53 protein-coding genes and 2 tRNA genes (2 of these 55 running past the window's edge) are annotated in these 57,671 nt (G+C 38.4%); 36 read left to right on the forward strand and 19 right to left on the reverse strand.

Annotated features, from left to right (window positions below; translation table 11 throughout):
• A protein-coding gene (gene dapB, locus GKE48_RS09345; protein WP_022098430.1) for a 4-hydroxy-tetrahydrodipicolinate reductase crosses the window boundary here: on the forward strand, window positions 1–643 show its 3' portion. Its footprint begins 122 nt before the window's first position; only the last 643 of its 765 coding nucleotides appear in the window; its start codon lies off the left edge, out of view; the stop codon is at window positions 641–643.
• Here dapB and GKE48_RS09350 read toward each other — a convergent pair.
• Window positions 640–1,404: a GNAT family N-acetyltransferase gene (locus GKE48_RS09350; protein ID WP_154300922.1), complete on the reverse strand. Its 765-nt coding sequence runs from the start codon at window positions 1,402–1,404 to the stop codon at window positions 640–642. The genes dapB and GKE48_RS09350 overlap by 4 nt on opposite strands.
• Window positions 1,405–1,556: 152 nt before the next feature.
• Between GKE48_RS09350 and GKE48_RS09355 the strand changes: the two genes are divergently transcribed.
• The 4 genes from GKE48_RS09355 to GKE48_RS09370 all read left to right on the forward strand — a co-directional run bounded on the left by GKE48_RS09355 (window position 1,557) and on the right by GKE48_RS09370 (window position 5,877).
• On the forward strand, window positions 1,557–2,432 hold the full coding sequence (locus GKE48_RS09355; RefSeq protein WP_117914991.1) for a DegV family protein: 876 nt from the start codon (window positions 1,557–1,559) through the stop codon (window positions 2,430–2,432).
• A gap of 95 nt (window positions 2,433–2,527) precedes the next feature.
• Window positions 2,528–4,300: an oligoendopeptidase F gene (pepF, locus tag GKE48_RS09360; RefSeq protein ID WP_154300923.1), complete on the forward strand. Its 1,773-nt coding sequence runs from the start codon at window positions 2,528–2,530 to the stop codon at window positions 4,298–4,300.
• 150 nt (window positions 4,301–4,450) lie between these two features.
• Window positions 4,451–5,005, forward strand: coding sequence for an RNA polymerase sigma factor (locus GKE48_RS09365; protein WP_154300924.1), 555 nt, complete (start codon window positions 4,451–4,453; stop codon window positions 5,003–5,005).
• Window positions 5,002–5,877, forward strand: coding sequence for a hypothetical protein (locus GKE48_RS09370; RefSeq protein ID WP_154300925.1), 876 nt, complete (start codon window positions 5,002–5,004; stop codon window positions 5,875–5,877). Before GKE48_RS09365 ends, GKE48_RS09370 begins: the two co-directional genes overlap by 4 nt.
• A 118-nt stretch (window positions 5,878–5,995) precedes the next feature.
• Here the strand turns inward: GKE48_RS09370 and GKE48_RS09375 are convergent.
• Together GKE48_RS09375 and GKE48_RS09380 are read right to left on the reverse strand one after the other, a co-directional pair.
• Window positions 5,996–6,067: transfer RNA gene (locus tag GKE48_RS09375), tRNA-Gly, on the reverse strand.
• A gap of 510 nt (window positions 6,068–6,577) precedes the next feature.
• Window positions 6,578–6,649 (reverse strand) — tRNA-Gly (locus GKE48_RS09380).
• 193 nt (window positions 6,650–6,842) lie between these two features.
• Here GKE48_RS09380 and GKE48_RS09385 point away from each other — a divergent pair.
• The 7 genes from GKE48_RS09385 to GKE48_RS09415 are packed head-to-tail and all read left to right on the forward strand — an operon-like array spanning window position 6,843 to window position 12,936.
• Window positions 6,843–7,070, forward strand: coding sequence for a hypothetical protein (locus GKE48_RS09385; protein WP_022098424.1), 228 nt, complete (start codon window positions 6,843–6,845; stop codon window positions 7,068–7,070).
• 41 nt (window positions 7,071–7,111) lie between these two features.
• Window positions 7,112–8,503, forward strand: coding sequence for a Trk system potassium transporter TrkA (trkA, locus tag GKE48_RS09390; RefSeq protein WP_022098423.1), 1,392 nt, complete (start codon window positions 7,112–7,114; stop codon window positions 8,501–8,503).
• A 20-nt stretch (window positions 8,504–8,523) separates the two neighbouring features.
• Window positions 8,524–10,011: a TrkH family potassium uptake protein gene (locus GKE48_RS09395; protein ID WP_154300926.1), complete on the forward strand. Its 1,488-nt coding sequence runs from the start codon at window positions 8,524–8,526 to the stop codon at window positions 10,009–10,011.
• Window positions 10,012–10,013: 2 nt separating this feature from the next.
• On the forward strand, window positions 10,014–11,111 hold the full coding sequence (locus GKE48_RS09400) for a DUF2974 domain-containing protein (RefSeq protein WP_055287773.1): 1,098 nt from the start codon (window positions 10,014–10,016) through the stop codon (window positions 11,109–11,111).
• Between the two features lie 14 nt (window positions 11,112–11,125).
• A complete protein-coding gene (locus tag GKE48_RS09405; RefSeq protein ID WP_012739803.1) occupies window positions 11,126–11,281 on the forward strand; it encodes a FeoB-associated Cys-rich membrane protein in 156 nt (51 codons plus the stop codon).
• Between the two features lie 7 nt (window positions 11,282–11,288).
• The gene (locus GKE48_RS09410) at window positions 11,289–12,011 is read left to right on the forward strand and encodes a DNA (cytosine-5-)-methyltransferase (RefSeq protein ID WP_154300927.1); all 723 of its coding nucleotides are present in this window, start codon (window positions 11,289–11,291) and stop codon (window positions 12,009–12,011) included.
• On the forward strand, window positions 11,995–12,936 hold the full coding sequence (locus tag GKE48_RS09415; protein WP_022098418.1) for a magnesium transporter CorA family protein: 942 nt from the start codon (window positions 11,995–11,997) through the stop codon (window positions 12,934–12,936). Before GKE48_RS09410 ends, GKE48_RS09415 begins: the two co-directional genes overlap by 17 nt.
• A gap of 54 nt (window positions 12,937–12,990) precedes the next feature.
• Here the strand turns inward: GKE48_RS09415 and GKE48_RS09420 are convergent, their stop codons facing one another.
• On the reverse strand, window positions 12,991–13,152 hold the full coding sequence (locus GKE48_RS09420) for a hypothetical protein (RefSeq protein WP_154300928.1): 162 nt from the start codon (window positions 13,150–13,152) through the stop codon (window positions 12,991–12,993).
• 243 nt (window positions 13,153–13,395) lie between these two features.
• On the opposite strand from GKE48_RS09420, the gene GKE48_RS09425 reads away from it, so the two are divergent.
• Together GKE48_RS09425 and nrdD are read left to right on the forward strand one after the other, a co-directional pair.
• The gene (locus GKE48_RS09425) at window positions 13,396–15,210 is read left to right on the forward strand and encodes a GGDEF domain-containing protein (protein WP_055215960.1); all 1,815 of its coding nucleotides are present in this window, start codon (window positions 13,396–13,398) and stop codon (window positions 15,208–15,210) included.
• A gap of 196 nt (window positions 15,211–15,406) precedes the next feature.
• Entirely contained in the window at window positions 15,407–17,587 is a 2,181-nt protein-coding gene (gene nrdD / locus GKE48_RS09430; protein ID WP_118010059.1) for an anaerobic ribonucleoside-triphosphate reductase, read from the forward strand.
• 118 nt (window positions 17,588–17,705) lie between these two features.
• On the opposite strand, the gene GKE48_RS09435 is transcribed toward nrdD, so the two are convergent.
• Window positions 17,706–18,215 carry a cytochrome c oxidase subunit II gene (locus GKE48_RS09435; RefSeq protein WP_154300929.1) on the reverse strand — a complete coding sequence of 170 codons (510 nt, stop codon included), beginning with the start codon at window positions 18,213–18,215 and terminating at the stop codon, window positions 17,706–17,708.
• Between the two features lie 164 nt (window positions 18,216–18,379).
• On the opposite strand from GKE48_RS09435, the gene GKE48_RS09440 reads away from it, so the two are divergent.
• Window positions 18,380–19,378 (forward strand): hypothetical protein, encoded by a 999-nt coding sequence (locus tag GKE48_RS09440; protein WP_022098413.1) that lies wholly within the window; start codon window positions 18,380–18,382, stop codon window positions 19,376–19,378.
• Between the two features lie 408 nt (window positions 19,379–19,786).
• On the opposite strand, the gene GKE48_RS09445 is transcribed toward GKE48_RS09440, so the two are convergent.
• Complete coding sequence (locus GKE48_RS09445; RefSeq protein ID WP_154300930.1) at window positions 19,787–20,629, reverse strand: hypothetical protein; 843 nt, start codon at window positions 20,627–20,629, stop codon at window positions 19,787–19,789.
• A gap of 595 nt (window positions 20,630–21,224) precedes the next feature.
• Entirely contained in the window at window positions 21,225–22,427 is a 1,203-nt protein-coding gene (locus tag GKE48_RS09450; protein WP_154300931.1) for a hypothetical protein, read from the reverse strand.
• A 222-nt stretch (window positions 22,428–22,649) separates the two neighbouring features.
• Between GKE48_RS09450 and GKE48_RS09455 the strand changes: the two genes are divergently transcribed.
• Window positions 22,650–24,278 (forward strand): glycoside hydrolase family 43 protein, encoded by a 1,629-nt coding sequence (locus tag GKE48_RS09455; RefSeq protein ID WP_022098410.1) that lies wholly within the window; start codon window positions 22,650–22,652, stop codon window positions 24,276–24,278.
• Here the strand turns inward: GKE48_RS09455 and GKE48_RS09460 are convergent.
• Window positions 24,275–24,757 (reverse strand): XRE family transcriptional regulator, encoded by a 483-nt coding sequence (locus GKE48_RS09460; RefSeq protein WP_243138485.1) that lies wholly within the window; start codon window positions 24,755–24,757, stop codon window positions 24,275–24,277. The genes GKE48_RS09455 and GKE48_RS09460 overlap by 4 nt on opposite strands.
• A 34-nt stretch (window positions 24,758–24,791) precedes the next feature.
• Window positions 24,792–25,994: a cell wall hydrolase gene (locus GKE48_RS15025; protein WP_154300933.1), complete on the reverse strand. Its 1,203-nt coding sequence runs from the start codon at window positions 25,992–25,994 to the stop codon at window positions 24,792–24,794.
• Between the two features lie 434 nt (window positions 25,995–26,428).
• Here GKE48_RS15025 and GKE48_RS09470 point away from each other — a divergent pair, with 434 nt between their 5' ends.
• Window positions 26,429–29,116 carry an ABC transporter ATP-binding protein/permease gene (locus GKE48_RS09470; RefSeq protein ID WP_154300934.1) on the forward strand — a complete coding sequence of 896 codons (2,688 nt, stop codon included), beginning with the start codon at window positions 26,429–26,431 and terminating at the stop codon, window positions 29,114–29,116.
• An 82-nt stretch (window positions 29,117–29,198) separates the two neighbouring features.
• Window positions 29,199–29,513: a YerC/YecD family TrpR-related protein gene (locus tag GKE48_RS09475; RefSeq protein WP_012739789.1), complete on the forward strand. Its 315-nt coding sequence runs from the start codon at window positions 29,199–29,201 to the stop codon at window positions 29,511–29,513.
• Window positions 29,514–29,572: 59 nt separating this feature from the next.
• On the opposite strand, the gene GKE48_RS09480 is transcribed toward GKE48_RS09475, so the two are convergent.
• Window positions 29,573–30,214: a DUF1836 domain-containing protein gene (locus tag GKE48_RS09480; RefSeq protein ID WP_154300935.1), complete on the reverse strand. Its 642-nt coding sequence runs from the start codon at window positions 30,212–30,214 to the stop codon at window positions 29,573–29,575.
• Window positions 30,215–30,533: 319 nt separating this feature from the next.
• Between GKE48_RS09480 and GKE48_RS09485 the strand changes: the two genes are divergently transcribed.
• The 11 genes from GKE48_RS09485 to GKE48_RS09535 all read left to right on the forward strand — a co-directional run bounded on the left by GKE48_RS09485 (window position 30,534) and on the right by GKE48_RS09535 (window position 42,302).
• A complete protein-coding gene (locus GKE48_RS09485; RefSeq protein ID WP_154300936.1) occupies window positions 30,534–31,217 on the forward strand; it encodes a PspA/IM30 family protein in 684 nt (227 codons plus the stop codon).
• A gap of 53 nt (window positions 31,218–31,270) precedes the next feature.
• Window positions 31,271–32,227 (forward strand): SPFH domain-containing protein, encoded by a 957-nt coding sequence (locus GKE48_RS09490; protein ID WP_012739786.1) that lies wholly within the window; start codon window positions 31,271–31,273, stop codon window positions 32,225–32,227.
• A 147-nt stretch (window positions 32,228–32,374) separates the two neighbouring features.
• Window positions 32,375–34,843: an ATP-dependent helicase gene (locus GKE48_RS09495; protein WP_154300937.1), complete on the forward strand. Its 2,469-nt coding sequence runs from the start codon at window positions 32,375–32,377 to the stop codon at window positions 34,841–34,843.
• A 66-nt stretch (window positions 34,844–34,909) separates the two neighbouring features.
• On the forward strand, window positions 34,910–35,182 hold the full coding sequence (locus GKE48_RS09500) for a hypothetical protein (protein ID WP_022098403.1): 273 nt from the start codon (window positions 34,910–34,912) through the stop codon (window positions 35,180–35,182).
• Between the two features lie 190 nt (window positions 35,183–35,372).
• Entirely contained in the window at window positions 35,373–36,434 is a 1,062-nt protein-coding gene (locus tag GKE48_RS09505) for an FUSC family protein (protein ID WP_154300938.1), read from the forward strand.
• 119 nt (window positions 36,435–36,553) lie between these two features.
• Complete coding sequence (gene rlmD, locus GKE48_RS09510; RefSeq protein WP_243138486.1) at window positions 36,554–38,233, forward strand: 23S rRNA (uracil(1939)-C(5))-methyltransferase RlmD; 1,680 nt, start codon at window positions 36,554–36,556, stop codon at window positions 38,231–38,233.
• A 31-nt stretch (window positions 38,234–38,264) separates the two neighbouring features.
• On the forward strand, window positions 38,265–38,636 hold the full coding sequence (locus tag GKE48_RS09515) for a TnpV protein (RefSeq protein WP_117498230.1): 372 nt from the start codon (window positions 38,265–38,267) through the stop codon (window positions 38,634–38,636).
• Between the two features lie 321 nt (window positions 38,637–38,957).
• Window positions 38,958–39,719, forward strand: a complete 762-nt coding sequence (locus GKE48_RS09520) for a helix-turn-helix domain-containing protein (RefSeq protein ID WP_015530848.1) — start codon at window positions 38,958–38,960, stop codon at window positions 39,717–39,719.
• Window positions 39,720–40,147: 428 nt separating this feature from the next.
• On the forward strand, window positions 40,148–40,564 hold the full coding sequence (locus GKE48_RS09525; protein ID WP_154300940.1) for a YjdF family protein: 417 nt from the start codon (window positions 40,148–40,150) through the stop codon (window positions 40,562–40,564).
• 61 nt (window positions 40,565–40,625) lie between these two features.
• Window positions 40,626–41,003 carry a DUF4825 domain-containing protein gene (locus tag GKE48_RS09530; RefSeq protein ID WP_154300941.1) on the forward strand — a complete coding sequence of 126 codons (378 nt, stop codon included), beginning with the start codon at window positions 40,626–40,628 and terminating at the stop codon, window positions 41,001–41,003.
• Between the two features lie 84 nt (window positions 41,004–41,087).
• Complete coding sequence (locus GKE48_RS09535; protein ID WP_154300942.1) at window positions 41,088–42,302, forward strand: IS256 family transposase; 1,215 nt, start codon at window positions 41,088–41,090, stop codon at window positions 42,300–42,302.
• 494 nt (window positions 42,303–42,796) lie between these two features.
• Here GKE48_RS09535 and mobQ read toward each other — a convergent pair whose 3' ends face one another.
• The 6 genes from mobQ to GKE48_RS09565 all read right to left on the reverse strand — a co-directional run bounded on the left by mobQ (window position 42,797) and on the right by GKE48_RS09565 (window position 47,929).
• A complete protein-coding gene (gene mobQ / locus GKE48_RS09540; RefSeq protein ID WP_154300943.1) occupies window positions 42,797–44,506 on the reverse strand; it encodes a MobQ family relaxase in 1,710 nt (569 codons plus the stop codon).
• A 137-nt stretch (window positions 44,507–44,643) separates the two neighbouring features.
• Window positions 44,644–44,865 carry a DUF3847 domain-containing protein gene (locus GKE48_RS09545; protein WP_005362330.1) on the reverse strand — a complete coding sequence of 74 codons (222 nt, stop codon included), beginning with the start codon at window positions 44,863–44,865 and terminating at the stop codon, window positions 44,644–44,646.
• 170 nt (window positions 44,866–45,035) lie between these two features.
• Window positions 45,036–45,893, reverse strand: coding sequence for an ATP-binding protein (locus tag GKE48_RS09550; RefSeq protein WP_154300944.1), 858 nt, complete (start codon window positions 45,891–45,893; stop codon window positions 45,036–45,038).
• Window positions 45,890–46,606 (reverse strand): replication initiator protein A, encoded by a 717-nt coding sequence (locus GKE48_RS09555; protein ID WP_154300945.1) that lies wholly within the window; start codon window positions 46,604–46,606, stop codon window positions 45,890–45,892. Before GKE48_RS09555 ends, GKE48_RS09550 begins: the two co-directional genes overlap by 4 nt.
• Window positions 46,607–46,624: 18 nt before the next feature.
• Complete coding sequence (locus GKE48_RS09560) at window positions 46,625–47,008, reverse strand: adenylate cyclase (RefSeq protein ID WP_154300946.1); 384 nt, start codon at window positions 47,006–47,008, stop codon at window positions 46,625–46,627.
• 3 nt (window positions 47,009–47,011) lie between these two features.
• Window positions 47,012–47,929, reverse strand: a complete 918-nt coding sequence (locus GKE48_RS09565) for a ParM/StbA family protein (protein WP_154300947.1) — start codon at window positions 47,927–47,929, stop codon at window positions 47,012–47,014.
• 220 nt (window positions 47,930–48,149) lie between these two features.
• Here GKE48_RS09565 and GKE48_RS09570 point away from each other — a divergent pair, with 220 nt between their 5' ends.
• From GKE48_RS09570 to GKE48_RS09590, 5 genes are all read left to right on the forward strand, one after another.
• Window positions 48,150–48,824 (forward strand): response regulator transcription factor, encoded by a 675-nt coding sequence (locus GKE48_RS09570; protein WP_014080778.1) that lies wholly within the window; start codon window positions 48,150–48,152, stop codon window positions 48,822–48,824.
• Window positions 48,812–49,990 (forward strand): HAMP domain-containing sensor histidine kinase, encoded by a 1,179-nt coding sequence (locus GKE48_RS09575; protein WP_005348491.1) that lies wholly within the window; start codon window positions 48,812–48,814, stop codon window positions 49,988–49,990. Before GKE48_RS09570 ends, GKE48_RS09575 begins: the two co-directional genes overlap by 13 nt.
• A gap of 116 nt (window positions 49,991–50,106) precedes the next feature.
• The gene (locus tag GKE48_RS09580; protein ID WP_055219539.1) at window positions 50,107–51,177 is read left to right on the forward strand and encodes an ABC transporter permease subunit; all 1,071 of its coding nucleotides are present in this window, start codon (window positions 50,107–50,109) and stop codon (window positions 51,175–51,177) included.
• The gene (locus tag GKE48_RS09585) at window positions 51,174–51,830 is read left to right on the forward strand and encodes a transporter (RefSeq protein ID WP_243138487.1); all 657 of its coding nucleotides are present in this window, start codon (window positions 51,174–51,176) and stop codon (window positions 51,828–51,830) included. Before GKE48_RS09580 ends, GKE48_RS09585 begins: the two co-directional genes overlap by 4 nt.
• Window positions 51,831–51,833: 3 nt before the next feature.
• Window positions 51,834–52,706 carry an ATP-binding cassette domain-containing protein gene (locus GKE48_RS09590; protein ID WP_005348496.1) on the forward strand — a complete coding sequence of 291 codons (873 nt, stop codon included), beginning with the start codon at window positions 51,834–51,836 and terminating at the stop codon, window positions 52,704–52,706.
• Window positions 52,707–52,743: 37 nt separating this feature from the next.
• On the opposite strand, the gene GKE48_RS09595 is transcribed toward GKE48_RS09590, so the two are convergent.
• Window positions 52,744–54,990: a tetratricopeptide repeat protein gene (locus GKE48_RS09595; protein ID WP_154300959.1), complete on the reverse strand. Its 2,247-nt coding sequence runs from the start codon at window positions 54,988–54,990 to the stop codon at window positions 52,744–52,746.
• A 249-nt stretch (window positions 54,991–55,239) separates the two neighbouring features.
• Between GKE48_RS09595 and GKE48_RS14950 the strand changes: the two genes are divergently transcribed.
• On the forward strand, window positions 55,240–55,374 hold the full coding sequence (locus GKE48_RS14950; protein ID WP_004844681.1) for a hypothetical protein: 135 nt from the start codon (window positions 55,240–55,242) through the stop codon (window positions 55,372–55,374).
• 47 nt (window positions 55,375–55,421) lie between these two features.
• Here GKE48_RS14950 and GKE48_RS09600 read toward each other — a convergent pair whose 3' ends face one another.
• Both GKE48_RS09600 and GKE48_RS14845 read right to left on the reverse strand, forming a co-directional pair.
• A complete protein-coding gene (locus GKE48_RS09600) occupies window positions 55,422–56,030 on the reverse strand; it encodes a hypothetical protein (protein WP_005348504.1) in 609 nt (202 codons plus the stop codon).
• Complete coding sequence (locus GKE48_RS14845; RefSeq protein ID WP_014080774.1) at window positions 56,023–56,208, reverse strand: hypothetical protein; 186 nt, start codon at window positions 56,206–56,208, stop codon at window positions 56,023–56,025. The genes GKE48_RS09600 and GKE48_RS14845 overlap by 8 nt, the downstream gene beginning before the upstream one ends.
• A 337-nt stretch (window positions 56,209–56,545) precedes the next feature.
• Here GKE48_RS14845 and GKE48_RS09610 point away from each other — a divergent pair, with 337 nt between their 5' ends.
• Window positions 56,546–57,671, forward strand: the 5' portion of a protein-coding gene (locus GKE48_RS09610; protein WP_154300948.1) for a recombinase family protein. 869 nt of this gene lie beyond the right edge of the window; 1,126 of the gene's 1,995 nt are visible here — the first part of the coding sequence; the start codon lies at window positions 56,546–56,548; its stop codon lies beyond the right edge, outside the window.

The raw sequence follows: 57,671 nt of genomic DNA on the forward strand, positions 1-57,671 counted from the left end.
CTTATATCCGGTATTTGCTTCATTAGAAGAATGTAATGTTGAAGCAGATGTTATTATTGATTTCGCATCAGCTAAGGCAGAGGATACACTTGTTGACTATATTAAGAAAACTAAGATTCCTGCTGTAATATGTACAACAGGATTAAGCGATGAGCAGATTGCATCAATCAATGAAGCATCAAAGAGTGTTGCAATATTACGTTCAGCTAATATGTCACTTGGAATCAATACATTATTCAAGCTTTTACAGGATGCTGCCAAAGTGTTTGCGTCAGCAGGCTTTGATATTGAGATAGTTGAAAAGCACCACAACCAGAAGCTTGATGCGCCAAGTGGAACAGCTCTTGCACTTGCAGATTCAATGAAGGAAGTGCTTGAGGATGATTATTTCTACAGATATGACAGAAGCCAGTTAAGACAGAAGCGTGATCCTAAGGAAATCGGAATCAGTGCTGTAAGAGGCGGAACTATCGTTGGAGAGCACGAAGTAATCTTCGCTGGAGAAGACGAGGTTATAGAGTTCAAGCATACCGCACATTCTAAGGCTGTATTTGCAAAGGGGGCAGTTGAGGCTGCCAAGTTCCTTGCAGGAAAGCCGGCTGGAATGTACGATATGAGAGATGTTATTGCAGCCAAGAACTAGTTTTCAGGGCAGTTAATATAATGATATTCAATGCGGCTTGCTTCGGTGAAGCCGCATTTTTTATATAATGCCACAGCTGCCTTGTTCCTGCTTGTTACATTAAGTACGAGTGGAAGTGAAGCAATGTTAAAGTAGTCTTTAAGAAAATGCTTCATAAGGCATGTACCAATGCCTTTCCCACGAAGCTTCTCATCAACGAATACGCCGTATACATTTACAAATGTGTTCTGTGTATCAAGATAAAGAAGAGCCACAGGTTCTTCATATTCCGGCAGATACATAAGATAATCATCACCCTCAAGATAATATTCGGCATTGTCAGGCTCTGCAGCCTGTATTGATTCTAAGTTAAAATGTGCTTTATCAAGCTGGTACAGATATTCGTAGAAACATATATCACCACATAAAGAGCTGTTAAGCAGTTCTCCACTTATAGGCGCAATAAGCTCTAAATTGCCAGCAGAGCTGCTTTTAAGCTTTCTGTAACAGATGGATAGCATATTACGAAAATGTCCTCTATGGCGAAAATCAGGTGCTACAAGACCTGAAACTTCAACATATCCGCATTCATCATTGATAAGCAGTCCAACAAAGCCATACATTACAGGTGAATCTGTGCTGTCATCAACAAGCGCACACTGGATAAAGCTGTCGTTATGGGAATCGCAGTAATAAGGCTCGTAGCCGTCACATTTGTTAATAAGTTCTTCAAGAGCATTCATTAAAATGTTGTCCAGATAGTCAATCTCAATATATTTCATAGTTGTTCTCCAATAAAAGTTTATAAAAATATTACTTTGAAATAAGAAACATTTGTTTACAAAAGTGTCAAAATGCCTTACTATATAAAAGTATATACATCAGTATAACAAAATAATTGATTTACCAGCAATAGGTTATTGGGAGGATTTACATGGGTAAAGTTGCCATACTTACAGACAGTAACAGTGGAATTACACAGGCTCAGTCTAAGGAGCTTGGAGTTAAAGTTATACCAATGCCGTTCTTTATAGATGGAGAACAGTATTTTGAAGATATTAATCTTACACAGGAAGAGTTTTACGAGAAGTTAAAGCAGGATGCTGATATATCTACTTCACAGCCTTCTATTGGTGAGATGCAGGACGCATTTGATGAGCTTCTTAAGGAATATGATGAACTTGTATATATTCCTATGTCAAGCGGGCTCAGCGGAACATGCCAGACAGCTACTATGGTTGCTGATGATTATGATGGAAAGGTTCAGGTTGTCAATAACCAGAGAATTTCTGTAACCATGAGACAGTCTGTTCTTGATGCGAAGGAGCTTGCACAGAGGGGTAAGTCTGCGGCAGAGATTAAGGAGATTCTTGAGAAGCATAAGATGGAATCAAGCATATATATTACACTTGATACTCTTAAGTACTTAAAGAAGGGCGGAAGAATAACTCCTGCGGCAGCTGCTATTGGAACTATGTTAAAGCTTAATCCTGTGCTTCAGATTCAGGGTGAGAAGTTAGATGCATTTGCCAAGGCAAGAGGTAAGGCTTCAGCGAAGAAGATTATGCTTAAGGCAATGCAGGATGATTTAGATACAAGATTTGCAGAGTTTGCAAAGGATGGAAAGATGCATATGGAGGTTGCTTATTCAGGTAATCCTGAGGAGGCAGAGGAATGGGCTGCGTTAGTTAAAGAGACTTTCCCACAGTTTGATTTCCACATGGATCCGCTTTCACTTTCAGTTGCCTGCCACATAGGACATGGCGCACTTGCGATAGCGACATCTGCTTATCTGCCAGAACTTGATTAATACGAATGATAAGCCTGTGACAGCGCATGAGTTGTTGCAGGCTTTTGTTTATAAATGCGGATATTACCGCAGGTTAATATGAATGGAGGATTGTTATGCCAGCAAGAAGTGAGATTGATGATAAGTTTAAATGGGCTGTGAGTGATTTATACAGCTCTGATGAAGCATGGGAAAAGGATTATAACAGTATACTTGAACTGACTGACCAGCCAAGTGAGCTTAAAGGCAGGATGGGCGAGTCTGCCGGCATGCTTTACAAGGCACTTAAGGAGTATGAACAGGTAGAATACATTACTGAAAGAGTGTATGTGTATGCATTTATGAAATATTATGAGGATACAGGCAATTCAAAGTATCAGGAAATATCTGGGAAAGCCCAGATGGCTGCGATGAAGGTGTCAGAGAAGTATGCATTTTTAGAGCCTGAGCTTATATCAATAGATGCGGATGTGCTTGATAAATATATCAGCGAGGATGAAAGACTTGGAATGTATAAACATTTTATAGATGACTGCCTCGCAGGGAAAGAGCATACGCTTTCTGAGAAGGAGGAAGCACTGCTTGCAAAGGCATCACAGATGTCAACTGTGCCTGATGAGGTGTTCTCTAAGTTTAACAATGCTGATGTTAAGTTTGGCAAGGTGAAAAGAGAGAACGGACAGGAAGATGAGCTGACTAACGGCAATTTTGCCACATTTATGGAAAGTCATGACAGAACAGTAAGAAAGGCGGCATTTGAGGCGTTGTATAAGCAGTATGGGGCATATATCAACACGATTGCGGCAGCGTTTTATGGCAATGTCAAGCAGGCAATGTTCTATGCAGACGCAAGGGGCTACAAGTCAACACTGAACATGTATCTTGACGGCTCATTTATTCCAGAAAATGTATATAAGAATCTTATAAAGACTGTTAATGATAATCTTGACAAAATGTACCGCTATGTTGATATAAGAAAGAAGGCGCTTGGTGTTGACGAGCTGCATTTTTATGATATCTATGCACCGATGGTAGAGGATATTGACTGGAAGATAAGCTATGATGAGGCTAAGGACATTGTTGTGAAGGCACTTGCACCAATGGGTGAGGAGTATGTTTCACACATTAAAGAAGGCTTCAATAATGGCTGGGTAGATGTGTATGAGAATACCGGAAAGCGTTCGGGAGCATTTTCATGGGGCGCTTATGGCACACACCCATATGTATTTCTTAATTACTCAGATACACTCAATGATGTTTTTACGGTTATTCATGAGATGGGGCATGCAATGCACACTTATTATTCCAATGCGAACCAGCCTTATATTTATGCAGGATATAAGATATTTGTTGCGGAGGTTGCGTCAACCTGTAATGAAGCGATTCTTATGCAGTATATGTTAAAGAATACTGATGATGAGAAGAAGAAAAGATATCTGCTCAATCATTTCTTTGAGCAGTTTAAGGGAACTCTTTACAGACAGACTATGTTTGCAGAGTTTGAGATGGAAGCACATGCAAAGGCTGAACAGGGTGAGGTGTTATCAGCAGAGAGTCTTTGTGCGATGTACAAGAAGCTGAATGAGAAGTATTTCGGCCCGGATATGGTTATTGATGATGAGATAGCACTTGAGTGGGCAAGGATACCACATTTTTATACACCGTTCTATGTATACCAGTATGCAACAGGCTATTCCGCTGCAATTGCAATATCAACCAAGATACTTGCAGGCGATGAGCAGGTTATAGAAGGTTACGGAAAGTTCTTGTCAGGCGGCTCTTCAATGCACCCTATTGAGCTTCTTAAGCTGTGCGGAATAGATATGACAAGACCGGATGTTGTGCAGGAAGCACTGGATGTGTTTGGGGAATTACTAAAACAGTGGTAATGCTTAATGTGTTGTGAATATAAATATGATTCTGGGAGATAATGCGTCTTCCAGAATTTTTTTATGGGATAAATGTAACCGTTGCCGGAATAATCCGTCTTTAATTATGAAAGGGTTAACGCTTTTAAAAAACAGGGAGTACAGACAGTAATGGATGATAAACAGATAATCAATTTATTTTTTCAAAGGGATGAAGATGCAATTAATGCAGTTGATGAAAAATATGGTTCTAAGTTAAATGCACTGGCAGCCAATATGCTGCAATCAAGAGAGGACGGGCTGGAATGTGTTAATGACACGTATATGAAGGCATGGAACAGCATACCGCCTGCAAGACCAGAGTATTTATTCGCATTTCTGGCAGCATCTGCAAGAAATATTGCGATTGATATGATAAGAAAAAACAATGCGGGAAAGAGACAGGCCAAAGTGGTTGAATTGACAAAAGAACTGGAAGAATGCATAGGTGATGGCGGATTGCATACACATCTGGACAAGGAAGATATTGGAGAGATGTTATCGCATTTTCTTGAAACAGTTGATAAAAATAAAAGAATTATATTTCTCAGGCGGTACTGGTACTCGGATTCAATTAAAGATATTTCAGAAAGGATGCAGATGAGCGAATCAGCAGTGAAAGTTACTCTTCACAGAACGAGAAAAGAATTAAAAAGATATCTGGAAAGCGAGGGTTTATATCTATGAAAAAATCAGAGGCAATGGATTTATATGAAGGACTTAATGAAATTAGTCCGAAAATGATTGAAGAAGCAGGAAATTACAAGAAAACTGCCAGTGTGGATATCAGGTATAAAAAGAGCAATAATGTAAAGAAGATAATTGCAGCAGGTCTTGTGGCCGCAGCGGCTGTTACTGCTGTATTGGGAGTCAGAGGATTGAAGACTTCTGTAACAGGAAGCGGAAACCAGAGCAGTAATCAGCCAGCATCAGAGCAGACAGGATTTAAAATTGCTCATGTTATGAATGTGTATGCAGCCGGGCTTGATGATACATCGGAATGTATTTTTTCTAATGATGAGAAAAATGCTGGTGTATCAGGAGTTGTGGCTGGAATTTCAAGCCAGGTTGGAGATTCATCTGTGATGGGACAGGTTATGGCTGGTATAAATGTAACGGGCGAAGATATCTCAAAGATTAAGTATTCTATAACGGGAAATGATTCAGATGTGACATATAATCTGGCGAGAATGAAAGAGGTTGACAAGGACAGTCCTGAATATCAGACATCTTCTGAAAAATTCAGAAAACAGACGGAGAACGGCTATGCATATTACATTATTGAAGATATCGGGGAAGAGTATGAGGAGAGCGGCAACAGTCAGAGCGAGGGCGTACAGATTGTAAAGTTTTCAAAGCAGTTAGAAAAAGAATCTTTGTATCAGGACCGTCAGGTATACAATGAGATGGTTAAAAATATGTATGAAGGACTTACATTAAGTATAACTGTGACATATGGAGACGGAACAACAGAGATTGTTGATGTGGGATTCAAGACAGCTGAAGGCAGTGATGACCTGGAAAAGGTTTCAGACAAAGTGATTGTGTATGTGAAATGACAGTTGATAGAAGAGCGCAAGACGAAGAATCATGTGTCTTTAAGTTGTCTTCAAACAAATTGAACACAAACAAAAAAGGAAGCCGCTTAAATGCTGGCTTCCTTTTAAAATTAAAAAGAGCGCGAGACGGGGATCGAACCCGCGACCCCCTCCTTGGCAAGGAGGTGCTCCACCACTGAGCCACTCGCGCATAATTAATGTTCTTTAATTAAATTCTCTTGTGAACACAAACAAGATAATACACATAAAACTTTAATCTGTCAAGTATAAATTTAAAAAAGTTGAATCTATAATGCTATAGATGAGGGGGAAACCTACTAAGACTGCTAAATATGATGAAATGGTAGGTTTATCAAGAGGAAATTCTGAGGAGAATTAACGAGAATAAAGAAAATTGCCTACTAAATTGATGATTTATGCGAGAATAGTAGGTTTTTTTTCAAACCAAATCTGTCTGATATTACAGATATGAGAAAAAAGACATACTAAAAGTGTGAATTATGACAAAATAGTAGGTATTTAAGTTGGGAAGAAGCATTACATACCAGCTAACAATAAGAAAAGACCTACTGGATTATGAAAATTGATGAGATAGTAGGTTATTTATGTGTGCTTTGCGGCACGTATAATGTCTTGAAACAAATTGAGCACAAAAAAAGAGGAAGTCAGCATGTACTGACTTCCTCTTAAAAAATAATAGAGCGCGAGACGGGGATCGAACCCGCGACCCCCTCCTTGGCAAGGAGGTGCTCCACCACTGAGCCACTCGCGCAAACACATTTAAGATAATAATGGCAAAATGACATTTTGTCAACACTTTTTTCGGAAAAAATTCGGAAAACTTTTTTAAATTTGAATTTCTGAAAAATTAATATATGGGAAAGGACGTCAGGGATTTCTATTTTTTTGATAATATGGTATACTTTGCATGCTGAGTAGCAGAATTAGAAAGAATGGAGATTATTATGAATCCAGCATCAATTATGAAGCTTATGAGTGCCAAGAACAAGTTTCAGAAGAATCATCCGAAGTTTGTGGCATTTCTTAACAGATGTTTTGCAGGAGGTCTTAAGGAAGGAACTATAATTGAGATTACAGTTACTAATCCTGGAGAGGCACCTATAACATCTAATATAAAGGTACAGCAGTCTGATTTGGAACTGCTTGAAGAATTAAAAGAAATGGGGAGATAGTTTGCTTCGCAAAACAACGCGAAATAATAAGGAGGATTGGAATGTTTGGGAATGACAAGTCCAGAAAGAACGGACTTAATATTATAGTTGTAGGAGGCGGTAAGGTTGGTGCCACTCTTGTTGAGAGACTCAGCAGGGAGAACCATGATGTTACTCTTATTGATAAGAACAGGGTTAAGCTTGATGCAATAACAGGTGCATATGATGTTATGGGAGTTGAGGGCAATGGTGCTAGCTTTGCTGTTCAGAAAGAAGCCGGTATTGACTCAGCTGACCTTCTTATATCGGTAACTGATTCTGATGAGCTGAATCTTTTATGCTGTACACTTGCAAAGAGGGCTGGCAGATGTGAGGCAATTGCAAGAGTAAGAACACCTGAATACAGTCAGGAGGCTGCATTTTTAAGAGACAGATTAGGTCTGGCAATGATTATTAATCCGGAATTTGAGGCTGCAAGTGAGATAGCACGTGTGCTTTACATGCCGACAGCACTTGAGATTGGAACATTCGCACATGGACAGGCAGAGATGATTAAGATAAAAGTCCCTGAGGGTAACCAGATGTGTGGCCATACTCTTGCGGAGATATCTAAGGCTTCATCATCTAAGGTTCTTATATGTGCAGTTGAGAGGGATGGGGAGGTGTTCATTCCATCAGGACATTTTATTATAAGGGCAGATGATAAGTTATCTTTCATTGCATCAAGAAAGAATGCAAGGACATTTCTTGCAAGTGTAGGTTTTCAGACACATCAGGTCAAGAGTACCATGATTGTCGGAGGTGGAAGAGTTGCATATTATCTTGCAAAACAGCTTCTTAACATGGGAATTGATGTAAAGATTATTGAGAATGACAAGGAACGCGCGTTAAAGTTAAGCGAAGAGCTTTCGGGAGCTGTTATTATCAATGGTGATGGTACTGACGAGAGCCTTTTAAGAGAAGAGGGGATTGAGTATGTGGAGAGCTTTGTCCCTCTTACAGGGATTGATGAAGAGAATGTAATGCTTACTCTATATGCAAGAAAAGTATCTGAAGCCAAATGTATTACGAAAATAACAAGAATGGGATTCAGCAGTGTTATTAACAGCCTTGATCTTGGCAGTGTGATTTATCCAAGATATATAACATCAGAAGCTATCATTGCTTATGTAAGAGCTAAGAAGGAGTCTATGGGAAGCAATAACATACAGACCTTGTATCATTTGTTTGACCAGAAGGCGGAAGCTATAGAGTTTAACGTTGATAAGGAATCAGGAGTTACGGGCAAGCAGTTTATGGAACTTAAGCTGAAGGATAATCTGCTTATAGCACTTATTAACCGTAATGGTAAGATTATTATTCCAAGTGGTACTGACAGCCTTATGGTTGGAGATACTGTGGTTATTGTAACAACTCATACAGGGTTTGATGCTATAACTGATATTCTTAGATAGGAAAGGCTGGGAACATTGATATGAACAGTTCTATAGTAAGATATATTCTTGGACATGTTTTAAAGATAGAAGCGGCTCTTATGGTCATTCCTGTGATTGTTGGCGTTATATACAGGGAGAAGGCAATATCTGCATTCCTGATAACAATGGCATTATGTGCTGTATGTGGGATTCTTATGACAATTAAAAAACCTGCCAATACAGTTTTTTATCTGAAGGAGGGGTGTGTTACAACTGCACTCAGCTGGATTCTTATGAGTATATTTGGCTGCCTGCCTTTTTCTATAAGCAGGGAAATTCCTTCATTTACAGATGCACTTTTTGAGACAATATCAGGATTTACAACAACAGGAGCAAGTATATTAAGTGAAGTTGAAGGACTGTCACAGAGCATTATGTTCTGGAGATGCTTTACTCACTGGATTGGTGGTATGGGAGTTCTGGTATTTCTGCTTGCAGTAATACCTCTTACAGGTGGCTCTAATATCAATCTTATGAAAGCAGAGAGTCCGGGACCATCAGTGGGTAAACTTGTTCCTAAGATCAGATATACAGCAAGAATACTGTATATTATATATTTTGGGATGACTGTACTTCAGACAATTCTTCTTCTTTTTGGAGGAATGACATTCCTTGATGCACTTAATACAGCCATGGGAACAGCAGGAACAGGTGGATTTGGTATCAGAAATGACAGCTTTACAAGCTTTTCACCTTATATCCAGTGGGTTGTAACCATATTTATGATATTGTTTGGCGTTAATTTCAACGCGTATTATCTTATTGTTCTAAGACAGTTTAAGAAGGCTGTTAAAGTAGAAGAGGTAAGATGTTATTTCGGAATTATCCTTGCAGCAACAGCAATTATATTTGTTAATATATACAGAAGTGTAGGTGCTGTTGAACTTACACTGAGACAGTCAATGTTTCAGGTTGCATCTATTATAACGACAACCGGATTTTCATCAGTGGATTTTGATATGTGGCCGTCACTGTCAAAGTCGGTGCTTGTTGTACTGATGTTTGTGGGAGCATGTGCCGGAAGTACAGGTGGCGGAATTAAGGTTTCCAGGTTTATAATAGGGATAAAGACAATATTCAGAGAGATTCAGTCATATATTCATCCTAAGAGTGTTAAGGTGATTAAGACAGAAGGAAAGCCTGTTGATAGTGAAACATGCAGGTCGGTGAGTATATATTTCATAACATTTATCATGATATTCACAGCGTCTTTACTGCTAATATCTATTGAAGGAAAGGATATTGTGACGAATTTCACTGCAGTAGCAGCGACTATTAATAATATAGGTCCGGGGCTTTCGGCTGTCGGACCGACACAGAATTTTGGAAGTTATTCTGATTTCAGCAAATATGTACTGATGTTTGATATGCTTGCCGGACGACTGGAGTTATTTCCACTGATAATTCTGTTCACACCTTCAATATGGAAGGATCTTGTAACCAAGAAGGTTTCTGAAAGGAAAATGCGTAGAATAAGAAGGGGTTAAGTATGAGTAATGTATCTGATTATTTGAAATGGAGAGGTGACCTTGATTTTAGCCAGGCACCATTTAATGACGTGGACAATTTAATACTTGCGCAGATTGCATATGTTGATTTTACTGATATTGTACCGGCACCGGGAAGTATCGAGACTATTACAATTGCGGAAGCGGCAGACACATTTTTTGATACCCATGATGAGAAGGAGATTAAGAAATGCAAATCTTTCATAGGAAAAGCTCCGTATCTTTTAAGGGAGGCAGCAGCAACAAAAAGATTTGGTTCACTTATACTTACTAATTATGTTGATTATGTCGATGGCGGCAAAGAAGAACAGTTTGCAGCATTTCATGTAAGAATCGATAACAGACTTACGTATATTGCTTTCAGGGGAACTGATGATACACTTGTGGGCTGGAAAGAGGATTTTAACATGAGTTTCTTATCCCCTGTTCCATCGCAGAAGGATGCGGTAAGATATATTGACACAACCGTGCAGCGTTCAGAAGGAAAGCTGATTCTTGGCGGACATTCCAAAGGTGGTAATCTGGCAGTATATGCATCAGTATTTGCAAGACCATCAGTGAAGAAAAGAATTATTACTGTTTATAATAATGATGGTCCGGGATTTGACAGTGATTTTGTAAAGCATCCGGATTATCTGGCAATTCTGCCTAAGATTAAGAGTATTGTTCCTTATGGCTCAGTTGTTGGAATGCTTCTTAATCATGATGGGGATTATGAGGTTGTAAAGAGCAGCCAGTCAGGTCTTATGCAGCATGATTCTATGTCATGGCAGGTTATAGGACCAGATTTTGAGACTGAGCAGGAGTTAAGCCCTAAGAGTAAAAGGTTAAATGCAGCACTGAGCGCATGGATAGACGGGCTTACAAGAGAACAGAGGGCAGAATTCGTAGATACATTATTCTCACTGGTAACTGCAAGTGGTGCAAAGAACCTTTCAGAGATAAGTACAGCCAGGTTTAAGAATATTAATGCCGTTCTTAAGTCTTTCAGGGAACTTGACAAATCAGAACGTGCAATGATACTTAAGATATTTGCTTCACTTACAGGTGAGATTGGAAAAGCTTATAAGAGCAATTAATAAGGAGATAAAGAATGGGACAGGTTATATCAGCAGGAATATTGTTAGTTGTGGTTGTTGCCATATATATTGCAGTTTCATATAAGCACGAAAAAAGCGGTCTTGGGAAGGGCTGTGATGGTAATTGCGGCTCATGTGGATTAAGAAGCTGTAAAACTGACAAGAAGTGAGGCTTTAATGCGTAATACGGGGGACAGGTTAAAAGAATGCCGCATTATGAAAGGCTTATCCAGAGGGGAAATGTCAGAAATGCTGAATGTCAGTACTGACTATCTTGCCCGTTTGGAGACAGGGACACAACCGGTTACATACAGGATTATAGAGAAGGTGGCAAAACTTGAAGGCTGGAACAGCGATTATATCCTGCATGGAATAGATAATAATAATCCATTTTCAGAGTTGCACACACTATGCCCTGATTTCAGGAAAAAAGTTTTTATAAGAAATCTGCTATGTTTGTTTGACAGCATGCTTCAATTCGGGTATAAGAAAGAAAGGGTAGTGGCATATTACCATAGAATGATACTTGAGATTGTTAATGGAATGGAACTGGATGTTCCAGATAATGTGCGTACAGGATATACACTTACAGAGATAAGACGGATACATGATATGAATAAAAAGGACATGGCAAATGTGCTTGGAATATCAGAGAGAAGCTATTGTACATTAGAGAATGGTTTGTCAAGACCAGATATAAAGATTTTACAGATAGTATATGATATGTATGGATTTAATGTGCAATATTTTCTTACACGTAATCCACTTGATTGTGAGGCTGTAAACAATATATACAGGTGTTTTGATGAACCGTTAAGAGATTTTATTATGAGACGCATCAGGGACGACTATGATGAAATAATAATTATGAAAGGCCGGACTTATGGTAGAGATATATAGAACAGACCAGCAGGTATTAAATACATTGACAGATATTCAGGATGGATGCTGGATTAATATGGTAGATCCGACAAGCAAGGAGCTTGAGCAGATAGCAGAACGCTTTGAAATAGAACCTGAGGATATCTCATCTGCACTTGATGAAGAAGAAAGTTCGCGTATAAGCCTTGAAGACGGATATACTGTTATACTTGTGGATATTCCTACACCTGAGGTAAGACATGAGAAAAAAATGTATACAACAATTCCTCTTGGTATTATCCTTAAAAGTGAAGCAATAATTACAGTGTGTAAGGTAGATACACCGATTATTAATTATTTTGTAAGAAATAAGGTGAAAGAGTTCAGTACAAAGAAAAAGATGCGTTTTATATATCAGATGCTTTTCCGTTCAGCTTTTGTGTATCAGGCTAATCTTCGTCTTATTGATAAGAAAAGAATTGAGATAGAAGAGCGGGTTGATGGAGATACGTCAGATACTGATCTTATTGAGCTTCATGAGTTAGAATCTACACTTGTTTATTTTGCAACATCTCTTCGAGCTAACAGTATTGTGTTAGAAAGACTCAGAAGATATAAAAGACTTGAGCAGTATCCTGAAGATATGGAGCTTCTTGAGGATGTCATGGTCGAGTACCAGCAGGCTATAGAGATGACCACGATATACAGGGATGTCATTGATGGTACAAGGGAACTGATGTCATCAGTAATTGACAGTAAGCTGAATAATGTAATGAAATACCTTACTTCAATTACAATTGTGATGGCTATTCCGACAATAATATCAGGCATATATGGAATGAATGTAGGTGGAGAATGGATGCCGTTTGCAAAGACACCTTTTGGATTTGAGATAATAAGTGGAATAATACTTCTGATATGTATAATAGTTTTATGGGTATTAAGGAAGAAGAAAATGCTATAAAAGCAGTGTCTGCATTGATTGCAGGCACTGCTTTTACTTACTTATGAGTATATATTATCTGTAATTTTTCTGCCAGCGTGATACCATTTCTAAAGCCTCATTCTCAGATGATACCTTAGTAATTATAACCCCATCAAGATAGATTTCGTACACAGGAAATTTCTTGGATGTATTGCCGTGACTTACCTCAACTCTGTTGTACTTTACGCGTTCCATTAAAAGACCTCCTCACATTTAATAATAGTGTTACTAAGTAAAAACCAACAATATGTTGTATTATAGCATGCTTTTTAATAAAAGGAAATACTATATTTGGTATTGGTACTAAAGTACCAAAAAATTCAAATTAAACGCACTATTATACTTGTAAAATCGACATGTATATAATATAATTTTTATAACATGTAGAAAGATTAAGTACGTATAACTAATAATAAAAAATATAAGAGGTACATTAATATGAGCGATAATTATATTGCTGCCAGTGAGAAATTTGAGATTGTTCATAAGATGAGTAGAAGAATAGCATCTGTTGATAAGTATTGTGTTATAAGTGTTGCGAATAAAGCATTTGAAGAATATTTTGGAGAAATTAAGGAGACTCTTATAGAAGTAGTTGCACCTCAGGATAAAGAAAGACTGATGGATTTTATAGAGAAGTATGATGGAACAGCTAAGAGCGGAATGTTTAAATTTATTAACGCACAGGGCATAGAAAGATATAATCATTTATTTGTGTATGAACGAAGAGCTGTGGGCAATGGGCATATGAGAGATATTGAACTTGTTGATGTTGAGTCTATAGAGGAGGCTAATAAGAGTTTAAGAGATGATGTTTCTAAACATAAGATGCTGCTTGGACTGGATAGAGAATATACATTTACATATAACAGAGATAATGGCATATTCAGTATGTACAGGTATGATGTTGACTCAAGAGATGTCATATATAAGTCTGATATTGATGAATGGAAGAAGAGGATGCTTTCAGAGGGCTATATTGACGAGAATGATAAGGAAATCTTTGCTAATTTTATATCAGAAGTACGCTCTTATACGCAGACATTTTCTATAAAATTCAGAACAAGCATGCGTACATATAAAAGGGTGAAGGAGACTTTAAGATTTAAAGGAACTGTAATGAATAAAAGCGATGGAAGCAGGATTGTGATAGGTCGTGTTGTCCCTGAGGCAGACAGCCATGGCAATTATAATCAGATTACTGATATGATAGAAGAATTACAGTTTGATTCTCTTACACATGTGTATAACAAGAAAACTATTACCGCATATGCTGTAAAATGTCTCAAGGAAGAGCAGAATAACAGAGTTACGATAGCCGTTCTTGATGTTGACCATTTTAAGAAGGTCAATGATGTATATGGTCACATGTATGGTGATAAGGTGCTTGCAAGGGTTGGAAGAAAGCTTAAGGAAGTTGTAGGCGAAGATGGAGTTGTAGGACGTATCGGAGGAGATGAATTTGTTATTATATTCAATGGTATTAATGATGAGCATGAGTTAAGGGGGATGCTTCGTGCGATAAGAACCCAGATTAAGTGGGAATTTGTTGATGATTTTGAAGATTTAATGATAACATGTTCGATTGGAGCAGCATACAGTCCTAACAACGGACATGAGTATGAGGAGCTTTTCAAGAAAGCAGATTATTGTCTGTATGTAGCGAAAGAAAAGGGAAGAGACAGATATGTATTCTTTAGGGATGATCTCCATAAGGATTCATATGAGAATTCTCTTAATACAAAGGATAAGAATGTCAATGATGGCAGGGAAATGAAGGAACTCAGATTTCTTACAGGCATTATGGAGAATTTTTCAGAAGATGGCAAAGCAGCTATTAAAGAGCTTATACATCATATGTATGATACATTTAAACTGGACAGCATTAATCTTTACTGGGGAGCTAATCTGAACCGTGCATACTATATGGGTGTTGAGCTTGGCGGTTCAATGAATGCTGATTATGTTAAGACAGAAGGTTTTAAGAAGCTTCTGGATGGAAAGAATCATGCTGCTGTGGGATTCGTCGGAAGGCAGACAGACCTTGCACCTGAATTTGGAACAGCCATGAGAGAAAAGAGAGTGTTTTCTACTGTACAATGCATAATAGGATCACCAGATAATGTGAAAGGATTGTTTACTATTGACCGTTGTAAGGAGTCTGCACAGTGGGCTGAATATGAGATTGAGATGGCTGTTGTAACGGCTTCTCTTATCAATATTCTGGCTGAAACTGAATGTGATGAGAATTAATATATATAGTTTTTTATTACAAGATATTGTGTTTTCAATTGACTTATCAAACTATATGTTGTATAATCAAATCTGCTTGGGAAACAGCATAAACACTGCGTTTCCAGCAGATTTTTTTAATGTAAAGGTGTATCGTCTGTATTGCTGAAAGCAGTATATATAGAGATATGATGGTCTTTTTGTGAGGGTTTGAAGTATGAAAATTATTAAAAGAAGTGGTTCAGAGGTAACATTTGATATCAGTAAAATTATGGATGCTGTATCAAAAGCTAATATGGAAGTTGTCCATAGTGAGAGATTATCAGAGGAACAGATTGAGACAATCTCTAATAATGTTGAGAGCATTTGTAAAGAGATGAACAGGTCTTTAAGCGTTGAAGAGATTCAGGATCTTGTAGAGAATCAGATTATGAATTTCAGAGCATTTTCAGTTGCAAGAAAGTATATTACTTATCGTTATAAGAGAGCACTTGTGCGTAAATCTAATTCTACAGATAAGCAGATATTAAGCCTTCTGGAGTGCAATAATGAGGAAGTAAAGCAGGAGAATTCTAACAAGAATCCTACTGTAAACAGTGTTCAGAGAGATTATATGGCTGGCGAGGTAAGCAAGGATATTACAAAGAGATTCCTTCTCCCTCCAGATATTGTGGATGCGCATGAGCAGGGACTTATACATTTCCATGATGCAGATTATTTTGCACAACATATGCACAACTGCTGTCTTGTCAATCTTGAGGATATGTTACAGAATGGAACTGTAATAAGCGAGACTATGATTGAGAAGCCACACAGCTTTTCTACTGCATGTAATATTGCAACTCAGGCGATAGCACAGATTGCAAGTTCACAGTACGGCGGACAGAGTATATCTTTAGCACATCTTGCACCATTTGTCCAGGTAAGCCGTGAGAAGTTTATTGGACAGGTAAGAGATGAGTTCGAGAAAACCGGAATAGATGCTTCCGAAGAAAAGATTAGAGAGGTTGCAGAACTTCGAGTAAAGGATGAAATTAAGCGTGGTGTACAGATGATTCAGTATCAGGTTATCACTCTTATGACAACTAATGGACAGGCACCTTTTGTTACTGTTTTCATGTATCTTGATGAGGTTCCGGAAGGTCAGACAAGAGATGACCTTGCACTTGTTACTGAGGAAGTATTAAGACAGAGAATGCAGGGTGTTAAGAATGAACAGGGTGTATATATTACACCAGCATTTCCTAAGCTTATATATGTTCTTGAGGAAGATAATATCCACGAGGATTCCAAGTACTGGTATCTTACAGAAATAGCTGCACAGTGTACAGCTAAGAGAATGGTTCCGGATTATATATCTGAAAAGAAAATGAAGGAATTAAAGGTTGATGCGAACGGCAATGGTCAGTGTTTCCCATGTATGGGATGCAGAAGCTTCCTTACACCATATATTGATCCAGAAACAGGAAAACCAAAGTATTATGGAAGATTCAATCAGGGTGTTGTAACTCTTAATCTTGTTGATGTTGCATGTTCATCAGGCAAGGATATGGATAAGTTCTGGAGTATTCTTAATGAGAGACTTGACCTGTGTAAGAGAGCTCTTATGTGCAGACATTACAGACTTAAGGGAACTCCTTCAGATGTTGCGCCAATTCTCTGGCAGAATGGAGCACTTGCAAGACTTAAGAAGGGCGAGACAATTGACAAGCTTCTTTATGGCGGATATTCAACAATTTCGCTCGGTTATGCAGGTCTTTGCGAATGTACTTATTACATGAAGGGTGTAACTCATACTAATCCGGAGGGAACAGAGTTTGCCCTCAAAGTAATGCAGTATCTTAATGATACATGTAAAAGATGGGCAGCAGAGACTAATATTGATTTTTCACTTTATGGAACACCGCTTGAGTCAACAACTTATAAGTTTTCAAAATGTTTACAGAAGAGATTTGGTAAGATTGCTGGCGTAACAGATAAGAACTATATAACTAACAGCTATCATGTTCATGTAACTGAGCAGATAAATGCATTTGAAAAGTTAAAATTCGAATCACAGTTCCAGAAGTTATCTCCAGGAGGAGCTATCAGTTATGTTGAAGTTCCTGATATGCAGAATAACATCCCGGCAGTACTTAAGGTTATGCAATACATTTATGATAATATTATGTATGCAGAGCTTAATACTAAGAGTGATTACTGTCAGGAATGTGGTTACACAGGACAGATTCAGATTATAACTGATGATGACGGAAAGCTTATATGGGAGTGCCCTAACTGCGGAAACCGTAATCAGGATAAGATGAATGTCGCAAGGAGAACTTGCGGATATATCGGAACACAGTTCTGGAATCAGGGAAGAACTCAGGAGATTAAGGAGAGAGTGCTTCATCTGTAAGATTAAATATAATATGGCAGGACATGAAACCGACCCCCAAAAGTTAGACTAAAAATCTAACGATTGGGAGGTCGGTTTTTTCATGTCCTGCCTTTTCTTAATAAGTGCTGTATGTGAATTAATATTCTGGGAAATATTCATGCTCTCTCATGCCATAAACAGCTGAAATCAGAATTGAAAGTATTATGGCAGGTATTGCAAATATAACAACAAAGCCAATGTCCTTGATTGTCATTATGAGTGCAATAACAGTCCATATTCCTGTATATATAATCTTGACAATCAGATTGCGGCGTATATGCTTTGGGTTGTTGGTTGCTTTATATAATATGATTCCTATATAAGCAAAAATAGTAATCACAGTAACGGGTAATCCAATTATGACAGCAAGAACAGCAAGAATATATAATAGAACTATGGATGTGCTTCCCATATAAATATGTCCAATTAAATTGAATAAATTGTTAATACTAAATGTCTTGTTATTAATTGCAGAAAATGATTCATACAAATTATTAAAGAATTTATCAGGATAAATATGAGTCATGATTAATATAATAATTGACAGAATACTGATAATAGTGTAAATAATTGTGAATACCTTATCCGTCTTTCTTGCAAAGTTCATTGTAATCGCTCTCCTCATAAATAATTGATAGTATCACTATATCATATTTATTCGTTATGAACAAGAACTGACTATAATAATGAATGTCAGATATACCGATATATATTTAAACTAATGTGATTCCCAAAAAGGAGTTTGGGATAGGATTATGACAAGGAGGGCATATGTCACTTACGATAAGAAGCACAATGAATAATCAGACAGCTGCACAGGGAATAGATAATACAGATAAGAATACTGATAATTCAAAGCAACCCAGGAATAGAAAGACAATTAATGCATCAGAGCTTAATCTGAAGCCATACAAAGATAACCAGATTGATGCTAAAAGGCTTAGAGCCAGAAAGCAGGCTATGAAGCTTATATCTGATGCATGGAAATCTTCTGATATGAGAGATAAGAATATTGAGGATATGAAGCTCGATAAGCTTAATAAGCTTGATGAAATCACAGAACTTAAGAATAAGGTTAGTGATTTGGAGAATGAAAAAGAGGCTTACCGCGCAGATTATGGCGTTGATATGAATTCACAGGAACAAAAAGACCTTGAGTTGCTTGAAAAATACCAGAATAACCGATATGGTTCGGCTGAGGACACATTTTCAAAAGAAGAACTTGACCGCTTAAAGGAACTACAGAATACTCCGCTTACAGAGTATCAGGAGAAAGTGCTTAAGCTGAATTCATCACAGATACATTTTAAGGATGAAATTGGTCAGAAGGAGCTTAAGATTGCATGCACGACAGCTTCAATTGCACTTGCCGAAATCGACAGGGATAAATCTCAGGAAATGCTAAAGGCACAGGATTCAGCAGACCAGATAATAGGTGCTGTTGAGGGTGAGGTTAAGAATCTGCTTGTAAATGAAGGTAAAGACAACATTGATGACAAGGTAGAAGACAATAAGGAAAAAGCTGACGAAGCAGAGAAGAAACAGGAAGAACAGCAGGAAAAGATTGACGAAAAGCGCAAGGAAAGAAAAGAACAGGAAGAGATTATTGAGGGACAGGCAGAGACTGACAAGTTAGAGATGAATGCCAATATAAGAAGCAATGATGTCGACCATGTAACTGAAGCTCAGAAGCAGATAGTCAGGATAATGAAAGATAATAAGATGCTTAATGAGGATATTAAGGGAATAGATATTGATTTGAATTTCTAGGAAGCTGTCAGGAAGGACTATGCATGGCGGGATTGTTTTGGTGGGATTGTTACATAACAGCCGGGTTTTCTGTGCGGATGGAAAGAGATATGTCTTGGTGAGATTTGGTTTTCCTATAAGAAAACATTTTTTTACATGATTAATAGGCCATTTACAGTACAATCTTAATAAAATTCAGAATAATTTCCTATCAGATAGTGAGTTAAAGCTATTTGATAGGAAATTTGTCTTTTTTAAGAAATATTTTGTGAGAATAAGAAACATTTTTGGAAAATCTGGTAAGGAAGGACCTATAAGAAATCAAAAATGCAACTATAAAAAGGTATCATATAAGAATCATATAATCTGATAAACTATAGAAGGTATGCCCCACCTTACAGAATAAAAGTAAGGCGGGGCATACATGTATCAACAGAGATGACTTTTTATCAAAGAATCTATGCAGTTAGCATTGATTGGAGTATTAGCGGTTTCAAATGTTGCTATGAAGTTCCTTCCAAGGATATATCCTGAATTAGCATAATCACTGATTTTTTTGATGGCATTACAGGCATATTCTGCATTATCCATAATGCCAAAATGTTCCCATATATATTCCTGCCTTGTTTTAACATTAAGACAGGTAAAATCCGGGTGTGTTATGATATCAGATTGCAGCTGCAGAGGATATTCGTATCGATAAGGGATATTATAGCGATAGAGTTTGTTAGCTATGATAATTTCAGACTTAGACCGTACGCGTTCACCATTATCAGTATAGTATTCAGCGCAGTCAGGAGTGAATCCTAAAGAAGTATATTCTGAGGCTTTCCAGTTTGCAGTAAAATCTTCATCCGATACAAAAACTGGAGTAACCATTTCTTTGCGGAAGCTGTTAAGTGAATCATAAATATGCTGGATTTCTGATGGATTATATTTCTTAAATATGACTTCAAGAAAGTTTAATTCTTTCAGCAGGCATTGTTCAATTCTTAAATCATAATCTTTTTGTGCAAGTTCAATTGCAAAATTATAGTTATGCTTTTTGATATATGTTCCTTTGGTATCATTTACTTCGACTTTATGATAATATTGGCAGCCATGAGCTTTTCTGGCAGTTCGCAGAGAACCTTCAGGAGCATTAGAAATTCTTCCTTGTATATCAGCTAGTAAAAGAGACAATTGTGAATGCCTGCACATAACAGACTCTTTAATCGTGTCAGGTGCTAATGTGTCAACATGTTCCATATTATAATTCTGTATATCTCTCATTAAAAACCCCCTTTTGCAATTACAGGCAAAAACTGTTTAATAAATATACTATACAAATATATAAAAATCAATAGCTTGATATATTAAAAATATGTAAACATACTGAGAAAAACAAGTCTGGGCAAAATATGATGATAAATAAAGGAAGCTTCATACGCAGACAATACGTGATACCTATAGGTAGTCGCATAATAAAGTCTCTTATAGGAAGATTTTTGGGAAAATTTATGTGATTTTGTGGATTTACAGATTGTGGAGAGCAGTTTTACCTATTAAAGAATAGAAATAATGAATCTTATAGGTTGAGAAGAAGCTTTGGGATTGAATAGGCGCAAAATGTGCCTATAAGAGAGCAAATATTATGAATATATAGGTCGCAAGCAGCCATCACGGAAAATACAGAGCCAACGGGGTCAAGCAGCCATCACGGAAAATACAGAGCCAACGGGGAACACGCAGCCTACGCGGGAAAAAACAGAGCCTGTGGCAAAACAGAAAAATGGAATTGTGTCAGCGAACAGAGAAAAATAGCACCCAGGCATTAGCAAGGGATACAAAAAATATTGGGGATATCGAAGATATCCCCAATACAGAATTAAAAATCCACCTGCTGTACAGAACCGGCGCTGCCGTCTTCATGAAGATACATGCCGCTGCTTCGTACTTTAGCTTTGAGATTGTTATCATCATCAGTTACATGAAATGTTGTTTTGGAGCTGCCAAGACAGATTGCACCGACATTGGCTTCCTTAAGTGATAAGAGCTTGTCCTTGCCATTCTCATCTTTAACCCAGACCTTTAACTGGTCATAGACTTCATCATTCTCATCAATCCATCCGTTGCCGTCAGAATCGTATTCTGCAAGCTCGGAAAAGCCATTACCGGTCTTGGTTCCGAACAGCTCGCTGCCGTCATTGATAATTCCGTCGCTGTTCTTATCAAGAGCAAGAAAGCCACTTTCAGGATTCATCTGTGCAATAGTCTCGTCTTTACCATCACAATCAATGTCAAAACTGAAGGACTTATCAGAAATAGAAACAGGATTGCATCCAAGATTAATAACAAGTGGATCTGTCAGTACAGTGTCAAAGCTGGAAACAAATTCAATGCTGTGTTCTTCCATGTATCTGCGCGACATGGTCATATCAAGATTAAAATTAAGTTTCCTGCCGTCTGCTGTTTTAACAGTTCCGGTTGTTGAAAATGAAGTGCTTTCCTTTTCTTCATAGGTTGAAGAATATCTGGTTCTTACAGTCCACACAGTAGGAGAAATCTGGTTAGTAATAGAAAGGGTTTTTGAGGCTTTGTCAGATGAAGATGTGTCAGAGACTGAATTGCAGGATAAACTGTCAGTATCATGAAACATTCCACGGAAAGACAGAGACTGAATAAAATCCAACAGGGACATATAAACCTTTCTTGTTATTTCTGTGTAACTGAAGCTTACATTCTGCCGCATAGAAACTAAGCTGGCTTTGTTGTAAGCAGGTGATAAAGCCTCCGTGCCTTCTGGTGATTCCTCACCAGCCAAATCCGTTTTAGAAGAATCGTCTGGGACATTAAGCCTTCCAGAACGATTGTAGAGTGGCATCATCAGAAACATGTCGTCATACTTTCTGCCTGGATAATCAGAAGAATTACTAAAATATGATTCTTTCTGGCTTAAGCTGCTTCTTGCCTGGCTCATTCCAAAACTAAAGGAGTTACCAGAGCTGCCTGCTGCGACCATGCCGCTTGATACCTTTTGTGAGTAGTGTCTTCTTGAAGACATACTCATGTTGCTGTCTGCAATTATCATAAGTATACCCGCCTTTCATCTTCAGCAATGAACACGGTTATATATAATATCGGTTTAAGCACAGAATACTTAATAATAAAATGTCAACTAAAAAACTTTTATAAAATAACTTTGCAAAAGTACTGGAAATTCTTATTTAACTGTTGTAATATGATAGCAGAGAAATATCTGCATAAGCAGAAATAAATTATTGAGCCGTAAACTGGCAGAAAGAGGTCATATATGTGGACAGCAGATTTAGGAAATGGACGATACAAGAATCCAATACTTTACGCTGATTATTCAGATCCGGACGCAATCCGTGTCGGTGATGATTATTTTATGATATCATCAAGCTTTTCTAATGCTCCGGCTATGCCGTTGCTTCATTCTAAGGACCTTGTAAACTGGAAGGTTATTAACTACATTTTGGCTGAAATTCCAGAATTCAGATATAGAAATCCAATTCATGGATGCGGAGTGTGGGCACCTGCAATAAGATATCATGAGGGTACATATTATGTGTGCTTCCCAATGCCAGATGAAGGAATATATATGACTACCGCAACAGACCCTTATGGTGAGTGGAGTAAGCCAGTGAATATAAGACCAGGCGCAGGCTGGATTGACCCATGCCCATTCTGGGATGAGGACGGAAAGGCATATCTTGTTGCAGGAGTTGCCAAGAGCCGTATCGGATACAAGAGTGTGCTTCATATGGTAGAGATGCAGCCAGATGGAATGGGGCTTATTGGTGAGGAAAAGATTATATTTGACGGTAACTTAAATGACCAGATTACAATAGAAGGTCCTAAGATGTATAAGCGAAACGGATGGTATTATATATTTGCACCGGCTGGAGGTGTTAAGACAGGCTGGCAGACAGTGTTAAGGTCGAAAAATGTGTTTGGACCATATGAGTATAAAGTGGTTATGAGACAGGGAGATTCGCCTGTCAATGGACCTCATCAGGGGGCATGGGTTGATACAGTTACAGGACAGGACTGGTTCATACATTTTCAGGATGTGTATGCAGCGGGCAGAATAACACATTTGCAGCCAATGAGCTGGGAAAATGACTGGCCTGTAATTGGAGTTAAGAAAGATGGCAATGATTACGGCGAGCCTGTGATGGAGTACGAAAAACCTGATGTCGGTGCCGTTTATGAAATATGTGAGCCAGATACTACAGATGAATTCACAGAAGATACTTTGGGACTGCAGTGGCAGTGGAACGCCAATCCTGATAGTGACTGGACACAGTCTGGCACTGATGAAAGCGGAAATGTGTCTGATGACGGTTCTTATATAAAGCTCAATGCGGTTGGAAGAGCATCAAACAGACCAATTGGCGATTACAGAAATCTTCTCCTGCAGAAGTGGCCGGCACCGGAATTTAGCTGTATTACTAAGATGAATATCAGCGGAATGGCTGATGGTGATAATGCCGGATTCATTCATATGGGAATGGATTATCTGGCAGCAGATGTGACTGTCAAAGGCGGTAAGATGGAAGTGTATGCAGTAAAGGGTGTGCAGCAGTTTGACTGTGACCAGGCTTATACTAAAGAGACTAAAGAATTGCTTGCTTCATACGATAATCTTAAGGAAATATATTTCAGATACACAGTTAAAAAGACAGGAACTAAAGACTATGTTGAGGGTGGACTTCCTGTTAAGGAAGCACCTGTTGAGACAGTAACAATAGAGATAAGCACAGACGGAAAAGAATACACCAACCCTGTTTCCGTTATTGCCAAAGCCGGAAGATGGGTTGGTGTAAAGAGCGGTGTATATGTATCACATGATAATTCTGTCAAAAGTGAAAACAAAGGTTTTGTTACGGTAGATTATGTAAGATACAGCCGTTAAATATTCTTAATTTTTTTCTTAGCCCACAATTCAAGGGCTTTCGCATTATTGGAAATAAGATCGAGGGATTCAAGTATCTGCTTGAATTCCTCCTGTTCTCCAATATCAACCTGGCCATCAGCAGAGATATTGATAATAGAAGCACGCAGGTTTTCAATATCATTCAAAGAACCAAGCATTTTTAATGATAATCTGTCAAATGAATTAATCTCGACTTCCTTCATTGTAAGCCTTCCAATCGGACATTCGTTTGAGCAGTAATTGTAGCAGAGTTCGGGAGCGTTGTAGCATTTTGACATAGATACAACCTCGTCTGCATAAGGTGTTACATTGCCAAGTTCAATTCTTGCAAGTCTTGTTCTGTCTATACCTACGACATCTGAAGCTGCTTCACGGCTTTCAAAGTCAGTATTTTTCTGTGCAGCAGAAAATCTTGCCTGATAATATCTGTTATCAGATGCTTTAGTTGCTTTCTTCATAGTTAATAATTCTCCCCTTGGTATATTTAATGAGTTAGTAAAATACATGATCTCCGATAACGGTTCCGCCCACATCGACAGAACTGTCATATACATGAAAATATAGTGCGTTAATATTGATATAACCATTAAGCACATCAATGGCTGCCTGGGTGCAGGCTGCATTTGCACCTCTTGCAAGTACTATTGCAAATCGTCCGCTGGCAACAGGTGAAAACTGGTAAGGTGCATATATTACGCCGCTTATGCTGTTGGCAAAGCGTGGGTCAGCAACTCTGTTGATAACAACACTTCCTACAGCACATTTGCCCTCATATGACTGGTTGCCGGCTTCACATTCAATAATTGCTGCGAGCATTGCAACATCTTCGGCAGTGTGATTCTTAAGAACATTGTTAAGAGCGTTCTGGTCAACCATAGCAGAGCCGGAAGATGAATTACCGCCTGTATTACCGGCGTTATTAGCTTTGTCAGCCTCTTCCTGTGCTTTTCTTGCAGCTTCAAGGGCTTCCATTTCACGGCGCTGACGCTCTAACATTTCCTGTTCGATCTGCTTTTCGTATTCAAGTGCAAGTGCTTCAGCATCAGTAATGCTGTCACTTGTAGTGTCAAGCTCTGTCTGGCATTGTGAGAGAAGCACAGCAAAATTATCAGCTTCGCGGGCTGCATCATCTTTAAGAGTGACAAGTTCGGTCATCTCTTCTTCAAGCTTTGCCTGAGTTTCTTTAAGAGAAGCCAGAAGGTCACTTAATTCCTGCATCTTCTGGTGGTCATAATTAGAAATCTGCTGGATATATTCTGACTTGGATAAAAGGTCAGAAAGGCTTTCAGCCGACAGAAGCGTTGACAGGATAGTAGCATTATTATTCTCATACATAAACTGTATACGAAGTTTCATGGAGGCGTACTGCTGGTCAATCTCTGCCTGCATATCAGCAACCTGGATATTGGTAGCATCAATCTCGGACTGCTTCGCATTAACTGCATCCTCAATAGAAGACAGCTTCTTTCCGGAAGCAGACAGCTTCTCGTTAAGCTCCCCGTAAGATGCATTGAGTTCGCTCTGTTTATTTCTTAATTCTTCAAGCTGTTTATTAACAGCGTCGAGGTCATCCTGTGTATCAGCCATCAACTGGTCAGGATAAGCAAAAAATGGAACAGCAAATGTAGCTGCCATGCAAAGCGAAAGACCAATGGCTGTTAAATTCTTTAATCTTAATCTGATAAAATGTTTCACATAGACTCCTAGTAATCATTATATTTTTATAAACAAAAAACAATATTAGTATAAAATGTGCTGGAATAAATTGCAAGCCAAGCTTTCCATGGTGTATATTAATTGAGGGTTACGGATTGGGAATTGGCCTTCATCCTTTGACTTGCGTACATGACGTTGCGGCATCTGACTATAGCATACGCTTTCAGGAATCCTGCGCTTAGTGTAACTAAATGCCGCTATCTACAGAGTTTATTACGGTGTGTCAAATCAAACGCGCTTCGCTTGAACGAGATTTGACGCACCGCCCTAATGTATATAGCGACATTAAGTTACACACAGCTCGGATTATTCAAGCGTATGCTATAGTCAGACACCGCAACTGATATACACAACATTTAAGATGAAGGCCAATTCCCAATCCGCAGCTCGCAATAAAATAAAAGGAGACTTAAATGCTTGAATTAAATGATATAAAAAAGGATTATGTGTCCGGTTCGACTACTGTGAGTGCACTTAAGGGCATTAATCTTAGGTTCAGGGATTGCGAGTTCGTGTCGATTCTTGGACAGTCCGGCTGTGGTAAGACTACTATGCTTAACATTATAGGCGGACTTGATAAGTATACGAGTGGTGACCTTAAGATAAATGGAGTGTCAACTAAGAATTATAAGGACAGAGACTGGGATTTTTACAGAAATAATTCTATTGGTTTTGTGTTCCAGAGTTACAATCTGATTCCGCACCAGACTGTTTTATCTAATGTAGAGCTTGCACTTACGCTTTCAGGTGTATCTAAGGCAGAGAGAAAGAAAAGAGCGATAGAGGCACTTGAGAAAGTTGGACTTGGAGAGCAGATTCACAAGAAGCCTAATCAGATGTCAGGTGGACAGATGCAGAGAGTTGCCATTGCAAGAGCACTTGTAAATAATCCTGATATCCTGCTTGCTGATGAGCCTACAGGAGCGCTTGATACAGAGACAAGTATCCAGATTATGGAGCTTTTAAAGGAGATATCAAAGGACAGACTTATAATTATGGTAACTCATAATCCGGAGCTTGCCAAGGATTATTCTACAAGAATAGTCAGATTACTAGATGGTGTGATAACTGATGACTCTGATCCATATTCGTTAGAAGATATGGAAGCTGATATCAGGGCTAAAGAGGCTGCTAAGGTTAAGACATCAGAAAAGAAGATTAAAAAGTCAGGAAAGAAGCAGAAAACATCTATGTCATTCTTTACAGCACTTTCACTTTCCTTTAATAACCTGATGACTAAGAAAACAAGAACGATTCTTACTGCATTTGCAGGAAGCATAGGAATTATCGGTATTGCAATGATTTTGTCTATCTCAAATGGTATCCAGTTATACATAGACAGGGTTCAGAGAGATACGCTTTCGAGTTATCCTATAACACTTCAGGCGGAAGCCATTGATATAAGCAGTATGGTATCAAGCATGACAGGTAATTCGGATTCAGAAGAGCATGAGGATAAGTCTAAAATATATTCTAACGATATCATGGGTGACATGATTAATACCATGGTAAAGGAAGTTAAGAGCAATAACCTTTCTGAGTTTAAGAAATACATTGAAAACGGCAGCTCTGACATTAAGTCATATGTAAGTGATATCCAGTATTCATATGATGTTCCTCTTAACATTTATATGAAGGATACTTCTAACGGTGTTGAGCAGTTAAATCCAAGCACAATGTTTGATTCGATATATGGCGAGGGTGCAACAAGCACATCTTCTGCAATGTCATCAGGCATGGGTATGGGGATGTTTTCTAACAGCAGTGTGTGGAACCAGCTTTTAGGAAACCAGCAGGTTCTTGATGAGCAGTATGATGTCCTTGCAGGACACTGGCCAGAGAAATTCAACGAGGTTGTGCTTGTTGCAGATAAGAATAACGAGGTTGATGATTATACACTTTACTCACTAGGTCTTAAAGACCCTGAGGAAGTAAGAACACTCTTTAAGAAAATGATGGTTGGTGAATCATACGAAACAAAAAAAGATATAAGCTATACATTTGACGAGATTCTTGATACAGAGTTTAAGCTTGTTATGCCTACAGACATGTATAAGTACAATGATGTGACTGGTACATGGGACGATTACAGCAAAGATGATAAGTATATGACAAATGTTGTAAATAACGGAACTGACATTAAAGTATGTGGAATAATCAGACCTAATGATGATGCAGTCAGTACTTCACTTTCAAGTGGAATCGGTTATACAGCAAAGCTTACGGAATACATTATCGAAGAAGTAAAAAACAGTGAGATAGCCAAGGCACAGCTTGCTGATACAAGTGTTGATGTATTTACAGGAGTTCCATTCGACAATGACAGGAATACAGAGATTACAATGGATGATATAAATGCATATATGGCAACACTTTCACCAGAGGAAAGTGCTCAGATGCAGGCAATGACAAGTGGAATGAGCGATGATCAGATACTACAGCTTTTCTCAGCGTCACTAAAGGCTAGAACAACAGATGCAACATTAGACAGCAATAAGTCGAAGCTTGGAATTACAGACCTTGATACACCTTCACAGATAGATATATATGCAACTGATTTTGATTCTAAGGAGAAGGTTCAGAATATTATCAAGGATTACAATAAGCTGCAACAGGACGATGGCAAGGAAGAAAATGTTATTAACTACACAGATTATGTTGGAATAATGATGTCATCAGTAAGTACAATTATTAATGCAATTTCATATGTTTTAATAGCATTTGTTGCAATATCACTTATAGTTTCTTCAATAATGATAGGTATTATCACATACATTTCAGTACTTGAAAGAACTAAGGAAATTGGAGTATTAAGAAGTATTGGTGCTTCTAAGAAAGATGTTTCAAGAATATTCAATGCAGAGACACTTATTGAAGGTTTTGTCTCAGGCGCACTCGGCATTGTTGTAACTTTATTGTTGTGCATACCTGCAAATGCGTTGATTAAGCACCTTACAGACATTTCCAATGTTGCACAGCTTCCGATTGCAGGAGGAGTAATACTTATAATAATAAGCATGTTCCTTACATTTATTGCTGGACTTATCCCAGCAAAGCTTGCAGCTAAAAAAGACCCTGTTGTGGCATTAAGAAGTGAATAATGTCTTTACTTTAAAACTTCACTGTGTTAAAATTTAAAAGTAATAAGCCAATGTTATTTTTGGAAAACCGGGGTGGATAATTATGAACAATAAGTTAAAGACACAGGCTGTTGAGCAGCTTTTTCAGGCAATATTAAGTCTTAAGGATTTAGATGAAGCATACGATTTTTTTGAGGATGTATGTACAATTAACGAGATTTTATCCTTATCCCAGAGATTTGAGGTTGCCAAGATGTTAAGAGAACACAGGACATATCTTGATATTGCAGAGAAGACAGGCGCGTCTACTGCGACAATCAGCAGGGTAAACCGTTCACTTAATTATGGTAATGACGGGTATGACAGAGTATTTGAAAGACTTGGCATGCTTGAGAAAGAGTCAGAAGATAATAAGTAATATATGAAGCAATGTAAAAGGGAACTGTCAGTACTGGCAGTTCCCTTAATTTATATGGATTATTTCTTTTTGTCTGTTTTATCAGATTTTTCAGGATGCTTTGGCGCATGCTTGGCAGAGTAATCATCAATCAGACTTTCAATCATGTTCTTCTTCATGTATACATCAAAGCTTAAAAGGCATACAAGACTGAAGAACTGCAAGAATTCTCTGTCATCATCATCCTTTACATCTGTAAATGCATTGCTTGCCTGTTCAGACTTTGCAAATATATCTTTAGATAATGGCCTTGCAAGAGAGGATTCCATTGAAAAAATCTCTTTATATATATAATCCAGATCCGGCTTGGAACCTTCATCAAAGAATTTCTCAGTGAGAGGATTGAGCATTTTCTGTATATCACTTATTGAGAGAATGTTCTTAAAGTAATAGATAAATGTAAGGATATATATGTGTTCCTTAGAGTACTTTTTCTTTACTGGTGATGGCAGCAGATTGTTTTTAGCATAGTTGTTAATCATTGTTTTGGTTAGTACTTTATCATCAGTGGTACGCTTTGTATCGTGAAGATGTTCATACATAAATGTTGTAACCTGATCCATGTACAGGTTGATGTTAGGCACATCTCCGGGTTTTATATAGTTAAGAGCGGACATATCTTTAAGAATACCACTCATAAGCTCTTTAATATCGTTGTTCATATGTTCCTCATTTCTTTAAAAATGCGTATTCATGAGAGAATACATTTATATTAATGTTTAAGCTATATTATATAGTTTTTAAAACCACATTTCAAGTAGGAATAATATAATGAACTTTAGCATAGTGTAATGTGCATATTATGATATTTTAATATTTATTACAAGAATATAAAATATGTTTCATAGGAGCAAATATTCGTGACTTTTTACTCCTGATATATTATAATTAAAAAGGTTTTTTAAGAATTCTGGGAGACAGAATTCGGATGCACCAGAGGGTGATATGTGCCAGAAAGCGGCACAGGAATGGAGGATTATTATGGGTATTTTAACAAGATTCAAGGACATTATGAGCGCTAACATCAATGCACTTCTCGATAAGTGTGAAGATCCAGAGAAGATGATTGACCAGTACATGAGAAATCTTGAGAGCGACCTTGGAAAGGTTAAGGCAGAGACAGCTTCAGTTATGGCTGAGGAGACAAGATGTAAAAGAGAGCTTGATGAATGCACAGCAGATGTTGCCAAGTATCAGTCATATGCAGAAAAGGCTCTTCGGGCTGGCAACGAGGCAGATGCAAGAACATTCCTTGAGAAGAAGCAGCAGTTAGTTTCTAAGCAGGCTACATTACAGCAGACATATAATATTGCAGCAGACAATGCAGCTAAGATGCGTCAGATGCATGATAAGCTCTTCAAGGATATCCAGTCTCTTGAAGCAAGAAGAGATGCAGTTAAGGCTAAGGTTGCAGCAGCTAAGGCTCAGGAGAGAATCAACAAGGTAGGTTCAAGTGTTAACAGTGTTGGAACAAGCATGGATGCATTCGGTAAGATGGAGGCTAAGGCTAATAAGATGCTTGACGAGGCTAATGCAATGGCAGAGCTTAACCAGACACAGCTTGAGGCAGATGTTGACAGTCTTGCAGCTAAGTATGATGCAGAGCCAGCTAACACAGCAGTTGATGATGAATTAGCAGCACTTAAGGCTCAGATGGGCTTATAATTCAGAAGCACATTTATAATGAGATAAGCAATACATAGATAAGGAGAGGGAACATGGGATTATTCAAAGGGCAGTTTGCCAACGTAGTTGAATGGGAAGAGTACAGAGATGATATAATCTTCTGGAAATGGACCAACAGAGAAATCAAGAAAGGCAGTAAGCTGATTATCCGCGCCGGCCAGGATGCAATCTTTATGTACAATGGTAAGATTGAAGGTATTTTTAAGGACGAGGGAAGCTTTGATATTGAATCACAGATTATTCCATTCTTATCAACACTTAAAGGCTTTAAGTTTGGCTTCAACAGTGGAGTAAGAGCTGAAGTTTTATTCGTTAATACTAAGGAATTCACAGAGAAGTGGGGAACTAAGAATCCTATTCTTATTCCAACACAGGCACTTCCAGGTGGCATGCCAATAAGAGCTTTCGGTAACTTCTCGTTTTCAGTATCTGATTACATTACGCTTATAGACAAGGTAGCAGGTGTAAAGCAGATGTACACTGTTGCAGATGTTAAGGAAAGAATATCAGCAGTTCTTGACCAGCTTCTTATGAAGTGGATTTCTAAAGAAGGCAAGGATATGTTTAATCTTCAGGCTAATGCTTATGATATCTCAGCGGGTATTAAGACAGACCTTGATATGGAGATGAGCAAGTTAGGAATCACAATAACAAGCTTTACTATCTCAAGCTTCTCTTATCCGGAAGAAGTACAGAAGATGACTAATAAGGCAGCTTCTCAGGCAATGGTTGGAGATATGAACAGATATACACAGATGGCTATGGCTGATAGTATCGGCAATTCAAGAGGCGGTTCGAATATTGCCAGTGATATGATGCAGCTCCAGATGGGAATGCAGGTTGGACAGCAGATGATGAATAACATGAATACTGCAATGAATAATAATGCAAATGTGTCAGGTGGCACAGCACCTAAGTTCTGTCCTAACTGTGGAACACCAACTAATGGCGCTAAGTTCTGTTCTAACTGTGGAACAAAGCTTGCATAATCTGACAATTAGTAATATGTGAATTTAATAAATAACAATCAGGGATGTTGTCATATTGGCTTGGCAACATCCCGTTGTTTTTGTATAATGTGGTAGTTGGCAGAAATAAGGTGGATATAGATTTCACATTTGCATGAAGGTGGATATATGAGATTAGAAGATTTGAATGACAGCCAGAAAAGGGCAGTTAAATATACAGATGGCGCGCTGCTTATTATTGCTGGGGCAGGCTCAGGAAAGACGCGTGTGCTTACGAACAGAATTGCATATTTAATAGAAGAATGCGGAGTAGACCCATATAATATTATGGCAATTACATTTACTAATAAAGCTGCAAGAGAGATGAAAGAACGAGTTGAGACTACTGTGGCACAGGGTGCAGGGGCTGTATGGGTAAGTACATTCCACTCAACATGCGTGAGAATTTTAAGAAGATACATAGACAGAATTGGATACGATAATAACTTTACGATATATGATACGGACGACCAGAAGTCTGTAATCAAGGATATATGTAAGAAGATGAATATAGATACGAAGATGCTTAAAGAGCGTGCAATTATGAGTAAGATTTCATCTGCTAAAGATGAGTTAAAGACTCCTGATGAGTTCGAGCTTGAGGCAGGTAACGACTATAATCTTAGAAGAATTGCAGGTGTATACAGAGAATATCAGAAGACGCTTAAGCTTAACAATGCACTTGACTTTGATGACCTGATATTCAAGACGGTTGAGCTGTTCCAGAGTGATGCAGAGGTACTTGAGCATTATCAGGACAGATTCAGATATATAATGGTCGACGAGTATCAGGATACTAATACATCACAGTTTAAGCTTGTTGCAATGCTTGCAGCAAAGTATGGCAATATATGTGTGGTTGGTGATGATGACCAGTCTATATATAAGTTCCGTGGAGCAAACATTTATAATATTCTTAACTTTGAAAATGTGTTCACAGGCGCTAAGGTTATAAAGCTTGAGCAGAATTACCGTTCGACGCAGACTATTCTTAATGCTGCAAATGCTGTGATAAGTAATAATATTGGCAGAAAGAGCAAGTCACTCTGGACTGATAACGGAGAGGGCGAGAAGGTCAATTATACTCTGTATGAGAACGGGTATGATGAGGCAGAAGGCGTTGCGAGTGGTATTGCAGAGTATGTAAGGGATGGCTGGAATTATAATGATGTTGCCATTCTTTACAGAACTAATGCACAGTCAAGAGCGCTCGAAGAAAAGCTGATGATTCACAACATTCCATATAAGATATATGGCGGACAGAATTTCTATCAGCGAAAGGAAATCAAAGATATTCTTGCTTATCTTAAAACTATTGATAATGGTCTTGATGGTCAGGCGGTTAAGCGAATTATAAATGTTCCGAAGAGGGGGATTGGTAATACTACGATTGACAGATTGCAGGAATATGCAGATTTTAATGATATTACTTTCTGGGAAGCACTTGTCAATGCAAAGGATATTGACACAATAAAGAATGCGGCACTTTCCAAGTTAGAGCCATTTGTTGACCTTATTGGAAGACTGCGTGCCAAGGAAGAATTTATGTCATTAAAGGAGCTTGCTGAGGCTGTAATTGAGGATACAGGATATATTGAGAGCCTTTCACAGAATGAAACGGTGGAAGAGGTTGAGGCAAGACGCGAGAATCTGGATGAATTCATTAATAAGGTTGTAAGCTATGAGGAGAGCTGTAAAGAAGCAGGCGAAGAGCCTACACTTTCAGGACTTCTTGAAGAAGTTGCCTTAATAGCGGATATTGATAATCTTGATGAGTCAGAGCCTCATGTAATGCTTATGACGCTGCACAGTGCGAAAGGTCTGGAATTTCCAATCGTGTATATGACAGGAATGGAGGATGGACTTTTCCCAAGCTATATGACAATTGTGTCAGATGATTCAACTGAGATTGAGGAAGAGAGAAGACTGTGCTATGTTGGAATAACAAGAGCAGAGAAAATACTTAATCTTACAAGTGCCAAGTCGCGTATGGTGCGTGGTGAAACACAGATGAATAAGGTTTCAAGATTCATTAATGAAATTCCTAAAGAATATATGCACATAGAAAACAATTCCAGTGGGTATGCTAAAGGCAGGATTGCATATGGCGGGACATCAGATGAGCCAGATACAACAGGCATTAACATGCGTGCAACAGCCAGATCAATTCTTAGCAGCTACGGAAGCGGCACACCAGGCGGAAGGGCAGCAGGAACATATAGCTCAAGAAAGGTTAAGATAAATGGTGGTTCTAATCCGGGATTTGGAAAAGACCCTATGGAACTATTTGACCTTAAGAAACCAGAAAAGAGAAAGACTCCGGCAGATTCTGTAAGAAATGCTTATGCAGGAGTGCCTACACGAAGCGGCTTATCTTCAAGAAATGTAATAGGTGCTGCAAGAGGTGCAGATATAAGTGCAAAATCTTCAGGTGGACTTGGCTACAGTGTCGGTGATATGGTGAGCCATGTGAAATTCGGCGAAGGAAAGGTACTTGCTATAGAGGATTCAGCAAGAGACTATATGGTAACAGTTGAATTTGCAGAGTACGGACAGAAGAAAATGCTGGCAGGATTTGCCAGACTTAAAAAACTATAATGACAAATGTTTAACGCTATGCTATAATACATTTATTAAATCCGTGGTATGAAAGGAGATATTGTTATGAGTAAAGAAAAATTAGATGAGCTTATCGCAGCTACTAAATTAGGAGAACTTATTAGCAAGAAGGAAGATGAAGATAAGAAATGCTGCAAGAAGTGCAGCACAATTATCATAGCTGTTCTTGCTATCGTTGGTGCAGTTGCAGCAGTTGCTGGTATCGCTTATGCTGTATACAGATATTTTACACCAGATTATTTAGATGACTTCGATGATGAAGATTTCGAAGACGAAGATTTTGACGATGATTTCGAGGATGAAGACATCGAGAAGTAATGTAATAAGTGCGATATGATTGAAAGCCACAGCCGGCTTGATATGTCCATTAGGATATGTCAGCGGTTGTGGCTTTTTTATTGCATAATATTTAATTATTTCTTAATTGACATATGGGTGTAATCAGTGTTATATTACTCAACCCTGTTATTAAGAAAAATTTAAGGGGAGGAAAGGAAATCAGGAATTTATGACATTTTATCAGGAATTACAGTTAAGCTCGGCTGGTTCAAAACAGCTTATCAAGAACACACAGGATTCTAAGGAGAAAAGAAGACATATTCTTATATATAATTTTAAGGTGTATCTGGTTATGATATTCTGCGTCGCAGTAGTTACAGTATTCAGTAAGCTGCTGGGGAATAACAATAGTGTTGTCGGAGTTACAGTGCTTCTTGCGGTGCTGGTATTAAGACAGGCGGATTTTGGAATTAAGACATCACATGGATTGATTTCGATAATGGGAATATATGCGATATTGATAGCAGGACCGAGGGTTTCCAATATGGTACCGCCAGTTGCTGCATTTGTAATAAATGTTGTGTGTATTATGCTTCTTATGATAATGGGATGTCACAATGTAATTATGTATAATCATTCAACATTCGTTCTCGGGTATCTTTTGTTGCAGGGATATGATGTCACAGGCCATGAATATATGATGAGAGTTGTGGGACTGCTTGCCGGGATGTTAGTATGCATGATTATTTTTTATAAGAATCAGAGGAACAGACCATATAGAAGAACATTCTGGGATTTGTTTAAGGAATTTAATATTAATTCAGCAAGGACAAGATGGTATATTAAGCTTACATTTATCGTATCAAGCGCTATGCTGATTGTTTCACTGATGGGACTGCCTAGGGCAATGTGGATTGGAATTGCGTGCATGTCAGTGTGTCTGCCGTTTTCTAAAGATGTTGATAAGAGAATTGGAAACAGGGCATTGTTTAATGTTGTTGGATGTGCGATTTTTGCAGTGATGTATATAGTTCTGCCAGAATCAATGTATCCGTATATAGGCATGATAGGTGGTATCGGAGTCGGATATTCCGCTGGTTATGCATGGCAGACAGCTTTTAATACATTTGGCGCATTATCAATTGCGGCGGGACTTTTTGGAATGCCTTATGCAGTTGGATTACGTATAGGACTGAATGCTGCCGGGGCTGTTTATACATGGCTGTGTGACAAGGTACTTGAAAGAATACATTCTGCAGTGCAGGCAAAGAATGTCAGCGTGGTGGAGTAAATGTGACTACTATACTTTAGCACATTTTTCTGATAATATTATATAAGGTATGCCGTTATGTGAATAAGTGCTGCCAGAAACTATTAATATGTTAATAACAGGCACAATTCATGTGCGGAATGGAGTATAGATTGAAAAAAGGAAGCGTATACGAAGGTAAAGTTGAAAAGGTTGATTTCCCTAACAAGGCGACAGTGTGGGTGACAGATGAGGACGGACAGAAGGAAAAGGCAATCGTCAAGAATGCAATTCCTGGACAGACTGTCAGATTCTGCGTGAATAAGAAAAGAAAAGGACACTGCGAAGGCAGACTTATGGAAGTTGTTGAGAAGAGTCCGCTTGAAACCAACCCGGCATGTCCACATTTTGGCAAATGTGGTGGCTGCACTTACCAGACAGTAGCTTATGAGGAACAGTTAAAGATTAAGAGCGCACAGGTGGAAAAGCTTCTTAGCGAAGTTGTTTCGGGAGAGCTTCCATTTGAGGGGATAATCGGAAGTCCGGTTACAGAAGAATACCGTAACAAGATGGAATTTTCATTTGGTGATGAGTACAAGGACGGACCGCTTGCACTCGGACTTCATAAACGAAACAGCATGTATGATATTGTTCCGGTTACAGAGTGTAAGATTATTGATGAGGATTACAGAAAGATTCTCACATGCGTTCAGGATTATGTAATAGAGAAGGAGCTTCCTTTCCAGCACAAGTTAAGCCACGAGGGGTATCTGCGTCATCTTCTTGTAAGAAAGTCTGTAAAGACAGGACAGATTCTTGTTGATATCGTAACAACGACTCAGATTGAGCATGATTTCACAGAGCTTGTAAACCGCCTGACATCAATTGAATATAAGGGCACTCTTACAGGTGTTCTCCATACATTTAACGACAGCCTTGCAGATGCAGTAATTAACGAGAAAACTGAGCTTCTGTATGGTCAGGATTATATTGAAGAGGAGCTTCTTGGGCTGCGTTTCAAGATAACACCGTTTTCATTCTTCCAGACTAATTCTCTTGGAGCGGAAGTGCTTTACTCTAAGGCGAGGGAGTATGTGCTTTCTGGCGGATTTGGAGATGTGGCTGGCAGCAAACCGGTTATATATGACCTGTATACAGGTACGGGTACGATTGCGCAGATGTTATCTCCAGTTGCCAGCAAGGTTATCGGTGTTGAGATTGTTGCGGAAGCTGTTGAGGCTGCCAAGAAGAATGCAGCCCAGAACGGTCTTACTAACTGTGAGTTCATTGCAGATGATGTCTTAAAGGCACTTGATAATATTGAGATTAAGCCAGATTTCATCGTACTTGACCCACCTCGTGACGGAATCCACCCTAAGGCACTTGAAAAGATTATTGATTACGGTGTTGACAGAATGGTGTACATTTCCTGCAAGCCTACTTCGCTTGCAAGAGACCTTGTTACTCTGCAGGAGAGAGGGTATAAGGTGGAGAAGTGTTGTTGCGTTGATATGTTTCCTAATACGGGGCATGTAGAGACGGTTGTTCTTTTGTCCCAACAAAAACCAGATGACACGATAGAGATCGACTTAGACTTGGACGAGCTGGATGCTACCAGTGCCGAGTTGAAAGCAACCTATCAGGAAATCAAAGATTATGTGCTGAAAGAATTTGGCTTGAAGGTTTCAAATTTATATATTTCTCAGGTAAAACGCAAATGTGGAATTGAAGTGGGAGAAAACTATAATCTTCCAAAATCAGAAAATGCAAGAGTTCCACAATGCCCGAAAGAGAAAGAAGATGCTATCAAGGCTGCCCTGAAATATTTTGCGATGATCTAAGGACATCGCTGATTTCAAGGAGGAATAACACATGAAAAGCACATTTGAAAAAATGGGTGGAACCTACACACTTGGAGCAGACGGAATTTACTATCCGAATCTTGTCAGTACAGATGAAGAACCGCATTATGGGAAATATGGAATGATGCGGAAAACGTATCTGAAAGAGCATCGTCCGGCAATGTATTCACTGTATATGTTGGAAGACAGACTGACAGAACATCTGAATGCCGTAGACAACGAAGCACAGGAGAGAATGGATATTCTGGTGCGTCAGATGATGGAGAGGCAGAGCATTACGGAAGAATTGAAAGCTCGTGACCAGATGGCATGGGTCAGAGCAGTAAATGGTATTCGTAATATGGCAGAAGAGATTGTGTTAAATGAATTGATTTACAGGTAAACAAAGAGCTGAACAGGTAGGAAGAAAAATCCTATTTGTTCAGCTTTTGTGTTTATAAGAGTTCTAAGAAGAATCGAATTACAATTCCATATCAGGTGACTTTTTCTAAGTTCCGGAAGGCTGGTTTTTTCCGTCATAGTCATAAGTTGCCGATTTAATTATTCCATAGTATGCCTTAAAAAATATTCGAAGATAACTTTATAGAAATAATCATGATGGGGAGATTATTTGATGAATTTTGTGTTAATATTCTGCAATTCTACTGCTGGTCGATTGATTTATGCGTACTCCCATTATAATATGTGTGCAGGAGGTGGATGTATGTATCAAATTAGTAATGAAAAATTTGGTTTATTTGTAACCGAATTAAGAAAGGAAAAGAATTTAACTCAAAAGGATTTGGCTGAAAAATTATATGTATCAGATAAAACAGTTAGTAAATGGGAACGTGGTCTTAGTATGCCTAATGTCGTATTACTCATACCAATAGCTGATATATTAGATGTTACCGTTACAGAATTGTTACGTGGAGAAAAAATAGATACACAGAAAAATATTGATACAAAAGAAGTCGAGGAATTGGTAGTAGGCTCTCTCGATATGGCTGTTAGGAATTCTATTCATCAGCATAGAAAAAACTGGATATTAGCATATTTGCTATGTTTTTTAATATCTATTACAGAAATTATTATGTTAGTTGCATCTGGGAATTCAATAGCAGAGATGAAAGGTGATATATTGCTGGTTACAGGGTTAATGCTTTTATTTGGTGCATGGTTTTGTTTCTTTGCCAAAGACATGTTACCAACATATTATGATGCCAACAAGATAAATTATGTTTCACAAGGAATTTTTAGAATACATCTAGTGGGTTTATCCTTTAACAATGGAAATTGGATGTACATCTGTACAACTTTAAAAATTTGGACACTTGCAACGGTTGTTCTATATCCTCTTGCAGGTATTATAATAATCAATTGTCTCAATATAGCTTTATGGGATATTTTAAATAAAATTTTCTTAATTATGATATTAGGTGGTATGGTAGTTTCGATTTACATTATCGGGAAAAAATACGAATAATTAAATTACCTGCTATCGTTGTGGATATTACTAATTTACAACATTCTTCATGGGAAATAAGGAATGATGCAGAAGAGATTGTGTTAAGCGAATTAGCGTACATTTAAAACGTGGAAAGCTCCTTCGGGAGCTTTTTGCTGGTTATCAAGAAAGTATATAGAAAATGCATTAATCATATGGTATGATTTGAACAGAAGATAGAATCTTATGAAGTAAGAAGAATATTTTGGAGGAACGTAACTTAGAAGTTACAGAATTAAGTTAATCGTGCCATATGGCTTGATTATAAACGCAAAGATAAAAACGCAACGTACATCTTTGATGTGCCAGAGCCGGTAGGTAGCCCGGCCGTCCTATATAAATAGGGTAAGTAACCTGCCCCTCCGGGTTGTCCATTCTTTGTTCAATCAATTTTAGGAGGGATTCTTATGGACAAAGTAAATGGAAAGCTGACAGTATTTTTTGAAGAGCCGTTTTGGGTGGGAATCTTTGAACGCATCGAAGATGGTAAATTATCTGTGGCAAAGGTAACATTTGGTGCAGAGCCAAAAGATTATGAAGTACAGGAATATATTCAAAAGTGCTATTTCAGTTTGAAATTCAGTCCGGTTGTTGAAACTGTTGTAAAGGATATCAAAAGAAATCCGAAACGGATGCAGCGGGAAGCAAAGAAACAGATGTTGGAAATAGGCATTGGTACAAAATCGCAACAGGCGTTGAAATTACAGCAGGAACAGAACAAGCAGGAACGCAAAGAGAAAAGACGCAAGAAAAAAGAGACAGAAGAGCAGCGAATGTTTGAACTGAAACAGCGAAAGAAAAGAGAAAAGCGTAAGGGACATTAAAGTCCCTTGGGCTTTTACTCAAATCGAAAAGTGTTGAATAAAGCTTTCGGGAGGTGTTTCTATGAAGAAAAAAGTACTTGCAATTATGTTAGTTGCCATGTCAATAATGTTGATTTCGGCGTGTGGAAAAAAAGAAAACCTGTACGAAATTCCTGATCTATCGCAGTATAAGACAGATTATGTAGGAGATTCTTCGAATGTTATAAATATTGTAAGCGGTCAAGAGTATCCGGAGGGATACTCATATGATAGTATAGAGATACAGTCTGAAACAGAGCCTTATGGATTAACAGTTTTTCTAAAAGATGAGCCGTCTGCAGTCAAGCTTGAAGACGAATTGCAGGTTAATGCAGATATGACATTTGATTTGATTGGTAATTTGGGAACAATTGATTATAAAACAGCAGATAGCAAAGAAATTATTGTATCGGTAGTGTAAAATAGTTTGTGTTTTTGGTAAAAAATAACTCCTTTTTGGTAAGAATTCAGATATGACAATTCTTATCGAAAAGGAGTATTTTTTATGGCAGTTGCAAAAGAACAAATTCGACAGATCATCTCAGAAAACAACATTAATAGCGTTGCAGATATATACACGCTTCTGAAAGACAGTTTCAAGGATATCCTGCAGGAGCTGATGGAGGCAGAACTGGATGCAACTCTTGGCTACGAGAAAAACCATAAGGGAGATCTACAGACAGACAATAAAAGAAATGGTCATTCTACAAAAAACTTAAAGAGTCAATACGGTGAATTTAAAATCGACGTACCAAGAGACCGTAACGGTGAGTTTGAACCAAAACTCATCCCTAAATACCAGAGAGATATTTCCGGGATTGAGGAAAAAGTGATCTCTTTATATGCCCGTGGTATGAGTACACGTGACATCCACGACCAGCTCCAGGATCTTTATGGGATTGAGCTATCAGCTGAAATGGTCAGCAAGATCACAGACAAGATACTTCCTCAGGTTAAGGAATGGCAGTCCCGTCCTCTGAACCCGGTTTATCCGTTTGTCTTTATGGACTGTATACATTATAAAGTACGTGAGGATGGCAGAATCCTGAGTCGTGCTGCGTATGTAGTCCTTGGCGTTACAGTGGAGGGATACAAAGATATCCTCAGCATCACAGTAGGCGCAAATGAAACCAGCAAGTTCTGGCTTGGGATGCTTAATGATCTTAAGAACCGCGGAGTAAAAGATGTCCTTTTCTTCTGCGTGGATGGTCTTCCGGGTTTTAAAGAAGCGATTCAGGCAGTTTATCCGCAGGCAGAGATCCAGAGATGTGTGATCCATATGCTACGCAATTCTTTCAAATATGTAAATTATAATGATCTGAAAAAGTTTTCCTCGGATTTCAAAGAAGTGTACAATGCTCCGAACGAAACAGCCGCTTTAACAGAGCTGGAGAACATGAAAGAAAAATGGGGGAAGAAATATCCGTACGCGATCAGTAACTGGGAAAATAATTGGGAAGATGTAAGTTCCTTTTTCCAGTTTTCTAATGATATCAGACGCATTATGTACACGACAAATATCATAGAAGGATTGAACCGCCAGTATCGGAAAGTCACGAAAACGAAAAGCGTATTCCCAAGCGATCCTGCATTGGAAAAGATGCTGTATCTTGCCAGCGAGAACGTAGTCAAAAAGTGGACGCAGAGATACCGGAACTGGGATCAGGTATTGAATCAGCTGATAGTCCTTTACGGAGAACGGCTTACTGCTTATCTGTAAGAAAAAAGAAAAGCAGGAATGGGAAGCTCTTTTAAGCCCCTCATTCCTGCTCTCTGTCTATTCCTTCGGCATTTATATTATTGCCAGAAATTTCCGATCCTATTCCAGAGGTCGGGTGTGGGCAGAGCCCACAAAAGGCAATAATCATGATGCCTTACTTGTCATGCAAAAAAATCGAAAATGATGTATATAATTTTCCTACATGGCAATACTGTAAGTACAAAGATATATTCGACAGCCGCATAATCATTAATTCGACAGCAAAATTTTACATATCTATTTCTTATCAGAAAGATTTACTTTCCATAGACACAAGAATTTTTACACCCTCATTGTATCATATGAACGGTGATATATTTTTAGTCAACTTTTAGACAATTTGAAGAGCAGAATATAAAAAGGCGTATGGAAGTTTTGATTTCCATACGCCTTTTTGAAAGGAGTTTATTTTTGAACAAGAGATTTGTAAGAGCATGTTATCTACTCGAAGATGATTACAATTCCATATCATAGGACTTTTTCTTAGCTCTTGCAGGCTGATTTCGCCGCATTTCCTGTTCTCGCTGATATTTAAGTTCCCATGCACGATGGGAGAAGACATCCGAATCTTCCACATTGAGATAATCCACCTCATTGGCGGCAATATCACGGCGGTGATAGTCATAATACTTACCAAAAGTACCTTTGAGCTGCTCGATCAGCTTATCCCGGAAATCAGGACGTATATGGATTCTGGTGTCCAGCAATTCTGTATACTGTTCAGGTTCAGGACGAAATTTTTCTTCCCGGAAAGCGGCGGCATCTTTTTCAAGCTGTTTTTTGAGCGAGATGTCCTGAGAATCTAGGATATCAAGATTGTTATTCATCTGGTCGTATTTCTTGGATAGATTCGTCATATCTTTATCGGTAGAGCATTCTGCTTGGAAGATTAGCTGCTCTTTCCTTGATTTCAGTTCTTCAATTTCTTCGGTAACAGTGGTAAGCTGCTGATTCAATTTTATATGCTGGATGGGATTAAAAATACTGGCTTTCTCTTTTTTCACATTCAGTTCTTTCCGCTCTGTAACTTTAGCTTTGAGTTTCTTTTTAACGGTGTTGTATTTATTCAGTATTGGATTAAAATGATTCATCCAGTCATGGATCACTTCTTTTTGCATCTCATTGTGGAGCAAATGATATTGTGTAAAAATCATGTGATTGCGGATTGCTTCCAATGTTTCTGCTATTATTGGAATAGATTTTTCTACAGCCTGTGCCAGTTTTGCTACCTGGGCTTTTAATTCCCGGAGCATTTTGTTATCTGCACGAATCTGACGGTTAATTTCACAGCGGTCTGCTATCATGCCTTTCTTTTCCATATTCTGGGCAATGTAGCCTTCATGGATAGTTGGCTGTTCGGTGATTCCCTGATCTGCAAAGCTGCGGTGATCAATGGTAGCATTTATCTGATTACGTGCAAGCATTTTATTTACGGCATCTGCCCAGTTTGCCCGCCAGATGCAGAGTTGTTCATCACTGTTCCATTGTTCGGAAATAGGATTCTGTCTGCCATATCGGCTGCTCTTGGGGTGCTTATCAATCCGTTCATATCCTTTTTCCTGTGCGGAAGATGGAGTCAGATATTCTTTCTTTTTCCCAACTTTATAGCGATATTGCTTTTCCCATCCCTGTTTTTGAGCAGTTTTAAATTCAAAAGCAGTAAATCCTTTTTCTTCCCCATCTTTGATACAGAGATATTCTTTTTCGGTTTTATACTGCCATGTTCCATTTTCACTTAGTGGTCGGACAGTAAGAAGAATGTGTGCATGGGGATTGTGACCATCTGTATCGTGAATGGCAAAATCAGCACACATCCCCATATCTACAAAATTCTTTTTAATAAAATCCTGAAGAAGAGAAATATTGCTGTCTTTATCCAACTCAACAGGGAGTGCGACCACAAATTCTCTTGCCAGTCGGCTGTCTTTGGTCTTTTCGGTTTCTTCCACAGCGTTCCAGAGTTGTTCCCGGTCAATCCATTTGGATGGAGCAATTGGAGGAAGCATCACTTCCTGATAGATTAGCTCATGCTTTCTGGTATAGTCATGCTGGATACCATCATAATCATTATACATCCGGCTACAGCTCATATAAGCAGAAGCAGCAACAGCAGACCGACCGGAACCACGGCTGACGACTTTGGCTTGCATATGATAAATTGCCATATCTGGCACCTCCTTTCGATGTTGCCTGCAACAGCGGATAAAGCCCTCGGCAGAGCGCACGAGCCCCGAAGGGGATACCACTGCCTGATTTATCAGGTGGTGAGTAAGTGCGCCCTTCGGGAGTAGAACTTATGCGTTTACATTCCCCGTAGCCGGATCATCAGCTCCCGTTTCAGGGAATCTAAATCCATTTCTTTAATATGGGGAACAATACTTTCCAGAATGGCTCCTTCCTGGACTAATCGGTGTGTTCTGGCATCACGTTCTTTTTTGCGATTTCTTGCTTCAGCTTCTTCCTGGCGGTGTCTTGCCTGTAAAAGTGCTTTTTCTTCCGGTGTCATGATTCTTTTATCTGCCATATCTGGCACCTCCTTTTTATGCCCGTATCCGGGCATTTTTGGTTTTAAAATCTTTTGGTTTGGTACTATGGTTTTAGATAACTGACAGTGGCATGTTCTTGGTGAAAAATAAGGAAAGATAGTAGTACCACTGTCAGTGAAAAATAATCATTGCGTTATACTTCTTTGAGTCAATTCTGGTTCGGAGCATGATTGTTCAACAGGATTTTTTTCGCCTGTTTTAAATTATCTGTTGCATTGTCCTGACGGATATTCCGGTTATTGATACGGACAGGAATACATCTCTCCAGAATACGGTCATAAATTCGTTTGTGTGCGATATCAGCGGCATTATTCAGCTCTGATAAAGTGAGATTGGTCGTTATGATCAGAGGCTTTTTACTGCGGTAACGGCTGTCGATCACATTGAATACCTGTTCCAGTGCAAAGTCAGAGTTCCGCTCAATTCCGAGATCATCAATAATCAGAAGACTGTAGCGGTTTAAGTTGTTGATGAACTGGTTTCTGTCTTCAAAATACATTCCGGTAAGGGTATTCAGAATCCGGGAAAAGTTGGTCATCAGTACAGGAACGCCTTTTTCCAGCAGGGCATTGGCAATGCAGCCTGCAAAAAAAGATTTTCCAGTACCGACATCACCCCAGATGAGAAGTCCGGAGGCGTTTGCTTTCATCTCTTCCCAGTTGCTTACATAATTGTGTGCCAGTTTTATTTCCGGATTGATGCCGTTATCCCTGGCAAAAGTGTAGTCATAGAGTGCTTTGTCCTGTAAGCCGCTGGTTTTAAGATGCTCTATTTCCATTTGTTTTTCATGAAGTTTTCTCTGGGCTTCTTCCTGCTCAAAGATTTTCTGCTGGCATTTACAGCGGATGGAAGGAATAAGAACTTTTCCCTGTAATTCATGCCGGCATTGTCTTGGCGTATTGCATTTGGAACAGTAGATCAGGTGGTCTGTTTCGTTAAAATATTCATCAGGCTGAAGCTCTCTGCTTGGTGTTATAGCGGTTGCTTTTTCTGTAAATCTTGTCATAGTGTTTCGTATTCCTCACTTTCGTAATTTCTTTGCCGGGAAGCAGGATGATCCTGTCTTGCCCAACTGATGATGGTAGCTGCATGGTTCTGATATTGCTTTCCGGTAGAAGCCATATAACCGGATAAGCGTTCAATATAATCCTGCCAGTCAGGGATTGTCTGCCGGATATTTTCCAGCTCTTTTTCTGACAGAAAAACATTTTGAAATTTTCCATAAGGTGAGCGTGGCTCTTTACTCCCTCTTATTGCTAAATTGTTCTTTTTTATCTCTTTCTTATTACCAGACAGTTTTCTGTCTGTATCAGGGAAAGAATCCTGTCTGCCAATAGGACAGTTTTCTGTCTGTCTTAGGGAAAGAAATCTGTCTGTATAGTGGATGGTTTCTTTTGGGAGTTTTACATAAATTCGATTGGGTTGTCCGGGTCCCTGCCGTTTTCGGAAGATAAGCTCCTGTTTTTCCAGTACTGTCAGAGCAGTTTTAACCGTCATCTGGCTTTTGTGGAGAACTTCTGCCAGTGCTTCAATTGTAAAGTAAATGAACACATGACCATTGATATCTGACCAGCCCTCATTTTTCTGGGAAAGCCTTGCCCGGTCGAGCAGGATAATATAAAGCATTTTGGCAGTTTCGTTTATTTCCATGTCCAGAAGAAAACGGGGAAACATCATATAAGATGGCAGGTTGGTGTCTGCTGTCAGAAAGTCCGTCATGTGTTCACCTCCAATCAGTTATTCGCCAAGAAAATCCCAGTCTACATCACTATCTGGCTGTGAATTTTCAGGTGTTGGAAAGGACGCCCTGATTTGGGGCTCCCTTTGTGCCATGCCTGCAGTCAGTCCGGAAAGAAAAAGTGGTAATGCCTGTTTCAGACTGTTTTCCACTGCATCTACAATCTGTTTCACAAAAAGTTCTTCCCGTTCTCTTGTTTCCAGATAAGGATCAGCCTGTGTGCGGTAGTAGCGGTCAAAATAATCTACCAGTGCAAGAGAGATTACCTGACTGTAAGATTTAAAATCCTGCCTGTCCATCGTCTGTAAATATTCCCAGGCTCTCCGCTGCTGTTCTTTGTCCAGATTAAAGCGCAGGTTTGTGTTGCGGATATTGTTCTGCATGGTTTATCCCCTCCTTTTCAGGCTCATATAAGCCAGAGATTCGTAACCTTTGGCGGTGGCGCAGATGTCATCAATGATAGTGACTCGCGATTTGTCATACGTTCCGAAGTTACGGATCAGGCATCCACCGCCGCCAACCACATACAGGTGCATCAGATCAGGATTGTATTCATATTTGCGGAGTGTGGAAAAAAGATCTGCAGCATACTGTCTGGCAATAGAACTGATACAATCCAGATATGGTGCTGAAATGTCAGCTGTTCCAAACCGCAGAATCTGCTCTACGGTGGATTCTTCAATCTTCACTCCGAATTTGTCCAGAATAGCGTTCTTTGCGGCAATCATGCATTGGTTTACACCAAGTTTTTCTGTCCAGCATCGGTTTTCTTGCGCTTTCTTATTGTTAATATACAGAATGTTCATGGTTCCGTTTCCGATATCTGCAAGGAGATTGGTTCCCTTGAAATCTCCAAGTTGGTTTACAATAGCCGGATACCCCTGTGGGTAAAGGCTGCATCCCACAAAGTGGAGATGATACTCTTTGCCGTTAAAAAGGTAACGGACTTCTGGATTCTGGAGCAGATAGGAACGAAAAGCTTCTCTTTGATTTCTGATCCATGTAAGAGGAAGTCCGGCAGCCAGATGAACATCTGCTTCACGGATGGAAAAGACATTCAGTTCCCTTGCAATAGCCATTAGCGTCAGAAGATAATATTCTTCGTCCATAGCTTTATCCGGGATAAATTCTTTGTGTCCTTCGCCAATCCGGTAGTAAATGCCGTTATATTCCAGGATATTTCCAGTGAAGATTGGTTCTGTTTCATAGGCTTTGATTCCGGTTGGGGTGACGGTGTTTGCTGTTTTCATATTGCTGTAGCCATGATCTACAGCAATGATTTTGGTGTTTCTGAGTTCTCGCATAAAAAATACCTCCGTTTTCGTATTGATTGATTCAGCAGGTCGTACCGGTGTGGTACTGCTCTGCTGTGGGATAAGCATACGAAAATCGGAGGAAAAAGGCATTGAGGGGAATTTGAGCAGGAATTGAGAAAAAAGATATATTGTGCTTACGTTCTTCATGTACTCTTGTTGTGATTTCATTGTTTTTTATCGTATAATATGGATACTGGAGGTGGTTTGGATGAAATACAAGATTTTAGTTGTCGATGATGATAAAGAATTGGTGAAAATGCTTTGTAGTTATTTTAATATGAAACAATATGAAACCATTACGGCTACAGATGGAATGGAAGCATTAAATAAAATAAAAATGAAACCGGATATTATTTTGTTGGATATCAATATGCCACGCATGGATGGGATTGAAGTATGTCGTCTGATACGCAGTAAAGTGTTATGTCCAATTTTATTTCTGACAGCAAGAGTTGACGAAGATGATAAAATTAATGGGTTGCTTTCAGGTGGGGATGATTATATTACGAAACCATTTAGTCTTCGGGAGTTGGAAGCAAGGATTGTCACAAACATAAAGAGAGAAGAAAGGCATCAACAAAAAACGGAATACCGTTTCATGGATGAAATGCTGATTGATTATTCTGAAAAAATAGTAGCTATAGCTGGACACAGGATGGAGTTCACAAAAATTGAATATCAGATTATTGAATTCTTATCCATGCATCCAGGGCAGGTGTTTGATAAAGAACGTATATATGCACAAGTCTGTGGATATGATGCGGAAGGGGACAGTAGAACGATAACGGAATTAGTACGGCGTATAAGGAAAAAAATAGCGGATTATTCAGAAAAAGAATACATAGAAACTGTATGGGGGATTGGATACCGATGGAAAAAATAAGAAACTTGTCACTGAAAAAAACAATTCTGCTTTATTTTGTGATCAGCTTAACGGCAGCATTTCTGTTATCTGGATTTACAGTTCATTTTGCAGGAAATATGCAGAATAAAATATGGGAAAAATATATTGATTATGCAGATTATACGGACGTGTTTCAGCAATATGGAAAGAAATACGAGATTGAGATATCAAGACCTAATCAATCGCAGATGAATCGTTTGGACTATCATCTTTCGGAAATGTGTGACTTTATGGAAACATATTCGGTACTGATTTTTTCGATTGTTGGGAGTGTTGTTGCGGTATTCTTTTTTTATAAAAATAAGTTAAAGACACCTCTACAGGAACTAAAAGATGCCTCACAAATGATTGCAGATAATGAACTGGATTTTCATGTGTCCTATGAAAATAAAGATGAGATGGGAACTTTGTGTAAAGAATTTGAAATGATGCGAAGTGATTTAGCAGATAACAACAGAAAGATGTGGCGAATGATTGATGACGAGAAGGCTTTGCGGAATGCAATTGCACATGATATACGTTCTCCACTTTCCATATTGCGTGGGTATCAGGAAATGCTCTTAGAGTTTGTTTCTGCCGAGAGTATAAAAACAGAGGATGTTATTGATATCTTACAAACAGGCATGTATCAGATTGACCGTATAGAGCATTTCACGGAAAACATGAGAAAAATGTCCCATTTAGAACAGAGGGAACTGCAATGCTCAGAGATAGAGTTATCGGAACTGGCAAAAAAGATTGAGGCAGAAGCTGCCATGCTGTCCAAGAAGGAAAGTAAATTATGTAAGGTAGAAAGAGTGCAGGAACAAAACATTGTGAAAGTGGATGAGGAACTTGTCATGGAAGTGACAGACAACTTACTGGAAAATGCGGTTCGATATGCACAAAAAAGTATTGCTTTGCAGATAAAGAAAAAGGATGGTTTTCTTATAATTTCTGTTGAAGATGATGGAATAGGATTTGTGGATACTGAGGAAAAAGTAACAGAGCCATTTTATCATAAGAATCCACAAGATGATTTAAAGCATTTTGGCCTTGGTATGTATATTTCTCGTATTTTCTGTGAAAAGCATGGAGGAAATTTGAAAATATATAATGCCAGACAAGGCGGTGCTCATGTAGAAGCTCTTTTCAAAGCTGAATAAAAATACTTTATAAGGCTGAAATCACAAATAAAGTGGTTTTAGTCTTTTTTGTTGTGAATTTATTGAGAATTGATTTGTATGATGTTGTTAAAGAAATAAAGAAAGGAAGAGATACAATGAAAACAATCATAAAAAGAAGTATACTTGATTATTTAAAGAACCCTGTTTTGTGGATTGGCTTGATTATTATAGTTGCCAGTATGTATCAATGTCTGTCATCGTATTTGCAAATTCATTATATCAAACAGAATGAACAGATCACACAAAATGACGTAGCATTGGAAGATGCTGATGTCATGGATGGGTACATTCCCACATCTGATGATAAAGAAAGAAGAAGGGAGTGGGAAGATACGATCAAAGAGACGTTAATGGACACCTCCAAAAATGGTTTTGGATTTAGCAGGCAGGAAGCAGATCATGTAATGAAAGAAATTCAGAATATGGATGTAAAGACTGCTTCTGAGTTTTTGGAATCCCAATATGGCTATTATAATGCAATATATGCTTATGAGGACCTTGAAATTCATAAGGGGACAGCAGAAGAAATCAATCATTATATCGAGCGGAAATTATCCGAACATTCTTTTTCCTGGTACTTTGCCAAAAAATTTACGGATTTTGCAGGATTGCATATGGCCTTTTTTGCAACAGTCTTGCTATCATTTTTATTTATTCAGGATACACGAAAAAGTACCTATGAATTATTACATACAAAGCCTGTTACGGCAGTCCAATATATATGTGGGAAAGTAATAAGCGGATTCATTAGTATGCTGGGAGTATTAGTGATTTTGAATGTTATATTCTTTATGCTGTGTTTGAAAACGTCTTTAGAATCGGGCTTTCCAGTAACACTAATTGATTTTTGCGTGAATTCTCTGATCTATATTGTTCCAAATCTTTTGATGATATGTTGTGTCTATACAATTACAGCAGTAATATTTAAAAATCCGCTTCCGGCAGCACCAATCTTGTTTTTACACATTATATATTCAAATATGCTGACCATGAAGAATGATATTTATTATATGAGACCGTTCTCTATTATGGTGCGATTCCCTGGCAGATTTTTTGAAACACATGCAGCCAAAATGTCAAACATAAATCAGATTATTCTTGTAATTTCATCAGTTATATTAGTATGTATTTCTGTTACAATCTGGAAAAGGAGGAGGGTTCATTGAAAACGGAACTAAAAAACTGCCTGCCATTATATAAGATTTTTTATTCATGCGCATTTATACTGATATTGTGTGCTATTCATCCGATTATATACTATGAAGAAATCGGTTCAGCGATTCAGTCTCCAATAGCATTTTTAACAATTATTTTTTGTAGTGACACATATTTGATGGAAGTAAAAAGTAAGCGTGCCGATGTATTTCATTTGTATGATCAAAAAAAGCAGTTAAAAGTAATATCACAGAGAGTGTGCGTTCAAATATTATATTTATTAATACTTTCCTGTGTTGGATATGTTTTATTTTTCTGGCAAAAACCGGGCAGTGTAAACGAAGGCGTTTCGGGCACTCTGATATTCCTTTTATTTTTCATTGCAATGTTCGGAACCATCTGGCTTTGGAGTATATGCTCTGTGATTTTGTGTACATTGCTTGGAAATATGTGGGCAGGTATAGGATGCTTATTTGGAATTGTCATTGGACTTATATCAAAAGCGGGAAGTTCATTTTTCGGAAATCTGGGATTGTTTTCTTTCAGCTTTTGTGAACCTACTCAATTAATGTCCGAGAGTTGGATTTATGGAACGCTTGTGTCTTTTATAGCGGGGCTGTTTTTATTTGCAGTATTACCAATGACTTTAAAGAAAAGAGGATAGATTATGAGTATTAGAATAAATGATTTAACAGTTAGATTTAAAAATGGTGTAGTTGCAGTAAATAAGGCATCTCTTGAAATACCTAAGGGAATTTACGGACTTTTGGGTGAGAATGGTGCCGGAAAAACCACTTTGATGAGGGTTCTTACAACTGTTTTAAAACAAACGGAAGGAATGGTTTCCCTTGATGGAATTCTGTATAACGAGGGAAATTATGAGAAAATACAGAAAAAGATTGGTTATCTTCCACAGGAAATCGACTTATATCCGAATCTTACGGTGAAAGAATGTCTTGTATATATGGGGGGACTGTCAGGAGTAGCCAGAAATGACCTCGAACAAAGAATTACCTATTATCTGGAAAAGACTTCTCTTACAGAGCATCAGAATAAAAAAATGCGGCAATTATCTGGTGGTATGAAGAGACGTGTCGGACTCATACAGGCACTTCTTAATAATCCGGATTTTTTGATTATTGATGAACCTACCACCGGGTTAGATCCGGAAGAAAGAATCAGGATCCGCAATCTTTTGGTTGATTTTTCAAAGGATAGAACTGTGCTGTTTTCCACTCATGTAGTAGAAGATTTAGCAGCAACCTGTACACAGCTTGCCATTATGAAAAAGGGAAGTTTTTTATATTCTGGAAGCGTGAGTGGGTTGCTGGAAAATGCAAAGGGCTGTGTTTGGAATTGTACGGTACAAAATGCAGAAGAAGCCCGTTTGTTAGAAGCCAATTATTCTATATCATCTAAGCAGTATGTAGAAAATGGAATTCATATGAAAGTATTAAGCAAAGGAAAGCCAAATGAGAATTGTGTCCTGGATAATGATATCACTTTGGAAGATGCATATATTTATTTGACGAATAGTTGAATATAACGGCGGGCAAGTTGCCCGCCGCAAATTATGCTTATTTTGTTAAAAGACCGGATAGATTTTTTCCAATGCAAAATCCAATCTGTGGATATAACTCCTGAATTTCCTGATATTTTGCTTCAATCATTTCTGGTTCATCAGCCCAGATCTTTTCATATATTTTGAAAGCTCTTTTAAAATGTGTTTTGGCTTGCGGAAGATTGGCAGTCATCAGATAAATGGTTCCAAGGGTTTCCTGTACTTTGGCATAATCCAGACAGTCATCGGAATGGTATTCCTTGATGATGCCGGATAATTTTTGCAATTCAGAGATGCCTCTTTCGGGTTCCTGCTGTTCTGTCAGGAACATTGCATAATTGGCAATCTGAGGTATGCTGTCATTTATATGAAGCAGGTTAAATTGGTCAAGCAGTGAGATACTTTTTTCCATGTGTTCTCTTGCAAGATCGGGATGACCGTTCATGCGGTAAAGTCCACCGAGATTGGCATGAAGGTTGGAAACAAGGCGAGCATTGTCAGCAGTGATATTTTCTATCTGGGCAAGTGCATCCTTTTCCAGTTTTATTGCTTTTTCTGGCTTGATTTCAAGAGTAGCCTGAAAATCCAGTAACAATGCCCGGTCAGAATCGGTGCCAATGTCTTTAGGCTTCAAAAAATTTTTTAATTCCTGAATGATTTCTTTCATACCTTTCTGGTAATTATAATTATCCATATATGGAAAAACATTTTCCAGAAAAAGTAGATATTTTGGTATATCATCTTTTTCAATCAATTCTATGATGTTTCCTGCTGTCTGAAACAGCTTCTTGTAATAATCGACTTCAATTCCATGCATTAAACATATTTTCTGTAAAGAATCCAGTAATATGTGACAGCTACTTACAGATGGTTTTGTCTCTGAAAGGGCAATTTCCTTAATCATAGGATGCAGGGAGATTGTGTGACGTGTAGTTGTCTGCACAAAACCAGTTTCAATCAAGTCGTTAATTTCATTTAAGGTAGGCAGTTCCAGCCATTTGGCGAATATGCGGGCAGAAATACCAGTGTAAGGAAGAAAACACAAATTGCACATGATATCCTGCTGTTTTCGGGATAAAGCATATAGTGAAAATAGAGTATGGATATGACTATAATAAGTGGCTTTACTGCTTTGACCATCCTTGATTATCTTAATTTTATCTTCATTATCGAGAGATGCTCTTTCTTCCTGAAGTTTTGCTAATAACTGACCTGGAGTTGAAATTCCATTTTCCAAAAGTTTTGCAGCCAGTTCTACAGCAAAAGTATGATAGTGTACGGTCTCTATAATTTTTTCGACGGTCGAACGATACTTGTCTGCTTCTGAATAAAATGCAGATGTCAGTTGGAAAAGAATGTTTATATCCTGTATTTCTTTTAATTGAAAAGTACAGTATTCATTCAGATTACTTCTGGTCGTAAATAAAATCTGGCAGCGATATTTTAATACTACTGACAGAAAGCTGTCCTGTGTGGCAGTGACATTAAAATTATCTATGATAAGCAGAGTATCAGATTTCAGGGAACGCAGGAAACGGTTATGTCTTTGAAACCGTTCCTGTTCAGTGCTTTCCGGAAGATCGTCAATAAAATCCATGTCAGTAATGTCCTGATGAAGATTGCCGGTATATTCTACATAAAGGATATTGGTGTATTGCTTTATGTACTGCTTTGCGTAGGCTTTGGCAAGTTCACTTTTTCCGATTCCGGCGATTCCGCAAAGAAAAACATGACGGTTTTCCTCAAGCATGGTATATAATTCTTCTAGTTCTTTATCTCTTCCGATAAAATGACGGCATGGTTTCGGAACCTCACTGTCCATAATATAATCCAGCACAATAGGGGATAAAGCGCCTCCGGCGAGCAGCTTCTGATTTTTGGTATTACGTTTGATGAATTGGCGTTCCATGCCAAAAGAAATCAGTTTTGCAAGAAACAGCAGTCTTGAACTGGCTGGTTTATATAAGGGAGTCAGATTTTTCTTTTTCGCATCTGAGATGCTGTCATCCTGAATGAATAAAGTGTAAATATCTTGTATAGCCATATTACAGTCAGACATCAGTGGAAGAAGATTCTGGTGGATGGTATGGGCTAATTTTTCCTGATTGGATGGCTTGGAATAGTAAGCGGATATTTTAGGACTGATTTTAGCCTGACCAGTCATCCAGCGGCAAACCAGACCGTTATCCATTGAAAAATCCTGATTTGCCGGATCATCCATAAAATCTTCAAATAATTCGTATAAAAAATCAGGCTGACTCATTTGATTACTTTCGCTGATATGATTTTTTAAGCAAGTGCTAATAGAAGAAAAATCGCATCGATTCAATAGAAATTCCCCTTTCGTAGTTAAGATTGAGTATATCTATCATAACACGAACATATATTCGATTCAAGAAAATACGGATATTTTTAAAGTGATTGTGTCAATTTACAATCAATTTCTATTCAATGTGGTTTTCAGGCAGGTTCTGTAAAATAAGCTCAGAACAAACAATAACGGGAGGAGCTTATGCAACAGAATATTGAATTTGAGCGGTGCATTGATTTTCTGGTACGGATGATTGATAAGTACGGCGAAGAAGTCCTCCGGGAGTTGGAGGAAGAAAAACAGAATAAGGAAGAAAAAGAAGCGGCAGTTTCCTGAAATACAAAATGTAAATCAGACTGTCGCTTTTTTCATGCATTTTTAAATCAAATAAATTTTAAAAGCTGATGCAGAGTGTGTGGCTCATTATTCTGAGAAGCGGTAATACGCGTATCAAATGGCTTGAAATGATTTTGCGTATAAAAGCTCAGAAGAAATTCATTATCTTCGCATTCAAGAAACTCCATAACGCCACCTACGGAATATTTGAGACTGGATATGGTTTCCAGTGCAAATCCCAGTAGAATATTTCCAGGAATTCGTTTTTCCTTTGGAAGAGAATAGTTCTTTCCCAACTGGGCAATCAGGTAAGCTGCGGTAGTATAGGATTGTGTTTCTTCATCCAAAATACTGACACGGGACAGTTTTTTTGCCATTGTCTTGCTGATATTTGAAGCACGGACAGAGATTGGTTTTATTGTAAGTGAAAAATAACCAACCAGTGAAGCATCTTCAGCATCAAATACCAGATAAGTGATAGATTGATCTTTTTTGGTAAACTCAATCGCATTATGTAATAAAAAGTATTCCACATCGGGATTTTTGGGACAAGAAAAATCGGAGAGTAAGTCGTAAAGACTTTCCTCTCCGATATATGTCGGTTCGTCTTTATCCAAATATGCCCGAATATTAACGGTAAAATATTTATCAGACATGTTTTTTCTTCCTTTTTGACATTAAAGCTAAGATTTCCTGTGGGTTCGTTAACTGACGTCCGGGAAGTGTCTGCTTTGGTGTGCGGTCACGGTCGGCTTCGTCAATTGCTGCGACAAAACGCTTTACGCTATTTGGATTGGATACGACAAAATTATGAGTAATACTTGAAGTAGCCATACTAACACCTCCTCTTTTTTGGCTTTTTTGTGTATTTATAGTATATGCAATGTGTGATAAAAACACAATATCAAAAACAGAAATTATTTCTAAATAATTTTCAAGCCGGACATTTATTAGACGCTTCCGGTAAGCGAACAATATTTTCGAGCCAATCATTTATAAGTCGCCAATGGTGGGCGGGCAATATTTTGATAACAGAAATGCTCTGTATCTAACTTAATTATACGATTGGCGAAGAAATGCGTCAATAGGGAAAATAAGTATTGAAAATAGTTGGAACAAGTACTAAAATAAGGTTGGGACAATGAAACAGAGTTATACTGCGAGGAAGATTATGAAGAATAAAAAGATTAAATGCGATATATATACCAGAGTATCCACAACCATGCAGGTAGATGGCTACAGTCTGGATGCTCAGAAAGAAAAACTCAAGAGATATGCGGAATTTCAGAATATGGAAATCGTAAATGAGTATTCAGATGAAGGTAAGTCTGGAAAGAGCGTAGAGGGCAGACCGGAATTTCAGAGAATGTTGGATAATATTGAGAATGGAACAGATGAGGTACAGTTTGTACTGGTGTTCAAGCTTTCCAGATTCGGTCGTAATGCGGCAGATGTTTTAAATTCTTTGCAGAGGATGCAGGATTTTGGAGTGAATCTGATCTGTGTTGAAGATGGAATTGACAGCTCAAAAGATAGTGGAAAGCTGATGATTTCTGTTCTGTCTGCGGTGGCAGAGATTGAACGAGAGAATATCCTTGTTCAGACAATGGAGGGACGTAAGCAGAAAGCCAGGGAAGGAAAATGGAACGGTGGATTTGCTCCATATGGCTATGAATTGGTAAATGGAGAATTGCAGATTGCAGAGGACGAAGCAGAGATTATTCGTCTGATCTATGACAAATTTATTCATACCAATATGGGAATCTCTGCGATTGCCGCATGGCTGAACCAGCATGGATATAAAAAGAAAAAACGACAGAATAATACACTGGACGCATTTGCCTCTTCGTTTATAAAAGGCGTTCTGGATAATCCGGTATACTGTGGAAAGTTGGCTTATGGACGAAGGAAGAACGAGAAAGTTTCAGGAACAAGAAATGAATATCGCATTGTAAAACAGGAAAATTATATGCTGCATGATGGTATCCACGAAGGAATTATTTCAGAAACAGATTGGGAGCTGGCACATCAAAAACGGGAAAAAACAGGTGTGAAATATGAAAAGACGCATAGTCTGGATCATGAGCATATTTTATCCGGAATATTGAGATGTCCGTTATGTGGAAGCGGTATGTATGGAAACGTAAACCGAAAGAAAAAGAAAGACGGAACCTTATATAAGGATTATTTCTATTATGCCTGCAAACATCGTCGCCTGGTAGATGGTCATAAATGTGGATATCGTAAACAATGGAGCGAAGAGAAGATTAACAATGCAGTGGAAGAGGTTATTCGGA

Source organism: Lachnospira eligens (genome assembly GCF_009680455.1).
Lineage (GTDB): Bacteria > Bacillota > Clostridia > Lachnospirales > Lachnospiraceae > Lachnospira > Lachnospira eligens_A.

What these genes read in the sequence shown, in the direction of transcription:
- GKE48_RS09515 (WP_117498230.1), top strand. Translation starts at nt 38,265, where the DNA reads ATGAAAAGCACATTTGAAAAAATGGGTGGAACCTACACACTTGGAGCA.
- GKE48_RS09525 (WP_154300940.1), top strand. Translation starts at nt 40,148, where the DNA reads ATGGACAAAGTAAATGGAAAGCTGACAGTATTTTTTGAAGAGCCGTTT.
- pepF (WP_154300923.1), top strand. Translation starts at nt 2,528, where the DNA reads ATGCCAGCAAGAAGTGAGATTGATGATAAGTTTAAATGGGCTGTGAGT.
- GKE48_RS09550 (WP_154300944.1), bottom strand. Translation starts at nt 45,893, where the DNA reads ATGACAAGATTTACAGAAAAAGCAACCGCTATAACACCAAGCAGAGAG.
- GKE48_RS09580 (WP_055219539.1), top strand. Translation starts at nt 50,107, where the DNA reads ATGAAAACAATCATAAAAAGAAGTATACTTGATTATTTAAAGAACCCT.
- GKE48_RS09355 (WP_117914991.1), top strand. Translation starts at nt 1,557, where the DNA reads ATGGGTAAAGTTGCCATACTTACAGACAGTAACAGTGGAATTACACAG.
- nrdD (WP_118010059.1), top strand. Translation starts at nt 15,407, where the DNA reads ATGAAAATTATTAAAAGAAGTGGTTCAGAGGTAACATTTGATATCAGT.
- GKE48_RS09365 (WP_154300924.1), top strand. Translation starts at nt 4,451, where the DNA reads ATGGATGATAAACAGATAATCAATTTATTTTTTCAAAGGGATGAAGAT.
- GKE48_RS09395 (WP_154300926.1), top strand. Translation starts at nt 8,524, where the DNA reads ATGAACAGTTCTATAGTAAGATATATTCTTGGACATGTTTTAAAGATA.
- GKE48_RS09495 (WP_154300937.1), top strand. Translation starts at nt 32,375, where the DNA reads ATGAGATTAGAAGATTTGAATGACAGCCAGAAAAGGGCAGTTAAATAT.
- GKE48_RS09385 (WP_022098424.1), top strand. Translation starts at nt 6,843, where the DNA reads ATGAATCCAGCATCAATTATGAAGCTTATGAGTGCCAAGAACAAGTTT.
- GKE48_RS09500 (WP_022098403.1), top strand. Translation starts at nt 34,910, where the DNA reads ATGAGTAAAGAAAAATTAGATGAGCTTATCGCAGCTACTAAATTAGGA.
- GKE48_RS09530 (WP_154300941.1), top strand. Translation starts at nt 40,626, where the DNA reads ATGAAGAAAAAAGTACTTGCAATTATGTTAGTTGCCATGTCAATAATG.
- GKE48_RS09505 (WP_154300938.1), top strand. Translation starts at nt 35,373, where the DNA reads ATGACATTTTATCAGGAATTACAGTTAAGCTCGGCTGGTTCAAAACAG.
- GKE48_RS09370 (WP_154300925.1), top strand. Translation starts at nt 5,002, where the DNA reads ATGAAAAAATCAGAGGCAATGGATTTATATGAAGGACTTAATGAAATT.
- GKE48_RS09455 (WP_022098410.1), top strand. Translation starts at nt 22,650, where the DNA reads ATGTGGACAGCAGATTTAGGAAATGGACGATACAAGAATCCAATACTT.
- GKE48_RS09440 (WP_022098413.1), top strand. Translation starts at nt 18,380, where the DNA reads ATGTCACTTACGATAAGAAGCACAATGAATAATCAGACAGCTGCACAG.
- GKE48_RS09575 (WP_005348491.1), top strand. Translation starts at nt 48,812, where the DNA reads ATGGAAAAAATAAGAAACTTGTCACTGAAAAAAACAATTCTGCTTTAT.
- GKE48_RS09600 (WP_005348504.1), bottom strand. Translation starts at nt 56,030, where the DNA reads ATGTCTGATAAATATTTTACCGTTAATATTCGGGCATATTTGGATAAA.
- GKE48_RS09350 (WP_154300922.1), bottom strand. Translation starts at nt 1,404, where the DNA reads ATGAAATATATTGAGATTGACTATCTGGACAACATTTTAATGAATGCT.
- GKE48_RS09535 (WP_154300942.1), top strand. Translation starts at nt 41,088, where the DNA reads ATGGCAGTTGCAAAAGAACAAATTCGACAGATCATCTCAGAAAACAAC.
- GKE48_RS09595 (WP_154300959.1), bottom strand. Translation starts at nt 54,990, where the DNA reads ATGAGTCAGCCTGATTTTTTATACGAATTATTTGAAGATTTTATGGAT.
- GKE48_RS09405 (WP_012739803.1), top strand. Translation starts at nt 11,126, where the DNA reads ATGGGACAGGTTATATCAGCAGGAATATTGTTAGTTGTGGTTGTTGCC.
- GKE48_RS09425 (WP_055215960.1), top strand. Translation starts at nt 13,396, where the DNA reads ATGAGCGATAATTATATTGCTGCCAGTGAGAAATTTGAGATTGTTCAT.
- GKE48_RS09445 (WP_154300930.1), bottom strand. Translation starts at nt 20,629, where the DNA reads ATGAGAGATATACAGAATTATAATATGGAACATGTTGACACATTAGCA.
- GKE48_RS09555 (WP_154300945.1), bottom strand. Translation starts at nt 46,606, where the DNA reads ATGACGGACTTTCTGACAGCAGACACCAACCTGCCATCTTATATGATG.
- GKE48_RS09475 (WP_012739789.1), top strand. Translation starts at nt 29,199, where the DNA reads ATGAACAATAAGTTAAAGACACAGGCTGTTGAGCAGCTTTTTCAGGCA.
- GKE48_RS09420 (WP_154300928.1), bottom strand. Translation starts at nt 13,152, where the DNA reads ATGGAACGCGTAAAGTACAACAGAGTTGAGGTAAGTCACGGCAATACA.
- GKE48_RS09485 (WP_154300936.1), top strand. Translation starts at nt 30,534, where the DNA reads ATGGGTATTTTAACAAGATTCAAGGACATTATGAGCGCTAACATCAAT.
- GKE48_RS09480 (WP_154300935.1), bottom strand. Translation starts at nt 30,214, where the DNA reads ATGAACAACGATATTAAAGAGCTTATGAGTGGTATTCTTAAAGATATG.
- GKE48_RS09460 (WP_243138485.1), bottom strand. Translation starts at nt 24,757, where the DNA reads ATGAAGAAAGCAACTAAAGCATCTGATAACAGATATTATCAGGCAAGA.
- GKE48_RS09400 (WP_055287773.1), top strand. Translation starts at nt 10,014, where the DNA reads ATGAGTAATGTATCTGATTATTTGAAATGGAGAGGTGACCTTGATTTT.
- rlmD (WP_243138486.1), top strand. Translation starts at nt 36,554, where the DNA reads ATGGAGTATAGATTGAAAAAAGGAAGCGTATACGAAGGTAAAGTTGAA.
- GKE48_RS09415 (WP_022098418.1), top strand. Translation starts at nt 11,995, where the DNA reads ATGGTAGAGATATATAGAACAGACCAGCAGGTATTAAATACATTGACA.
- GKE48_RS09435 (WP_154300929.1), bottom strand. Translation starts at nt 18,215, where the DNA reads ATGAACTTTGCAAGAAAGACGGATAAGGTATTCACAATTATTTACACT.
- trkA (WP_022098423.1), top strand. Translation starts at nt 7,112, where the DNA reads ATGTTTGGGAATGACAAGTCCAGAAAGAACGGACTTAATATTATAGTT.
- GKE48_RS14845 (WP_014080774.1), bottom strand. Translation starts at nt 56,208, where the DNA reads ATGGCTACTTCAAGTATTACTCATAATTTTGTCGTATCCAATCCAAAT.
- GKE48_RS09470 (WP_154300934.1), top strand. Translation starts at nt 26,429, where the DNA reads ATGCTTGAATTAAATGATATAAAAAAGGATTATGTGTCCGGTTCGACT.
- GKE48_RS09570 (WP_014080778.1), top strand. Translation starts at nt 48,150, where the DNA reads ATGAAATACAAGATTTTAGTTGTCGATGATGATAAAGAATTGGTGAAA.
- GKE48_RS09545 (WP_005362330.1), bottom strand. Translation starts at nt 44,865, where the DNA reads ATGGCAGATAAAAGAATCATGACACCGGAAGAAAAAGCACTTTTACAG.
- mobQ (WP_154300943.1), bottom strand. Translation starts at nt 44,506, where the DNA reads ATGGCAATTTATCATATGCAAGCCAAAGTCGTCAGCCGTGGTTCCGGT.
- GKE48_RS09450 (WP_154300931.1), bottom strand. Translation starts at nt 22,427, where the DNA reads ATGATAATTGCAGACAGCAACATGAGTATGTCTTCAAGAAGACACTAC.
- GKE48_RS09490 (WP_012739786.1), top strand. Translation starts at nt 31,271, where the DNA reads ATGGGATTATTCAAAGGGCAGTTTGCCAACGTAGTTGAATGGGAAGAG.
- GKE48_RS14950 (WP_004844681.1), top strand. Translation starts at nt 55,240, where the DNA reads ATGCAACAGAATATTGAATTTGAGCGGTGCATTGATTTTCTGGTACGG.
- GKE48_RS09520 (WP_015530848.1), top strand. Translation starts at nt 38,958, where the DNA reads ATGTATCAAATTAGTAATGAAAAATTTGGTTTATTTGTAACCGAATTA.
- GKE48_RS09565 (WP_154300947.1), bottom strand. Translation starts at nt 47,929, where the DNA reads ATGCGAGAACTCAGAAACACCAAAATCATTGCTGTAGATCATGGCTAC.
- GKE48_RS09560 (WP_154300946.1), bottom strand. Translation starts at nt 47,008, where the DNA reads ATGCAGAACAATATCCGCAACACAAACCTGCGCTTTAATCTGGACAAA.
- GKE48_RS09410 (WP_154300927.1), top strand. Translation starts at nt 11,289, where the DNA reads ATGCGTAATACGGGGGACAGGTTAAAAGAATGCCGCATTATGAAAGGC.
- GKE48_RS09590 (WP_005348496.1), top strand. Translation starts at nt 51,834, where the DNA reads ATGAGTATTAGAATAAATGATTTAACAGTTAGATTTAAAAATGGTGTA.